The sequence below is a fragment of the Streptomyces sp. NPDC002130 genome (assembly GCF_040296465.1).
In the GTDB taxonomy this organism is placed as follows: domain Bacteria; phylum Actinomycetota; class Actinomycetes; order Streptomycetales; family Streptomycetaceae; genus Streptomyces.
Map to the genome: position 1 here is coordinate 1 of NZ_JBEOXI010000015.1, position 57,671 is coordinate 57,671.

At 71.3% G+C, this 57,671-nt stretch carries 48 protein-coding genes and 1 pseudogene (1 of these 49 running past the window's edge); 37 read left to right on the top strand and 12 right to left on the bottom strand.

Annotated features, from left to right (window positions below):
- Positions 1-84: 84 nt before the first annotated feature.
- Positions 85-1,914, bottom strand: a complete 1,830-nt coding sequence (locus ABT116_RS04630) for a DUF8508 domain-containing protein (protein ID WP_351627730.1) — start codon at positions 1,912-1,914, stop codon at positions 85-87.
- Positions 1,915-2,227: 313 nt separating this feature from the next.
- Here ABT116_RS04630 and ABT116_RS04635 point away from each other — a divergent pair, with 313 nt between their 5' ends.
- The 9 genes and pseudogenes from ABT116_RS04635 to ABT116_RS04675 all read left to right on the top strand — a co-directional run bounded on the left by ABT116_RS04635 (position 2,228) and on the right by ABT116_RS04675 (position 11,499).
- Positions 2,228-3,646, top strand: coding sequence for a hypothetical protein (locus tag ABT116_RS04635; RefSeq protein WP_351627732.1), 1,419 nt, complete (start codon positions 2,228-2,230; stop codon positions 3,644-3,646).
- Positions 3,647-3,798: 152 nt separating this feature from the next.
- Positions 3,799-5,244, top strand: coding sequence for an alkaline phosphatase PhoX (locus ABT116_RS04640; RefSeq protein WP_351627735.1), 1,446 nt, complete (start codon positions 3,799-3,801; stop codon positions 5,242-5,244).
- Positions 5,245-5,319: 75 nt separating this feature from the next.
- Positions 5,320-6,009: an HNH endonuclease gene (locus ABT116_RS04645; RefSeq protein ID WP_351627856.1), complete on the top strand. Its 690-nt coding sequence runs from the start codon at positions 5,320-5,322 to the stop codon at positions 6,007-6,009.
- A gap of 15 nt (positions 6,010-6,024) precedes the next feature.
- Positions 6,025-7,155 (top strand): annotated as a pseudogene (locus ABT116_RS04650) (TROVE domain-containing protein); the annotation flags it as partial.
- A 91-nt stretch (positions 7,156-7,246) separates the two neighbouring features.
- The gene (locus tag ABT116_RS04655) at positions 7,247-7,888 is read left to right on the top strand and encodes a GntR family transcriptional regulator (RefSeq protein WP_351627738.1); all 642 of its coding nucleotides are present in this window, start codon (positions 7,247-7,249) and stop codon (positions 7,886-7,888) included.
- A 29-nt stretch (positions 7,889-7,917) separates the two neighbouring features.
- Complete coding sequence (locus ABT116_RS04660; protein ID WP_351627740.1) at positions 7,918-8,934, top strand: 1-aminocyclopropane-1-carboxylate deaminase; 1,017 nt, start codon at positions 7,918-7,920, stop codon at positions 8,932-8,934.
- An 81-nt stretch (positions 8,935-9,015) separates the two neighbouring features.
- Positions 9,016-9,420, top strand: coding sequence for a VOC family protein (locus ABT116_RS04665; protein WP_351627743.1), 405 nt, complete (start codon positions 9,016-9,018; stop codon positions 9,418-9,420).
- A 332-nt stretch (positions 9,421-9,752) separates the two neighbouring features.
- On the top strand, positions 9,753-10,778 hold the full coding sequence (locus ABT116_RS04670) for a LacI family DNA-binding transcriptional regulator (protein WP_351627746.1): 1,026 nt from the start codon (positions 9,753-9,755) through the stop codon (positions 10,776-10,778).
- A 145-nt stretch (positions 10,779-10,923) separates the two neighbouring features.
- Positions 10,924-11,499, top strand: coding sequence for a TetR/AcrR family transcriptional regulator (locus ABT116_RS04675; protein ID WP_351627748.1), 576 nt, complete (start codon positions 10,924-10,926; stop codon positions 11,497-11,499).
- Between the two features lie 57 nt (positions 11,500-11,556).
- On the opposite strand, the gene ABT116_RS04680 is transcribed toward ABT116_RS04675, so the two are convergent.
- From ABT116_RS04680 to ABT116_RS04715, 8 genes are all read right to left on the bottom strand, one after another.
- Positions 11,557-12,759 (bottom strand): TerD family protein, encoded by a 1,203-nt coding sequence (locus ABT116_RS04680; RefSeq protein WP_351627850.1) that lies wholly within the window; start codon positions 12,757-12,759, stop codon positions 11,557-11,559.
- 64 nt (positions 12,760-12,823) lie between these two features.
- Positions 12,824-13,045 (bottom strand): hypothetical protein, encoded by a 222-nt coding sequence (locus ABT116_RS04685; protein ID WP_351627751.1) that lies wholly within the window; start codon positions 13,043-13,045, stop codon positions 12,824-12,826.
- Between the two features lie 72 nt (positions 13,046-13,117).
- Positions 13,118-14,107: a zinc-dependent alcohol dehydrogenase family protein gene (locus ABT116_RS04690; RefSeq protein WP_351627754.1), complete on the bottom strand. Its 990-nt coding sequence runs from the start codon at positions 14,105-14,107 to the stop codon at positions 13,118-13,120.
- The gene (locus ABT116_RS04695) at positions 14,104-14,928 is read right to left on the bottom strand and encodes a carbohydrate ABC transporter permease (RefSeq protein ID WP_351627755.1); all 825 of its coding nucleotides are present in this window, start codon (positions 14,926-14,928) and stop codon (positions 14,104-14,106) included. Before ABT116_RS04695 ends, ABT116_RS04690 begins: the two co-directional genes overlap by 4 nt.
- Entirely contained in the window at positions 14,925-15,866 is a 942-nt protein-coding gene (locus ABT116_RS04700; protein WP_351627757.1) for a carbohydrate ABC transporter permease, read from the bottom strand. Before ABT116_RS04700 ends, ABT116_RS04695 begins: the two co-directional genes overlap by 4 nt.
- The gene (locus ABT116_RS04705; protein WP_351627758.1) at positions 15,863-17,236 is read right to left on the bottom strand and encodes an ABC transporter substrate-binding protein; all 1,374 of its coding nucleotides are present in this window, start codon (positions 17,234-17,236) and stop codon (positions 15,863-15,865) included. The genes ABT116_RS04700 and ABT116_RS04705 overlap by 4 nt, the downstream gene beginning before the upstream one ends.
- A 77-nt stretch (positions 17,237-17,313) precedes the next feature.
- Complete coding sequence (locus ABT116_RS04710; RefSeq protein WP_351627760.1) at positions 17,314-18,081, bottom strand: DeoR/GlpR family DNA-binding transcription regulator; 768 nt, start codon at positions 18,079-18,081, stop codon at positions 17,314-17,316.
- Positions 18,082-18,389: 308 nt separating this feature from the next.
- On the bottom strand, positions 18,390-19,214 hold the full coding sequence (locus ABT116_RS04715) for an NAD-dependent epimerase/dehydratase family protein (protein ID WP_351627762.1): 825 nt from the start codon (positions 19,212-19,214) through the stop codon (positions 18,390-18,392).
- Positions 19,215-19,436: 222 nt separating this feature from the next.
- Here ABT116_RS04715 and ABT116_RS04720 point away from each other — a divergent pair, with 222 nt between their 5' ends.
- Together ABT116_RS04720 and ABT116_RS04725 are read left to right on the top strand one after the other, a co-directional pair.
- A complete protein-coding gene (locus ABT116_RS04720) occupies positions 19,437-20,378 on the top strand; it encodes a 5-dehydro-4-deoxyglucarate dehydratase (RefSeq protein WP_351627765.1) in 942 nt (313 codons plus the stop codon).
- Positions 20,375-21,547, top strand: coding sequence for a hypothetical protein (locus ABT116_RS04725; protein WP_351627768.1), 1,173 nt, complete (start codon positions 20,375-20,377; stop codon positions 21,545-21,547). The genes ABT116_RS04720 and ABT116_RS04725 overlap by 4 nt, the downstream gene beginning before the upstream one ends.
- A 40-nt stretch (positions 21,548-21,587) precedes the next feature.
- On the opposite strand, the gene ABT116_RS04730 is transcribed toward ABT116_RS04725, so the two are convergent.
- Positions 21,588-23,207 carry an ABC-F family ATP-binding cassette domain-containing protein gene (locus ABT116_RS04730; protein ID WP_351627770.1) on the bottom strand — a complete coding sequence of 540 codons (1,620 nt, stop codon included), beginning with the start codon at positions 23,205-23,207 and terminating at the stop codon, positions 21,588-21,590.
- Positions 23,208-23,431: 224 nt separating this feature from the next.
- Here ABT116_RS04730 and ABT116_RS04735 point away from each other — a divergent pair, with 224 nt between their 5' ends.
- The 8 genes from ABT116_RS04735 to ABT116_RS04770 all read left to right on the top strand — a co-directional run bounded on the left by ABT116_RS04735 (position 23,432) and on the right by ABT116_RS04770 (position 32,825).
- Positions 23,432-23,590 (top strand): hypothetical protein, encoded by a 159-nt coding sequence (locus tag ABT116_RS04735; protein WP_351627773.1) that lies wholly within the window; start codon positions 23,432-23,434, stop codon positions 23,588-23,590.
- A 99-nt stretch (positions 23,591-23,689) separates the two neighbouring features.
- Complete coding sequence (locus ABT116_RS04740; protein WP_351627774.1) at positions 23,690-24,679, top strand: cupin-like domain-containing protein; 990 nt, start codon at positions 23,690-23,692, stop codon at positions 24,677-24,679.
- Positions 24,669-25,979 carry an ABC transporter substrate-binding protein gene (locus ABT116_RS04745; protein ID WP_351627777.1) on the top strand — a complete coding sequence of 437 codons (1,311 nt, stop codon included), beginning with the start codon at positions 24,669-24,671 and terminating at the stop codon, positions 25,977-25,979. Before ABT116_RS04740 ends, ABT116_RS04745 begins: the two co-directional genes overlap by 11 nt.
- Positions 25,976-27,082 (top strand): HesA/MoeB/ThiF family protein, encoded by a 1,107-nt coding sequence (locus tag ABT116_RS04750; RefSeq protein WP_351627779.1) that lies wholly within the window; start codon positions 25,976-25,978, stop codon positions 27,080-27,082. The genes ABT116_RS04745 and ABT116_RS04750 overlap by 4 nt, the downstream gene beginning before the upstream one ends.
- Positions 27,073-28,578: a hypothetical protein gene (locus ABT116_RS04755; RefSeq protein WP_351627782.1), complete on the top strand. Its 1,506-nt coding sequence runs from the start codon at positions 27,073-27,075 to the stop codon at positions 28,576-28,578. Before ABT116_RS04750 ends, ABT116_RS04755 begins: the two co-directional genes overlap by 10 nt.
- Complete coding sequence (locus tag ABT116_RS04760; protein WP_351627784.1) at positions 28,532-29,956, top strand: TldD/PmbA family protein; 1,425 nt, start codon at positions 28,532-28,534, stop codon at positions 29,954-29,956. The genes ABT116_RS04755 and ABT116_RS04760 overlap by 47 nt, the downstream gene beginning before the upstream one ends.
- 68 nt (positions 29,957-30,024) lie before the next feature.
- Complete coding sequence (locus ABT116_RS04765; RefSeq protein ID WP_351627787.1) at positions 30,025-31,503, top strand: NAD(P)/FAD-dependent oxidoreductase; 1,479 nt, start codon at positions 30,025-30,027, stop codon at positions 31,501-31,503.
- On the top strand, positions 31,500-32,825 hold the full coding sequence (locus ABT116_RS04770; protein WP_351627794.1) for an MFS transporter: 1,326 nt from the start codon (positions 31,500-31,502) through the stop codon (positions 32,823-32,825). The genes ABT116_RS04765 and ABT116_RS04770 overlap by 4 nt, the downstream gene beginning before the upstream one ends.
- Here the strand turns inward: ABT116_RS04770 and ABT116_RS04775 are convergent.
- Entirely contained in the window at positions 32,803-34,038 is a 1,236-nt protein-coding gene (locus tag ABT116_RS04775) for an MFS transporter (protein ID WP_351627797.1), read from the bottom strand. The two genes, ABT116_RS04770 and ABT116_RS04775, sit on opposite strands and share 23 nt — an antisense overlap.
- Before the next feature lie 309 nt (positions 34,039-34,347).
- On the opposite strand from ABT116_RS04775, the gene ABT116_RS04780 reads away from it, so the two are divergent.
- From ABT116_RS04780 to ABT116_RS04860, 17 genes are all read left to right on the top strand, one after another.
- Positions 34,348-34,947, top strand: a complete 600-nt coding sequence (locus tag ABT116_RS04780; RefSeq protein WP_351627799.1) for a TIGR03086 family metal-binding protein — start codon at positions 34,348-34,350, stop codon at positions 34,945-34,947.
- A 194-nt stretch (positions 34,948-35,141) separates the two neighbouring features.
- A complete protein-coding gene (locus tag ABT116_RS04785) occupies positions 35,142-35,801 on the top strand; it encodes a GntR family transcriptional regulator (protein ID WP_351627802.1) in 660 nt (219 codons plus the stop codon).
- Entirely contained in the window at positions 35,798-36,709 is a 912-nt protein-coding gene (locus ABT116_RS04790; RefSeq protein ID WP_351627805.1) for a dihydrodipicolinate synthase family protein, read from the top strand. Before ABT116_RS04785 ends, ABT116_RS04790 begins: the two co-directional genes overlap by 4 nt.
- Positions 36,706-38,436 (top strand): L-arabinonate dehydratase, encoded by a 1,731-nt coding sequence (araD, locus tag ABT116_RS04795; RefSeq protein ID WP_351627808.1) that lies wholly within the window; start codon positions 36,706-36,708, stop codon positions 38,434-38,436. The genes ABT116_RS04790 and araD overlap by 4 nt, the downstream gene beginning before the upstream one ends.
- A 172-nt stretch (positions 38,437-38,608) precedes the next feature.
- Positions 38,609-39,544, top strand: coding sequence for a carbohydrate ABC transporter permease (locus ABT116_RS04800; protein WP_107458689.1), 936 nt, complete (start codon positions 38,609-38,611; stop codon positions 39,542-39,544).
- Positions 39,541-40,437, top strand: a complete 897-nt coding sequence (locus ABT116_RS04805) for a carbohydrate ABC transporter permease (protein WP_502983818.1) — start codon at positions 39,541-39,543, stop codon at positions 40,435-40,437. The genes ABT116_RS04800 and ABT116_RS04805 overlap by 4 nt, the downstream gene beginning before the upstream one ends.
- On the top strand, positions 40,434-41,720 hold the full coding sequence (locus tag ABT116_RS04810; protein ID WP_351627811.1) for a pectate lyase family protein: 1,287 nt from the start codon (positions 40,434-40,436) through the stop codon (positions 41,718-41,720). Before ABT116_RS04805 ends, ABT116_RS04810 begins: the two co-directional genes overlap by 4 nt.
- 20 nt (positions 41,721-41,740) lie before the next feature.
- The gene (locus ABT116_RS04815; RefSeq protein WP_351627814.1) at positions 41,741-42,892 is read left to right on the top strand and encodes a Gfo/Idh/MocA family protein; all 1,152 of its coding nucleotides are present in this window, start codon (positions 41,741-41,743) and stop codon (positions 42,890-42,892) included.
- Positions 42,889-43,734, top strand: a complete 846-nt coding sequence (locus tag ABT116_RS04820) for a DUF6807 domain-containing protein (RefSeq protein WP_351627816.1) — start codon at positions 42,889-42,891, stop codon at positions 43,732-43,734. The genes ABT116_RS04815 and ABT116_RS04820 overlap by 4 nt, the downstream gene beginning before the upstream one ends.
- On the top strand, positions 43,731-45,239 hold the full coding sequence (locus ABT116_RS04825) for a glycoside hydrolase family 43 protein (RefSeq protein WP_351627818.1): 1,509 nt from the start codon (positions 43,731-43,733) through the stop codon (positions 45,237-45,239). The genes ABT116_RS04820 and ABT116_RS04825 overlap by 4 nt, the downstream gene beginning before the upstream one ends.
- 33 nt (positions 45,240-45,272) lie before the next feature.
- Positions 45,273-47,273 carry a pectinesterase family protein gene (locus ABT116_RS04830; RefSeq protein WP_351627821.1) on the top strand — a complete coding sequence of 667 codons (2,001 nt, stop codon included), beginning with the start codon at positions 45,273-45,275 and terminating at the stop codon, positions 47,271-47,273.
- Between the two features lie 49 nt (positions 47,274-47,322).
- The gene (locus ABT116_RS04835; RefSeq protein ID WP_351627824.1) at positions 47,323-48,684 is read left to right on the top strand and encodes an ABC transporter substrate-binding protein; all 1,362 of its coding nucleotides are present in this window, start codon (positions 47,323-47,325) and stop codon (positions 48,682-48,684) included.
- Positions 48,685-48,803: 119 nt separating this feature from the next.
- Positions 48,804-49,601 (top strand): rhamnogalacturonan acetylesterase, encoded by a 798-nt coding sequence (locus ABT116_RS04840; RefSeq protein WP_351627827.1) that lies wholly within the window; start codon positions 48,804-48,806, stop codon positions 49,599-49,601.
- Positions 49,602-49,632: 31 nt separating this feature from the next.
- A complete protein-coding gene (locus tag ABT116_RS04845) occupies positions 49,633-50,943 on the top strand; it encodes a pectate lyase family protein (protein WP_351627830.1) in 1,311 nt (436 codons plus the stop codon).
- A 111-nt stretch (positions 50,944-51,054) separates the two neighbouring features.
- The gene (locus tag ABT116_RS04850; RefSeq protein WP_351627832.1) at positions 51,055-52,176 is read left to right on the top strand and encodes a pectinesterase family protein; all 1,122 of its coding nucleotides are present in this window, start codon (positions 51,055-51,057) and stop codon (positions 52,174-52,176) included.
- Positions 52,169-53,434 carry a pectate lyase family protein gene (locus ABT116_RS04855; protein WP_351627835.1) on the top strand — a complete coding sequence of 422 codons (1,266 nt, stop codon included), beginning with the start codon at positions 52,169-52,171 and terminating at the stop codon, positions 53,432-53,434. Before ABT116_RS04850 ends, ABT116_RS04855 begins: the two co-directional genes overlap by 8 nt.
- Complete coding sequence (locus tag ABT116_RS04860) at positions 53,421-54,578, top strand: dienelactone hydrolase family protein (protein WP_351627840.1); 1,158 nt, start codon at positions 53,421-53,423, stop codon at positions 54,576-54,578. The genes ABT116_RS04855 and ABT116_RS04860 overlap by 14 nt, the downstream gene beginning before the upstream one ends.
- A gap of 3 nt (positions 54,579-54,581) precedes the next feature.
- Here the strand turns inward: ABT116_RS04860 and ABT116_RS04865 are convergent, their stop codons facing one another.
- Positions 54,582-56,798 carry a glycoside hydrolase family 43 protein gene (locus ABT116_RS04865; protein WP_351627845.1) on the bottom strand — a complete coding sequence of 739 codons (2,217 nt, stop codon included), beginning with the start codon at positions 56,796-56,798 and terminating at the stop codon, positions 54,582-54,584.
- A 245-nt stretch (positions 56,799-57,043) separates the two neighbouring features.
- Between ABT116_RS04865 and ABT116_RS04870 the strand changes: the two genes are divergently transcribed.
- A protein-coding gene (locus tag ABT116_RS04870) for a right-handed parallel beta-helix repeat-containing protein (RefSeq protein ID WP_351627847.1) crosses the window boundary here: on the top strand, positions 57,044-57,671 show its 5' portion. 527 nt of this gene lie beyond the right edge of the window; 628 of the gene's 1,155 nt are visible here — the first part of the coding sequence; it begins with the start codon at positions 57,044-57,046; the stop codon falls past the right edge of the window.

Below are 57,671 nucleotides of genomic sequence, written 5' to 3' on the forward strand. Positions count from 1 at the left end.
GCCTGGGGCTCGCCGGACTCCTCGACCAGATCGCCGCAGAACACCACTTCCGGATCACCGGGCACCGGCCGGTCCCACGGGGTGTCACGGGCGGAAACGCAGGATCTGTGGGTCGTGGTCGCTGATCTGGTCGTTGAACTCCGCGTTGATGTGCACGCTGTCGTACTCGAAGTCGCAGTCGCGGCGGATCGACGGGCTGATCAGGATCTGGTCGAGGACCTGGCTGTTGCCCTGGTAGACGTATGAGTAACGCTCGTTGCGGGGGAGCGACTTGATCGCGGACCAGAGTTCGCCGCGGCCCTCGAGGAGCTTCGCGGTCTGCGAGAACTCGAAGTCGTTGATGTCGCCCAGCGTGACGACGTCCGCGTTCTTCTGGGTGTCGAGGATGTCCTTGACGAAGGCGTTCACCAGGGTGGCCTGCCGGTGGCGCTGTGTCTCGGAGCTGCGGGACGGCGGCTGGTACTGGGCGGTCAGGCCCTGGTCGCCGCCCTTGGAGTTGAAGTGGTTGGCGATCACGAAGACCGTGCGGCCACGGAAGACGAACTCGCCGGCCAGCGGCTTGCGGCTGCTCTTCCAGGCCTCGTCGGCGGGGGCGATGCGGCCGGGGCTGAGGGTGAGGTGGGCCTTGCCGCGGATCTTCGTCACGGCGGTGGCCGTGGTGGCGTCGCCGCCGGGGTGATCCGTGAAGGAGACGCGCTCCGGGTTGAACAGGAAGGCCTGGCGGATGTTGCCGCCCGGCTCGCCGCCGTCGGCACCGTCGGCCGGGTCGATCGAGCGCCAGTCGTACTTCGGGCCGCCCGCGGCGACGATCGCGTCGATCAGCTTGGTCAGCGTCTGGTCGGCGGCGACCGTGCCGTCGTTCTTCGCGCCGTTGTTGTCCTGGATCTCCTCCAGGGACACGATGTCGGGCGACTTCAGGTTGTGCACGATCGCGGCGGCGTGGGCGGCGAAGGTGTCGTCGGTCGGGTCGAGGTTCTCGACGTTGTACGTGGCGACCGCGAGCTCGGAGGAGCGCTGCTTGCGGGTCGTCTCGCGCTCCAGGCCCGCGCTCTTCAGCGTGCCCAGTTCGCTCGCGACCAGCGTGTAGCCGCCGAACTGGTTGTAGTCCAGGGGGCCCGCGGTGGTGCCGGTCAGGGTGTCGCCCACGTTGGCCTTCGGGAAGTCCGCCGTCGCGCCGAGGGACTGGATCTGGAGGCGGCCCGTGTTCTGGTCGTCGTAGGAGCCGTAGACCGTCCCGCCGTGGCGGTTGCGGTTCTCGTGCGGCTTCACCGTCACCCAGAGCTCAGTGTACGGGTCGGTGGCACCGACCACGCGGGTGTCGGCGACCCGGACGGACATGCCCTCCAGCGCCTCGTAGTAATCCAGGGCGTACTTCGCGGGCTGGAGGGGGAGCGCGTTGACCGAGCCGTTAGCGGCGGTGTCGCCGGCGGGCGCGTAGGAGGCGGGCACCGAGCGCGAGGTGATCGCCGTGGCGGCGGGCAGCGCGTTGCCGCTGGAGACGACCGTGGTCGTCGGCTTGGTGATCTCCGTCACCGACTGGTTGCCGGAGGTCGCTCCGCCGGGGACGTACTCCGTGACCGTGCCGCCGACCGTGACGGCGTCACCGACGGCGACGCCCTTCGGGGCGGAGCTGGTGAAGACGAAGACGCCCTCGCTGGTCGCCGGGTCGGCGTCCGGGGTCGGGTCCTGGATCCAGAAGCCGCGGGACGAGCCGTAGGTCCGGATGCCGGTGACGATTCCGGCCACGTCCGTGACCTGCTTCCCGGCGTACGGGGATATCCGGGTGCTGCCCTGGATGTCGTGAATGCGGACCGACTCCGCGTGCGCGGGGCTGGTGAGGACGATCGTGGATGCCGCGGAACACGCGGCGGCGACGGTGAGCGCGGCGAGACGCGCGGACGACTTGCTCGGCAACGGGATTCCCTCCGGGGACGTGACAGGGCGCCGGGACGAGGGCGGAGACATGTGGAATGGCTGACTGCCGCTACCTGTGGGGCGGATGCGGTGACGCGCGTAGACCGCGATGGACGGGTGGGCCTGGTGGGGCCGGCCCGGTGAACAAGTGTCCGCCGACTTCTACGCGCGTCAATCTCCAGCCTGGCCACGGCACTTGTCAAGGTTTCGGCCATGTACGGCGGCTGACGGGGAGATGAAGTGGGCGGCATGGGTGGAAATCCGTCTAGGCTGAGCGGTTGAGTCACCTGAGGCGCGCTAGGAGAAACAGCCGATGTCGGACCGCTCCCCCCTGCCGCCGGTGCGGCTGCACCCCGAAGCGGAACTGGCGCGCGACGCGCTGTCCACGCCGTTGCTGTCCCGGGCCGCCCGGCTCGCCCGCTGGGCCGGTCCGGACACCCGCGTCGACGCCGGGGGAGGGCTCGTCGACGAGCAGCTGCCCGCGGCCGTCGAGGCGCTCGGGCTGAGCGGGGACGACGCCGCCGCCGATGCGAGCGAGGCGTGGCGGGTCGCCGTCGACGCCGGGCTCGTCGAGGTCGTCGACGAGGAGCAGGGCACCGTGACGGCCGGTGCGGACCTGGCCCTGCTCACCGGCGGCTCGCCGCAGGACGTGCTCGCCGTGTGGCTCGCCGCGCTGGAGACCGTGCTCGCCGACGCGAGCGTGCCCGACCTGGACGGGCTCGTGGCCGAGGACGGCGAGGTCGACCTCTCGGCCCTCGACTGGGACCCCGAGGGCGAGGCCGAGTTCCTCGACGGCGTCCTCGGCAACCTCTATCTGCTGACCGCCGGCGACGACGCGCCCGACGGCGCCCCGGTGCCGCTGCCCGCGCTGGCCGCCTCGGTGATCGTCCCCAGCGGCATGGGCGAGCCCACCAACGACGTCCTGGAGCAGGTGTCCGACGCGATGATGCGGCTGGACGACCAGTTCCGGATGCTGGAGCCGGTGGGGTTCGTCGTCTACCGGCCCGTGGACGAGGCGCTCATGGCCGACGCCGACGAGGAGCCCGCGGCGCCCGTCGACGACACCGACGTCTCCCGGTACGGCATGGTCCGGCTCACCCCGCTCGGGCTGTACGGCATGCGTGCGCGGCTGCTGGAAGCCGGGTTCGAGGCGCCGGCCGTCGGGGACCTCGCCGACAAGGGCGCGGACGCGCTGCTCGACGGCACGGCCGAGTTCCCGCCGGGAGCTGCGCAGGCCGAGACCGAGCAGTGGCTTCAGCGGCGGGAATCGCTGGCCGCGGCACGGGAGTTGCTGGCGGCGGCCCGGGGTTCGGATGCCGGGGCGCCGTTGCGGCGGCTGAGGTGTCAGCAGGCCTTGTCGCTGGTGGGGGCCTCGGCCGAGCCCGCGCTGCGGGAGGTGCTCGACGACCCCGAGCTGGGCGGGCTCGCGCGGGTGTGGCTGACCGAGCACGGTGCGGTGGATGTGCCCGCGCCGTCCGAGGCGATGGTGTACTGGCTGACCATCGACACGGTGGCCGCGCAGCTTGCCGCGGAGGGGAACTCCGAGGAGCTGCGGGCGCTGGTGGAAGGGCTCGCGCGGCAGCACGGTGGGTTTTTCGAGGCCGTGTGGCGGGTTGATCATCCGGCGACCGCCGATGTGCTGGAGGCGATGGGGCGGTTGCATCCCGACAAGAAGGTGGCGAAGGAAGCGCGGAAGGCTGCGTTCAAGGCGCGATCGCAGCAGGGTGGTTGATCCGGTTTTGTGAGTGCGGCGCCGTCTCGGCTTGTCGCGCAGTTCCCCGCGCCCCCAGGGTGTGTTCAACCGGCGTTCATGGATGAGCGGGACGGTTTCGCCGAACGAGGTCCGCCACCTCCCACGGCATCCTCACCGTCACAGGAGACACCATGTCGCTCACCCGTAGGGACTTCGCCAGGAACTCCGCGATCACCGGTGCCGGTGTCGCGCTGGCGGGCAGTGTCGGCGCCCTCGCCACCGCGCCGAACGCCCTCGCGTCCGACGACACCGTCAGCGCGGGGGACGAGGCGGCGGACGCCCGGCACGCAGTCGGCTACGGGCCGCTCGTCCCGGACCCCGAGGGCCTCCTCGCCCTGCCCGCCGGCTTCGCGTACAAGATCATCACGTACAGCGGCAAGACCCGGCTGGAGTCCGGCGAGTTCACACCCTCCAACCACGACGGCACCGCCACCTTCGACGGCCCCCGCGGCACCACCCTGCTCGTCAACAACCACGAGCTGAAGGGCCCGCGCGCCAAATGGGAGCACCCGGTGCCGCTCACCGAGGGCCTCGTCTACGACCCGGCCGCGGCCGGCGGCTGCACGGTCGTCGAGGTACGTCCCGACGGACGCGTCGCCGAGTGGGTAGGCATCGCCGGCACCTCCACCAACTGCGCGGGTGGCCGCACCCCCTGGGGCACCTGGCTCACCTGCGAGGAGAACTCCGACAAGGCCGGCGTCAACGGCATGACCAAGGACCACGGCTACGTCTTCGAGGTCGACCCCTGCGACCGGCGCGCCAACCGCGCCCCCAAGCCCCTGAAGTTCTTCGGCCGCTACGACCACGAGGCCGTCGTCATCGACCCCAAGCGCGGCCATGCCTACCTCACCGAGGACGCCGCAGGACCCAACGGCCTCTTCTTCCGCTGGACCCCGCCCAAGGGCTTCGAGTACGGCCCCGGGAAGTTCCGGCGGCTCGCCGACGACGCCGGTGTCCTCCAGGCTCCCAAGTGCTTCGACTCCGGCGGCACGTTCGTCGACGACCTGTCCCGCGCCACGAAGATCGGCACCGTGTACGGCGTCGACTGGGTGGACGTCCCCGACCGCGACGCCCGAACGGTGCCCGTGCGCAAGCAGTTCAAGGACGACCAGGTCACCCGCGCCCGCAAACTGGAGGGCATGTGGTGGGGCGACGGCGGCGCCTACATCGTCTCCTCCTACGCCCGTGAGGAGAGCCCCGTCCAGCACGACGGCCAGGTCTGGTTCTACGACCCCAAGCGCCGCACCCTGACGCTCAAGGTCCTGCTCGGCGTGAACCCCGACCCGTCGAAGGACGGCGCCTTCGACGGCCCCGACAACATCACCGTCTCCCCGTACGGCGGCCTCGTCATCGCCGAGGACGGGGAAGGGGTACAGCACCTGTTCGGCGCCACCGACAGCGGACGCACCTACCCGATCGCCCGCAACGAGCTGAACATCGGCACCGCGGAGGAGCCGGAGTACAGCGAGTTCACCGGAGTCACCTTCTCGCCCGACGGGCGGACCCTCTACGCCAACATCCAGACGCCCGGCATCATGCTCGCCATCACCGGGCCCTGGAAGCGGCAGAAGCGGTAGAACACCGAGTCACCCGTATGAGTGGGGGCGTCCTATTCGGCGGACGCCCCCTGCTGCTGGACATACGGTCCACGCATGTCCAAGTCGTGTGAGCAGTGCGGCGTGCCGGTGACTGGGAAGGGCAAGCGCTTTTGCAGTAATCGGTGCAGCCTTGCCGGGACCGCCACGCAGCGGGCACAGGCCCGGCGCAGGCCGAAGCCGGTGTGCCCTCAGTGCGGCGGTCGTGTCCTGACCAAGGGCGCGGTTCACTGCAGCCGCGCCTGCGCCAACCTGACCCGCCGGCAGGAAGCAGAGGCGCGTCGTGCTGAGCCCGCGCCGTGCCGCCGTTGCGGGACGACGGAGCGCCGCCCCCGCTGCGACGGGCCGTACTGCTCATGGGAGTGCTTCAACGAAGACCGTTATGAGCGGACGGGCACGTTCGCACGGTGGCTTGCCGCGTGGCAGGCGGGCGAGGTCAGCGGCACCCGTGAGGACGGCAGCCCGGACTGGCGCGTGCGCCAAGCCCTGGTGCTGCTCCGGGGGCAGCGCTGCGAGATGTGTGGTTGGGCCGAGGTCAATCCGGTGTCCGGTCGTGTGCCCTTGCATGTCGACCATGTCGACGGAGACCGCACCAGGAATCGTCCGGCGGACGTCCGCCTGCTGTGCCCGAACTGCCACGCGGTGACGCCGAACTATCAACACCTCAACAACCCGAGGGTGCAACCTGTGCGTCAGAAGCAGAGCCGCCGGTACCAGGAGGTCTGGCTCCGCGAACGTGCGACGTAGGGACGCTCACTCACCCCAGCCAAGCGCGGTGTCACGGATGCCGTGCGTCGCCTCTACCACGGCAAGGCGCTGCTGAAGTACGACACCGACTCCAAGGGCTACCGCTTCGGCGACATCCTCAACCTCGTGCACGCGGCCCCGGACCCGGACAAGCCGTGGCAGGGCGAGCTGTTCCACTACGCACTCGACCGCCGGCACCACCCGGACACCGCCGTACCGCCCGCGTCGGACCACGTCCTCACCGCGCACCGCGAGCTGATGGCGCTGCCCGTCGAGGAACGCCGTGCGGTCGTGACCGCCGAGGGCGGTGCCGAGCGGCTGGCCGGGGCCGGGATGACCTGGGAGGCGCTGGCGGGCTGGCTGCAGGGTCCGATGGACAAGGCGGCCTGGGAGGCCGTGATCCCTTCCATGGGCACCATGGCACTCGTGCGGAACCTGCGGAACTTCGACGAGGCGGGCGTCTCGGACGAGGTTGCCGAGCGGGTCGCCGCGCGGATCGGCGACCCGGCGGAGGTCGCGCGCTCGCGGCAGTTCCCCTTCCGGTACCTCGCCGCGTACCAGCATGCGCCGTCGCTGCGCTGGTCGTACGCGCTGGAGCGGGCGCTCGGCCACTCGCTGGCCAACGTGCCGACGCTGCCCGGCCGGACGCTGGTGCTCGTCGACCGGTCGGGCTCGATGTTCTGGTCGCGGCTGTCCGACCGCTCCGAGCTCAACCGGGCCGACGCGGCGGCGATCTTCGGTACGGCGCTGGCCCTGCGGGCCGAGAGCGCGGACCTGGTCCAGTTCGGCTCGGCGAGCAACCGTGTGACGTTCCGCCGGGGCGAGTCGGTGCTCAAGGTCCTCGGCCGCTTCGGCGACCTGGGCGGCACCGACACCACGGAGGCGGTGCGCCGGCACTACAAGAAGCACGACCGGGTGCTGATCGTCACCGACGAGCAGTACACGCACCACCACCGGGGCGACCCGACCGAGCAGATCCCGGCCGACGTGCCGGTCTACACCTGGAACCTCGCCGGATACCGGGCGGGTCACGGCCCGTCGGGCACGGGTAACCGGCACACGTTCGGGGGCCTCTCGGACGCGGCTTTCCGGATGGTTCCGCTGATCGAGGCCTCCCGGGACGCCGACTGGCCCTGGGCGGCCTGAGGGGCAGTGGCCCGCACCGCGTGGGGAGTGCGGGCCACGGTCCTGTGCGCGCCCTTGTGGGGGCTGCGACTGACATCTAACATTTCAGTTCATGGAAGCCATCCGGCCCGTGCCCCGGACCCTGCTCAGGGACCGGGCGTACGCGGCGATCCGGGACGCCATCGTGGCCGGGGAGATCGAGCCCGGCGCGGTGGTGCGGGACGCCGACCTCGCGGAGCGGCTCGGGCTGTCCCGGGCGCCGGTGCGGGAGGCGTTCTCCCGGCTGGTGGACGACGGGCTGCTGGAGAGCAAGCCGCAGAGCTACACCCGGGTGACCCCGCTGGTGGCCGCCGACGTGCGGGACGCCGCCGCCGTGGTCGGCGCCCTGCACGAGCTGGTGACGCGGGTGGCCGTGCCCCGGCTGGGTGCCGCGGACATCACGGCGATGCGTACCGCCAACGAGCGGTTCGCCGCCGCTGTGGGCTCCGGGGACGTGGACGGGGCCCTGCGGGCCGACGACGAACTGCACGACGTCCTCGTCCGGGTGAGCGGCAACCGCGCCGCCGCCGCGACCGTCGCCCGCTACACGCCGCTCATTCGCCGCCTGGAGCGGCGGCGCTTCGGCGAGGGCGGCAGCTGCCGCTCCGCCGGGCTGCACGAGCGGTTGATCGAGGCCTGCGCGGCCGGTGACACGGCCGCCGCGGTCCTCGTCACGGCGGAGATCTGGCGGGGGCTCGAGGAGCTCGCCGACTGAGACCGACCCCCACCCAGGGAGGACGACCCATGTCCCTTTCCTCGTACGAGCGTTACCCCCTGCTCTTCGGGCCTTCGCCCGTCCACCCCTTGGAGCGGCTCACGGCGCACCTCGGCGGCGCGTCCCTCTGGGCCAAGCGGGAGGACTGCAACTCCGGTGTCGCGTACGGCGGCAACAAGACCCGCAAACTGGAGTATCTGGTCGCCGACGCCCTCGCCCAGGGCTGCGACACCCTCGTGTCGATCGGTGGCGTGCAGTCCAACCACACCCGCCAGGTCGCGGCCGTCGCCGCCAGGGCCGGGCTCAAGTGCGTTCTGGTCCAGGAGAGTTGGGTCGACTGGCCCGACGCGGTGTACGACAAGGTCGGCAACATCCTGATCAGCCGGCTTGCCGGGGCCGATGTGCGGCTGGTGCGGGCCGGGTTCGGCATCGGCTTCAAAGAGAGCTGGGAGCAGGCGCTCAGGGAGGTCGAGGAGGCCGGCGGGAAGCCGTACGCCATCCCGGCCGGCGCCTCCGACCACCCGCTCGGCGGGCTCGGCTTCGCCGGGTGGGCGTACGAGGTCGCCGAGCAGGAGCGGCAGCTCGGCATCTTCTTCGACACCGTCGTGGTGTGCTCGGTGACCGGGTCGACCCAGGCCGGCATGGTCGCCGGGTTCGCCGCACTGGAGGAGGCGGGCGGGCGGCCCCGGCGCGTGCTCGGCATCGACGCCTCGGCGAAACCGGCCGCGACCCGCACCCAGATCGCGCGGATCGCGCACGGCACCGGGCGGCTGATCGGCGTCCGGCGGGAGTTGACCGAGGCGGACGTCGAACTCGACGAGCGCTACCACGCGGGCGTCTACGGCATCCCCGACGAACCCACCCTGGCGGCGATGCGGCTCGCGGCCCGCACGGAGGGGATGGTCACCGACCCCGTCTACGAGGGCAAGTCCATGGCCGGGATGATCGACCTCGTGTCGAGCGGCGAGATCGGCCGCGACGCCACGGTGCTCTACGCCCACCTGGGCGGGCAGCCGGCGCTGAACGCGTACAGCGCGCTGTTCTGACCTCCGGTCCGGCCGACCGCGGGAATCATCCGGCCCGGTGTCGGGTTGTCGCGGTCAACCGACACCCGATGAGGAGCAGTCATGTCCGACGAGCCAGCCGTTCGCGAACTCCGCCTCGTGGTCACCGCCGAGGACTACGACGCGGCGCTGCACTTCTACCGGGACGTGCTGGGTCTGCCCGAGCGGGGCGCCTTCACCTCGGAGGGCGGGCGGGTCACGATCCTGGAGGCCGGGCGGGCCACCCTGGAGCTGACCGACCCGAACCACGCGGCGTTCATCGACGAGGTCGAGGTGGGGCGGCGGGTCGCCGGGCACGTCCGGGTCGCCTTCGAGGTGGACGACTCCGCCGCCACGACGGCGAAGCTGGCGGCCGCCGGAGCGGAGGTCGTCGCCGAGCCGACGCGCACTCCCTGGAACTCCCTGAACTCCCGGCTCGAAGCGCCGGGTGCGCTGCAGTTGACGCTGTTCACCGAGCTGGGTGACTGACGGGGGTGGTGGGTGCCGGGCCGGGGTGATCCGCTGGCTGCGGCTGTGTCCTGGGGCCCGCCATCGGTGGGTGGTGGGCGGGGCCGCGCCGGGGGGTGTCCGTCCTCGGAACGGCGCGATGGGCTTTCATACCGACTGACTGGTGTTGACGCGCCAACCGCTGCGGGCGGACACCCCCCGACACGGCCCCTTCTCGCCGTTCGCGGGTGCGGGCCGGTGGAGGGTCGCCCGCGGGCTCGCGTTCGGCCGGCCCTTGCGTCGTCCCTCTCGGGTCGGGCACCCGTACGGCTTCCCCTGCCAGGACCGTTCCAGTGACGGATACAGTGCTGAGCGTGCGGACGGACAATCAGGGGGCTGAGCGGCCCGACGGTGGCCGGCGCCGGGCCACTATCCACGACGTCGCCCGCCTCGCCGGGGTGTCACGCCAGACGGTCTCCCGGGCGGTCAACGACAAGGGTGAGATCGATCCCGGAACCAAGGAGCGGGTGCTGGAGGCGGTGCGGCTCCTGGACTACCGGCCGAGCCGGTTCGCGCGCGGACTCGTGCAAAAGGGCGCGGTGACGGCGGGCCTGGTCATCCCGGATCTGCGCAACCCCTTCTTTCCCGAAGTGGCGGCCGGGGTGCTGGAGGCGGCCGAGCAGCGAGGCTGGCAGGTCGTCGTGTGGGACTCCCGGATCGACGAGACCCGGGAGCGGGAGGCGCTCGATGTGCTCTCCCACCAGGCGGACGCGGTCGTGGGCTACTTCAAGGACCCGGACGACGTACTCACCCGGCACCTCGGAGGCGTACCGCTGGTGCTGCTGGAGCGCGGCCCGCAGCAGACCCGGTTCGCGGCCGTGGGCATCGACGCCGCAGCCGGTGTCGAGCAGGGCATGAACCATCTGTTCCACGTGGGACACCGCAGGATCGGCATGCTGGACGGGGTGCATGGACCCGGTCCGCGCAGACAGGCCTTCCTGAAGCAGGCTCGGCGGCTCGGCCTGCCCGTCGACGAGGGATGGGTCGTGGTGTGCCCCGAGCACAGTGTGGCGGGCGGCGAGTCGGGCATGGAGCGGCTGCTGACAGCGCGGCCCGGGATCACCGCGGTGTTCGGCTTCAACGACCTGATCGCGATCGGGGCGATGCGCACCGCCCGCCGCCATGGCCGGAGCGTCCCGGACGACCTGGCCGTGCTGGGCTTCGACGGCCTCTCCCTGGGTGAGCTGGTGGAGCCCGCCCTGACCACCCTGCACATCGACAAGCGGCGACTCGGGCGGCTTGCCGTGGAACAGGTGGCCCGGCTGCGCGCGGGCGAGGAGCCGCTGCGGGGCGCGGACGCGTGGGTGACACCCGAACTCGTGGTGCGCGACTCCGCCTGACGTCCCGGACGCCCCGCCTCTCGGCAGATCGGCCGCCGCACGGGTGGGGGCGTGTGGTGCCGTCCCTTCCCGCTGTCGCGGCGGGGGGCTCGGGCCGTTCTCGGTAAGGTGCGCAGAGAGTCCCCGGCTGGTGAGGAGTGGTCGCGTGGTGCAGGTCAGGCCCATGCGGGCGGATGCCCGGCGCAACTACGAGCGGTTGCTGACGGTCGCCGTGGAGGCGTTCGCCGAGCACGGGGAGGGTGCGTCCCTGGACGACATCGCCAAGCGGGCCGGGGTCGGCTCCGGCACGCTGTACCGGCACTTCCCGACCCGGCAGGCGCTGCTGGAGGCCGCCTATCTGGACCGGATCGAGGCGATCGCGGCCCGGGCCGGTGTGCTCGCGGTCGAACTGGCGCCGGGTGAGGCGCTGACGGAGTGGCTGTACGAGCTGGGCGCCGGGATGATCCGGATGCGGGGGCTGAAGGCGCTGCTGGGACCGGCCGTCACGGACTCCGGCTCCCTCGTGACCCCGGCCTGTGGCGACGCGGTCAAGGTCGCGGCCGGGCGGCTGGTCCGGGCGGCGCAGGAAGAGGGCACACTCCGGGCGGACGTCGAGCCGGTCGACGTACTGCGGCTGGCGCACGGGATGGCGACGGCGTCGGAACTGGCGGACGGGGAGGGCCGGCACCTCCGGCGGTACCTGACGCTGCTGACGGAGGGGCTGAGGGAGGGGCGCCGCTGACGCGGTGAGCCGGACGCCCCCTGGTGAGGGGGCGTCCCCGGAGGCCGGTGCGGTGGGCTACAGGGCTTGTGCCGCCGGCTTCACCATGCCCCTGACCGTGCGGGACTTCACGAAGTCGCCCATGGCCGTCATCTCCCACTCGCCGGAGAACTGGCGGATCAGCTTGGCCATCAGCACGCCCGTCTGGGGCTCGGCGCCGGTGAGGTCGAAGCGGACCAGTTCCTCGCCGGTCGTGCCGTCCAGGAGGCGGCAGTAGGCCTTGGCGACCTCCGTGAACTTCTGGCCGGAGAAGGAGTTCACCGTGAAGACCAGGCCGGTGACCTCCTGGGGCAGGCGGCCGAGGTCCACCATGATCGTCTCGTCGTCACCGCCGCCCTCACCCGTGAGGTTGTCGCCGGAGTGCCGGATGGCGCCGCCCACGATCTGGAGCTTGCCGAAGTAGCAGCTGTCGATGTGGTTGCGCTGCGGCCCGTAGGCGATGACCGAGGCGTCCAGGTCGATGTCCTTGCCGCGGTACGCCGGCTCCCAGCCGAGGCCCATCCTGACCTGGGAGAGCAGGGGGCGGCCGCCCTTGATCAGGGAGACCGTCTGGTTCTTCTGGAGGCTGACGCGGCCCTTGTCGAGGTTGATCTTCCCGGCGCCGGGCGCGGGCGGGGGAGGTGTGGCGGGGGCGGGGGGAGCGACGGGCGCGGCGACCGGCGGGGCCACGGGCGGCTGCACCGGGGCCGGCGGCGGGGTCACCGGCTGGGGCGGGGCGGCCGCGGCCGGCTCCTCCACCGTGACCCCGAAGTCCGTGGCGATGCCCGCGAGGCCGTCGGCGTATCCCTGGCCGACGGCACGGGCCTTCCACTGGCCGTTGCGCTGGTAGACCTCCACGATCACCAGAGCCGTCTCGCTGCCGAGCTGCGGCGGTGTGAACGAGGCCAGGACGGAGCCGTCGTCCGCGTTGCGGATCGTGGCCGTCGGCTCGATGCCCTGGAAGGTCTGGCCCGCGGCGTCCGGGCTGGCCGTGACGACGATCTTCTCGATGCCGGGCGGGAGGGCCGCCGTGTCGACCACGATCGCGTCGGGAGCACTGCCGCCGCCCGAGCGGTACGTCACGCCCGGTCCCGCCGGCTGGTTGTAGAAGATGAAGTCGTCGTCGGAGCGCACCTTGCCGTCGGCGGTGAGCAGCAGGCCCGATACGTCGAGCCGCACCGGGGCGGCGACGTCCACCGTCACGCGGGCGGCGGACAGGGGGATGTTCGAGCCGGGGGTCATAGCTGTCATGCCGGGTGAACGAGCGAGGCGGTTTTGCCGTTCCCTTACCTTGGCGCCAATCGGGTCACCGGCGATTGCGGGGATGGTCCCGGGCGGTGCGTTCGTTGCCGCGCTTGTAGTTGCCGGTCCAGCGGGCCATGACCAGCTGGGGGTCGGAAGCCTCGACCTCGGCGAGGAACTGCGCGGCCCGGGGGCCGTTCAGGGTGGTGGCGGGGCGGCCGTGGTGGCTGATGCGGACGGTTCCGCCCGCCTGCTGCTCGTAGGTGAAACCGTGGGGTCGTGGCATGCCGGGAGCGTACGGTCCGGCGGGGCGGGCGGCCCAGCGGTTTTCGCCTGCCCCACCGTGAGCGCCCGGAGCCTACGGCACGACGACGATCTTGCGGCCGACCCCCGCCGCGAACTGTTCCAGCGCCTGCGGGTACCGCTCCAGCGGGATGCGGTCGCTGATGAAGACCTCCGGGTCGAGAACACCGCCCGCGAAGAGTTCCGCCGCCCGCTCGAAGCTGTGCAGCACCGCCATGGAACCCGTGATGGTGATCTCCTGGTTGTAGATGCGGTACGGGTCGATCGTCACGCGGGTGGCGTAGTCGGCCACGCCGAACTGCAGGAACGTGCCCGCCTTCGCCACCCGGTCCAGCCCGTCCTGGATCGCCGCCGCGTTGCCCGTGGCGTCGACGACCAGGTCCCAGCCCTGCGGGCGGTCCAGTTCGTCGGGGGTCGCCGCCGACGCCGAGACACCGAGGCGGCGGGCCGTCTCCAGCCGGGCCGGGTTCACGTCGACGACGTCCACGCTCGCCGCGCCCGTGCGCTTGGCCAGCTCCAGCATCATCAGGCCCATGGTGCCGGAGCCGTAGACCAGGACGTGCGCGCCGAGGCGGGAACGGAGCACGTCGTAGCCGCGCACCGCGCAGGACAGCGGCTCCACCAGTGCCGCGTCCTCGGTGCGGACGTGCTCGGGGAGCTTCACGCAGTTCGCCACCGGGGCGACCGCGTACTGCGCCGCCCCTCCGGCCGTCGTCACGCCGATCGCCGCCCAGCGTTCGCAGAGGTTGTTGTGGCCGGTGCGGCAGTAGCGGCACTCGTTGCAGTAGAGGGACGGGTCGACGGCGACCCGGTCGCCCACCGCCACCTCCGTGACCTGCGTGCCGACCCCGACCACCTCGCCGGCGAACTCGTGCCCGGGCACGATCGGGAGCCTCGGGGCGAACTCGCCCTGGAGGATGTGCAGGTCCGTTCCGCACAGCCCGCAGGCGGCGACCTCGACGACGACCTCGCGCGGCCCTGGCGTCGGGTCCGGGACCTCGGCGACGACGGCCTTGCCCACGGACTCGATGACGGCGGCCTTCATTTCACGGCTCCCAACGACAGGCCCTGGACCAGCTTGTCCTGGGCGGCGAACCCCGCGGCGAGCACCGGCAGGGAGATGACGAGCGACGCGGCGCACACCTTCGCCAGGAACAGGCCCTGGCTGGTGATGAAGCCGGTCAGGAAGACGGGGGCGGTCTCGGCGACCACACCCGTGAGCACCCGGGCGAACAGCAGCTCGTTCCAGCTGAAGATGAAGCAGATCAGGGCGGTGGCGGCGATACCCGGGAGGGAGATCGGGGCGACCACGCGCGCGAGGATCGTGGGCAGCCGGGCCCCGTCCACCTTCGCCGCCTCGATCACGGCGACCGGGATCTCGGCGAGGAAGGACTGCATCATCCACACCGCGATCGGCAGGTTCATGGAGGTGTAGAGGACGACCAGCAGCCAGATGTTGTCGAGCATCCCGGCGTTCTTGGCGAACAGGTAGATCGGGAGGAGGCCCGCCACGGCCGGCAGCATCTTGGTGGAGAGGAAGAAGAACAGCACGTCCGTCCACTTGCGGACGCGGTTGATCGACAGCGCGTACGCCGCCGGGAAGGCCAGCAGCAGGACCAGCAGCGTCGAGGCCACGGACGCGACGGTGGAGTTGATCAGGGCCGGCCAGGGGCTCGCCCCGCCGCCCGCGCCGAAGAACTCGCGGTAGCCGTCCAGCGTGAGGGCGGCGGCGAAGGACGGCGGGTTGGTCGCGGCGTCGGACTCCGAGTGGAACGACGTCAGTGCCATCCACGCGATGGGCAGGAAGAACACGATCCCGGCCAGCCAGGCCAGCAGGCCCAGACCCTTACGGCGTACGACGCTCATGCGCGGGACACCTCCTCGCGGAACAGGGACGACACCACGCGCAGGGCGAAGGTCGCGATGACGATCGAGCCGATGACGACCAGGACGCCCGCGGCCGAGGCGAGGCCGTTCTCGTGGGCCTGGTAGAAGCTCTGGTAGACGGTGTAGGGGAGGTTGGCGGTGCCGAGGCCGCCGGACGTGATCGTGAAGACCGCGTCGAAGTTCTGGACGATGTAGATCGAACCCAGCAGGGCGCCCAGTTCGAGATAGCGGCGCAGGTGGGGGAGGGTCAGGTGGACGAAGATCTGCCAGTCGCTCGCGCCGTCGACCCGGGCCGCCTCGATCTGCTCGTGGTCGCGGCTCTGCAGGCCGGCGAGCAGGATCAGCATCATGAACGGCGTCCACTGCCAGACGAGGGACGCCTCGACGGCGAGCAGCGGGGCGCTGGAGATCCAGTCGGGCTGTGGGCCGCCCACATAGTGCAACAACCCATTGAACAGGCCGTATTCAGGGTTGTAGAGCACATGTTTCCAGAGCAGGGCCGCTGCGACCGGCACCACCAGGAAGGGCGCGATGAGCAGGGTGCGGACGATGCCTCGACCGCGGAACTTCCGGTCCAGCAACAGGGCGAGGACGAGTCCGAGGACCAGGCTCGCCAGCACCACGGCCACCGTCAGCAGCACCGTCGTCCACACCGAGTGGCGCAGGTCCGGGTCGGTGAGGACCTCCTGGTAGTTGTCGAGGCCGGTGAAGTGCCGGGCGTCGGGATAGAGGGAGTTCCAGTCGAAGAAGGAGATCACCAGCGTGGCCACGAAGGGCAGTTGGGTGACCACGATCATGAAGATCAGGGCCGGCAGCAGTGGGGCCCTGGTCGCCCAGGCGCGCAGCCGGGCGGAGGGGCGGCGGGCCGGGGCGGGTATCCCGGGCGAGGCCACGGGGGCCGTGGTCGTGGCGGTCATCGTCCCTCGTACTCCTCGGAGATCTTCTCGGCGAGCGCCTGTGACTTCTTCAGGGCCGACTCGACGGACTGGCGTCCGGCGATGGCCGCGCTGATCTCCTGGGAGACCTTGGTGCCGAGGTCGGTGAACTCGGGGATGCCGACGAACTGGATGCCGGGCGCGGGCCGCGGCTGGACGCCGGGATCGTTCGGCCGCGCCTTCTCGATGGCCTCCTTGGTCATCTCCTGGAAGGCGGCGGCCTCTTTGCGGTAGTCGGCGTTGGCGTATGTCGACGCCCGTTTGCCGGCCGGGACGTTCGACCAGCCGACCTCGTCGCCGACCAGTTCCTCGTAACCCTTGCCGGAGGCCCAGGAGACGAACTTCCAGGCGTTGTCCGGGTTGCGGGAGGCCTTCTGGATGCCCCAGGCCCAGGTGTAGAGCCAGCCGGAGGACCCGGTCTTCTCGACGGGGGCGGGAGCGTAGCCGATCTTGCCCTTGACCGGGGACTTCGCCGCTTCGAGGGATCCGGCCGCGGAGGTGGCGTCGTACCACATGGCGACCTTGCCCTGGGTCATGTTGTTGAGGCACTCGGCGAAGCCGGACTGGGCGGCGCCGGACTCGCCGTGGGCGCGCACCAGGCCGACGTAGAACTTGGTCGCCTTCTCGAAGGCGGGTGAGCCGAGTTGCGCCTTCCAGTCCTTGTCGAACCAGGTGCCGCCGAAGGTGTTGACGACCGTGGTGAGGGGGGCCATCACCTCGCCCCAGCCGGGCAGGCCGCGCAGGCAGATGCCCTTCATGCCGGGCTCGGCGCCGTCGGCCCGGGCCGCGAGGTCCGCCACCTGCTGCCAGGTGGGGTGCGCGGGCATCGTCAGGCCCTGCTTCTCGAACACGTCCTTGCGGTACATGAGGAAGGACGACTCGCCGTAGAAGGGCTGGCCGTAGAGCTTGCCGTCGTCCGCGGTGAGGGACTGGCGCATCGGCTTGAGCACGTCCTGCTCGTCGTAGGCAGGGTCCTCGGCGACGTAGCCGTTCATCTCGTGCAGCCAGCCGTTGCGGGCGTAGATCGGTATCTCGTAGTTGGACAGCGTGGCGACGTCGTACTGGCCGGCCTGGTTGGCGAAGTCCTGGCTGATCTTGTCGCGGACGTCGTTCTCGGGCAGGACCGTGAAGTTGACCTTGATGCCCGTCTCCTCGGTGAAGTGGGCGCGGGTCAGCTTCTGCAGCTCGACCATCTGGGGGTTGTTGACCATCAGCACGTTGATGGCGTCACCGCCGGATCCGGCCCCGCCCGCGCCGACCCAGCAGCCGGTCAGCAGCGGGGCGAGCAGCGTCCCTGCGGCGGCCAGGGCGAGCGGGGCTCGCGGTGGCCGTCGTCGGCTCTGGGTTCGCATGGATCGCTCCTGGGATGTATGGGGAGATAAGGGGCATGGCAGGGCGCGGCTGCGCCCGGTGGGAGAGGAGGGGGTGGTCAGACGCGGAGGACCTGCGGTCCGAGCAGTGAGTAGCGGTGGGCCTCGGCGGCCGGGAGCAGGGTGCTCGTCACGATCGTCTCCAACGCGCCGACCTCGGCGAACCGGCAGAAGCTGACCGCTCCGAACTTGGTGTGCACGCCTGCGAAGACCACGCGCCGGGCGGCCCGGATCGCCTGTGCCTTGACCTCGCTGACGGCCGGGTCGGGGGTGGTGAGGCCGTGTTCGCGGGAGATGCCGTTGGCGCCGATGAACGCCAGGTCGAGGACGAAGCCGGACAGCATCTTCGTCGTCCAGTGGTCGACGGTGGCGAGGGTGCCGCGCCGCACCCGGCCGCCGAGCAGCAGTACGGAGACGTGCTCGGCCTCGGCGAGGGCGCCGGCGACCGGCAGGGACGCGGTGACCACGGTCAGCGGCCGGTTCCGGGGGAGTGCCTCGGCGATGAGCTGCGGGGTGTAGCCCTCGTCGACGAAGAGGGTCTCGGCGTCGCCGAGCAGTTCGGCCGCGGCGGCCGCGACCCGGCGCTTCTCCGGGACGCGGCTCGTGGCGCGGAAGGCGAGCGTCGTCTCGAAGCCGGCGCTCTCCACGGGGTAGGCGCCGCCATGGGTACGGCGGAGCAGGCCGTGGTCCTCCAGGACGCGCAGATCCCGCCGTACGGTCTCCTTGGCCACGCCCAGTTCGGTGGCGAGGGCGGTGACGTCGACGGCGCCGTCCCGGCGTGCGGCCAGCACGATCTCGCGCTGCCGTTCTTCCGCGGTCCTGTTCATGGCCGTCACCCGCCTTCCTGCCGCGCTGCCCGTTCGGGCCTCGGTCGGGCCTTGGGGGAAGTTCTACAGGGGGTGTTCCGAGGTGGCCAGGTCTCTTGCGGGCGGGATCCTGCCCGGGTGTGCCCGTTCGGACGTGGGGGTGTGTGCGGTGGCGGGGGGATGCCGCGGGCGTCCGCGGGTGCGTTGTGGCTGGTCGCGCAGTTCCCCGCGCCCCTGAGGGCGTTTCCCTGCCGTCTCCGGTCGTGCCCGAATGCCCGAGCGGGCGGGCCCGTTCTCTGCCCGCCCGCTCTGGTGACCGCCCCGTCCCGTCAGTACGGCCAGATCGGCGGGTCCGTCACGAACTGGCCGCCCAGGTAGGCGTGTGCCTCGTTGCCGTCCTGCAGCTCGCCCTGCTCGGCGATGAGCTTCTCGGCGTACGGCTCGGAGTCGTCCTGCGGCTCGTAGCCGAGCGCCCGGGCGGTGCCGAGGTCCCACCACAGCCGGGTGTTGGCGGAGGAGCCGTGGACGACGGTGTGGCCGACGTGCTCGGCGGTCAGGGCCGCGTGGAAGAGGCGGGCGCCGTCGGCGGGGCTCATCCACACCGAGAGCATGCGCACGCTGGTCGGCTCGGGGAAGCAGGAGCCGATCCGTACCGAGACGGTCTCCAGTCCGTGCTTGTCCCAGTAGAGCTGTGCGAGGTCCTCGCCGAAGCACTTGGACAGGCCGTAGAAGGTGTCCGGGCGGCGTGGGGTGTCGATCGGGATGAGCGCGTCCGGATCGAGAGGTACGTCGCCGCGGGGGCGCGGGGTGTAGCCGACGGCGTGGTTGGAGGAGGCGAAGACGATCCGGCCGACGCCCTCCTCGCGGGCGGCCTCGTACAGGTGGTAGGTGCCCTCGATGTTCGCCTTGAGGATCTTCTCGAAGGGGGCTTCCAGGGAGATGCCCGCGAGGTGGAGGATCGCGTCGACGCCCCGGACCGCCTCGCGCACGGCGTCCCGGTCGGCCAGGTCGGCGGTGATCGCGTCGGGCTCGCCCTCGACCGGGCGCAGGTCCAGCAGGCGCAGGTCGTAGCCGTAGGCCGGGAGCAGGTCCCGCATCAGGGTGCCGAGGCCGCCGGCGGCGCCGGTGAGCAGGACGGTGCGGGGAGCGGGCATCCTCGGGTCTCCTTGATCGCCGACCGTACACATGAGCGCACGGCATTCATATGCGTGGACACGCTAAGGATCCGGGGCGGAGCCCGTCAAGTATGCCCCGGAGGGGATGAATCCGCAGGTGCGTCGCGGGTGCGCGCGCTTGACCGGCGCCAAGGGGGCGCCTTAGCGTGGACTCGTTCAGAAATATAGACGTCAATCATGAATATGGAACCGGGAGAGCTTGTGACGCCAGCCCCTCTCGCCGCTCGACTCGACATCCCCAGCGGGCCGCTGTTCTTCCCGGTCACCGCCTACGGCCCCGACGGCTCCGTGGACCTCGACACCTTCCGCACCCACGTCCGGCGCGGGGTGGAGGCCGGAGCCGCCGCCGTGTTCGCCTGCTGCGGCACCGGCGAGTTCCACGCCCTGACGCCCGAGGAGTTCGAGGCCTGCGTACGGGCCGCCGTCGAGGCCACCGACGGGCGTGTGCCGGTCGTCGCCGGCGCCGGGTACGGCACCGCGCTCGCCGTGCGCTACGCCCGTCTCGCCGAGGCCGCCGGGGCGGACGGACTGCTCGCCATGCCTCCGTACCTCGTCGTCGCCGGGCAGGAGGGGCTGCTGCGGCACTACCGCGAGGTGGCCGCCGCCACCGCCCTGCCGGTCATCGTGTACCAGCGCGACAACGCCGTGTTCACCCCCGAGACGGTCGTCCGACTCGCCCGCACGGACGGGATCATCGGCCTCAAGGACGGGCTCGGGGACCTCGACCTCATGCAGCGCGTCGTCAGCGCCGTCCGCTCCGAGGCCCCGGGCGACTTCCTCTACTTCAACGGCCTGCCGACCGCCGAGCAGACCCAGCTCGCCTACCGCGCCCTCGGCGTCACGCTCTACTCGTCCGCGGTGTTCTGCTTCGCGCCGGAGATCGCCCTGGCCTTCCACCAGGCCCTCAGGACCGGCGACGAAGTCACCGTGGGCAAGCTCCTGGACGGCTTCTACCGCCCGTTCGTCGAACTGCGCGCCCAGGGCCGCGGCTACGCGGTGGCGCTGGTCAAGGCCGGTGTACGGCTGCGCGGTCTCGACGTGGGGGAGGTGCGGCCACCGCTGCACGAGCCGAGCGAGGATCATGTGAAGCAGCTCGCCGAAGTGATCGAGCGCGGCTACGCGCTGCTGGAGGAGACCAAGTGAAGGCGTCGACATTCGTCTACCCCTGGGACGTCAACGGGGATCCGGAGGCACCCGCCCGGATCGCCGCGCTCGGCGTGGAACAGGTCACGCTCGCCGCGGCCTACCACTCCACGCGCGCCCTCACGCCCCGCCACCCGCGCCACCGCATCGTCACCGCCGAACACGCCGCCGTGCTGTACCCGGCGGACGGCCGCTGGGCCGGGCGCGAGCTGCGTCCCTACGCGGCCGGCGCCTGGGGCCCCGGGGACACCTTCGGTGAGGCCGCCACCGCTCTCGCCGGAGCGGGGCTCCAGGTGCACACCTGGGTCGTCCTCGCGCACAACTCCCGCCTCGGCGCCGAGCACCCCGGCACCTCGGTCGTCAACGCCTACGGCGACCGCTACCCCTGGGCGCCGTGCATCGCGCAGCCCGCCACGCGCGCGTACCTGACCGACCTGGCGGCCGAGGCGGCCGTCCGGCCCGGGGCGAGCGGCACCGAGCTCGAGTCCCTCGGCTGGTACGGCCTGGAGCATCTGCACGCCCACGACAAGACCGGCGGCGTCGGCCTCGGGGAGGCCGGGCAGTACCTGATGGCGCTGTGCTTCTGCCCGTCCTGCCGCGAGGGCTACGGCCGGCACGGCCTGGACGCCGACGAACTGGCGGCCGCCGTACGGACCGCACTGGAGCCGGTCTGGCAGGGGGCGCCCTCCGGTGGGGGAGGCTGGGCGGACATCGAGAAGCTCCTCGGCGAGAAGCTCGCCACCACCACGCGCGCGTACCGCGACGAAACCGCCCGCACCCTACAGGAGCAGGCCGTCGCGGCGGTCCGGGCGGCCGCTCCCGACGGCTTCCAGGTGCTGCTGCACGCGGACCCCGTGTCGTACCACGTGGGCGCCAACCCCGGGGTCGACCCGGCGCACATCCTGTCCGTCGCGGACGGTGTGGTCGTGCCGTGCGGGGGCGGCACCGGCACGCTGACGCCCTTCGCACGCCAGGGCCGCGAGGGCGCGGTCGTCGCCGCCAACTTCCCCGTCGTCTCGGGGATGGGCGGCAGCCCCGGCACCCTCGCCGCCGACGCCGCCGAGGCACGCCGGCTGGGCGCCACCGAACTGCGGCTGTACCACGCCGGGCTGGCGTCCGACGACGACCTGGCGGCCGTGGCGCGGGCACTGCGCACCCTGGAGGGGTGAGGCGCCGGGCTCGGCAACGGCCGGGACGGCGGCGGTCCGCTCAGCGTGCCCGCTCGACACGCCGCTCGTCCCACACCGGCTCGGAGGTCTCGCGCACCCGGCCGTCGGAGCCGAACACCAGGTAACGGTCGAAGGACCGGGCGAACCAGCGGTCGTGCGTGACCGCCAGGACCGTACCCTCGTAAGCCTCCAGTGCTGTCTGGAGTGCCTCGGCGCTTTCCAGATCGAGGTTGTCCGTCGGCTCGTCCAGAAGCAGCGCGGTGGACCCGGCGAGTTCGAGAAGCAGGATCTGCAAGCGTGCCTGCTGGCCTCCCGACAGGCGCTCGAAGCGCTGCTCGGCCTGCTGGGCCAGCCCGTACCGGCGCAGCACCGGCATGGCGCCGCCGCGGTCCTGGGAGTGCTCACGCCACAGGATGTCCAGAAGAGTCTGTCCCAGCAGCTCGGGATGGGCGTGGGTCTGCGCGAAGTGGCCCGGGACGACCCGCGCGCCCAGTTTCCACTGTCCGGAGTGTGCCACCTCCTCACCCGCCAGCAGCCGCAGGAAGTGCGACTTCCCGGAGCCGTTGGAACCGAGGACCGCGACCCGCTCGCCGAAGAAGACCTCCAGGCCGAAGGGTTTCATCAGCCCGCTCAGTTCGAGGTCCGTGCAGGTGATCGCGCGCACCCCGGTGCGTCCGCCGCGCAGTCGCATGCGGATGTCCTGTTCCCTGGGCGGTTCGGGCGGCGGCCCGGCCTCCTCGAACTTGCGCAGCCGGGTCTGTGCGGCGGCGTACCGGGAGGCCATGTCATGGCTCACCGACGCGGCCTGCTGAAGCGTGAGCACCAGCTTCTTCAGCTGGGCGTGTTTCTCGGACCAGCGCCTGCGCAGCTCCTCGAAGCGGGCGAACCGCTCCCGGCGTGCCTCGTGGTAGGTGGCGAAGCCGCTGCCGTGCACCCATACGTCGGCGCCGCCCGCGGCCGGCTCCACGCTGACGATCTTCTCCGCGGCGCGGGCGAGCAGTTCGCGGTCGTGGGAGATGAACAGCACGGTCTTGCGGGTCTGCCGGATCTGCTCCTCGAGCCACTGCTTGCCGGGCACGTCGAGGTAGTTGTCCGGCTCGTCGAGGAGCAGCACCTCGTCGTGCCCGCGGAAGAGGGCTTCCAGCACGAGCCGCTTCTGCTCCCCTCCCGAAAGGGTGCGTACCTGCCGCCACTGGGCCTTCTCGTACGGGACGCCGAGCGCGGCGGTGGTGCACATGTCCCACACCGTCTCCGCCTCGTAGCCCTGGACCTCGGCCCAGTCGGAGAGCGCCTGCGCGTACCGCATCTGCGCCGCCTCGTCGTCCCTCGTCATGATCGCGTGCTCGGCCCCGTCGACCGACTTCGCGGCCGCACGGATCCGCGGCGGCGCCACGGAGACCAGAAGGTCGCGCACGGTCGTCTCGTCCCGCACGCTTCCGACGAACTGCGGCATGACGCCGAGCCCACCGCTGACCGTCAACGTGCCTCCGTGCGGGGCGAGTTCACCGGCGATCAGACGCAACAGCGTTGTTTTTCCTGCTCCGTTGGGGCCGACCAGTGCCATGGCCGAACCCTCCGCGACGCGAAAGGACACGTCGCCGAGCAGGGCCCGTCCGTCCGGCAGGTAGTACTCGATATGTGAAACTTCCAGATGCCCCATGGGAAGGCATTCTCACTGTCTTTCCCCTCTCAGGGCAACTCTAATCGGGCCACTTCCCGTGCTGTCCGTTTTTGGACACGGCCGGTGGGAGAATCGGCCATTCCGCCGCGACGATATTCACTGTCACAGACATGGAATCCGGTCGTCGTCTAAGTTCCTTCACACCGGGGTCTGGTTCTGACCCGGCGTCCAGTGACATTCGTGCCACGAGAAATGGGGAACCCATGGAGAAGACGCGGAAGGTCGAAAGCGCCAAGAATGCCGAACTGACCCCGAAGCCGGTGCAGGAGCAGGACCGGGTGAGCGCTCGGGAGAGCATCGAGCTGCGCATCACCGACCTGAGCAGCCCGGCGATGGTGGCGGGTCTCGCCCGCCGCTGCTGATCTCACCACCGACCATCCGCCGCGGGGAGTTCCACTTCCCCGCGGCGGGTGCGCGGAGGTTGTCCGGTACTCGGTTCGGCTGTTCGAGGAGCGTCGCGCATGGCACCCATTTCGCCCACACCCCTGCGTGTGCTGGACGGCTCGGCCGTCACCACGCTGGAGGACCTCGACGGTCCGGTGGTCGTCCGCGGCCTCCAGGACGAATGGCCGGCGCGAGAACTCTGGACCGTGGAGCATTTCCGCGGCCAGTACGGGGGACTCCAAGTCCCGGTGCGGGAGTACCCGGCGGGCTCTGAATACGAATATACGATTTCCGACGGCAGGCTCGCCGAATTCCTGGAGTATTGGGAGAAAAGCCCGGCGGACGGCTCCCTCGCCCGGGACCGGCGGTATCTCGCCGAATGGAATTTCGTTCGAGACTGCCCCGAGCTGCTCGACGACTTCAGCATTCCCGCCCTTTTCTCCGAGGACTGGATCGACCGGCTGCCGGAACAGGTTCGCTTCGGAAGAATGTGGATCTTCTTCGGTGAGCCCGGCTGCTCGACCGGACTGCACTGCGACACCTTCTCCACCAGTGCGTGGCTGGCCGTCCTCGCCGGCAGCAAGGAACTGCGACTGGTGACGCCCGAGGCGGGCAGGGCACTGCGGGCCGACGACAGCCTGTGGTCCGAGCGCACCCACGACGAGGTGCTGCGCAAGTCCGCCGACCCCTTGTACGAGGTGACCCTGCGCGCCGGTGACACGCTCTACATCCCCGGCGACTGGTACCACGAGGTCCGCAACCCCGAACGCAACCTCATGCTCACCGCCAACTTCGTCGAGGAGCGCAAACTCCTGTCGTTCCTCGCACAGTTCGAGACCCGTCTCACCGAGCCGCTCTCGATCCTCCGGCAGGCGCGCAACGACCGGCTCCGCACCTGGGCCGGCGGCGCCGGGCGGCACGACGAACTGGCGCGGCCGGAGTTCCGCGCCCGGCAGCTGGACTGGGTGCGCGGCATGACCAGCGAACTGCGCGAGTACGAGCGGGCCCTGCTGGACTGGGACGCCACGGACACCGGTGCGACGGAGGCGCCGAGCGGTGCCCGCTGAACCCGCCGCCTGCGTCACGGCGTTCGACTCCATGCCGGGCACGCTGGGCCAGCCCGGCTGGTGCGACCACAGCGGGCTGCAACTCGCTGCCCTGACCACGCGTCCGCTCGTCGCCCCCGGGGCCTGCGGGCCCGAGCCGACGGGAGCCAGGTCGTTCGACACCTCCGCCGACGGCCGCCGGCACGACTTCGCCCTCCGCCCCGGCGCCCGCTGGGCCGACGGGAGCCCGGTCACGGCCGACGACTACGCGCGCGCCCTGGACCGCGCGGTCGCCTCGGCCACCGTCACCGGCTACTGGCTGCGCCACGTGGAGCAGGTCAGCAGCCGGGGAGACCGTCTGCGCGTGCGGCTCGGGGAACCCGACCACGGCTTCCCCCTGCTGACCTCCCTCCCGGCACTCGCCCCCTACCGGACGCGTACCGACGGAGTCGGCCGGTACCGGATCGTGAGCACCGCGCCACGCACGATCGTCCTCGACCGGACCCCGCACACCCCCGGTGGCCCTTCCCGTGTGGTGCTGCGCCGGGTCAAGAGTCCTGAACGCAACCTCGAGGGATTCGCGGCCGGGCGCCTCGACGTCACCTCCGACACCGCATTCCCGCTGCACCGGGTCGCCGAGTTCGCCGGTCACCCGTCGTTGCGGGTGCGCCGGACCGGCATCGTCGTGGCGCTGTGCTTCGAGGGCGAACTGCTGCGACCGGAGGCGGAACGGAACCGCCACACCATCCGCGACGCGCTCACCGCCCCCGGTACCGGCGCCCTGCTGCCCGCCCCGCTGCTCCCACAGCACGGTTTCCTGCCCGTACGGGACTTCGACCGGGCCTTCCGCGACGCCGCGCGGAGCACGGCCCCCGCCCCCGTGCACTCGCCGAGGGGCCCGGCCCGGGCCCGCTACCGGCTCGCCTACGACACGTACTACCCCAACCGTGAACTCGCCCGCGCCGCCGCACAGATGCTCGCGGCCGCGGGTATCCGGGCGGACCTCGTACCCGACCGTTACGAGAACCGTTCCCGCACCGCCGACCTGCGGCTCAATCTCTTCCGGGGCCTGCGCTCCGACCCGCTCGGGGTGTACCGGGGTCTGGTCTTCCTGGAAGCACTGCGAACCCATGACGTGCTCGAGTCCTACCTGAAGGTGCTGCAGGCCTATGACAGCGCCCCGCAGACGCCCGCCTCCCTGGACGCGACCGTTGCGGAACTGGACGGCATCCTCGCTCGCCACAGTCTTTGCGTCCCCCTGGCCGAAGTCCCGGGCATCTTCCTCGCCCGGCAGCCGAAGGCCCCCTGGGAGTGGTCATGACGAACCAGCCTGTGACCGGCGGGCCGGCGGCCGGCGGACCCGGGGACGCCCGACCGGCGGCCCGCGCACCGCAGGACACCACGCAGCCGGCGCTGCGCCTGCGCTTCCCCGCCGGTGTCATGCTGCGCGCGGGCACGACCCTCGCCACCGGAGACACCGGGGAGCTCCTGGTGATCGGTGAACGGGGCTTCAGCGTCGAAGGGGCGGACCGGGCGCTGCGCGAGTGGGCGGCACACCTCACCGAAGGGCTGCGCTGGCCCGCCTCCGGCACGGTGCTCACCCCCGGGCAGGAAGCACTGCTGGCGGCGTTCGCCGCCCGCGACCTGCTCGTGCCGCTGCCGCGCACCGACACCACCGACGCGCACACCAAGCAGCGCCACTGGCTCGCGCACACCGGTACCGACCCCGACGCGGCCCAGGAACGCATCGGCCGGCACCAGGCCGTCGTCGTGGGCTGCGGCGGCACCGGGGCGATCGTCGCCACCCACCTGTGCGCCATGGGAGTGCGCAGGCTGCTGCTGGTCGATCACGACGTGGTCGAAGTGACCAACTTCAACCGGCAGTTCACCTACCGGCAGGCCGACCTCGGCAGGCCCAAGACGGAGGCCCTGCGGGACTTCCTGCTGGAACGTCACCCGCGGGCACGGATCGCCACCGCCGCGGTCTTCGCCGACGAGGACACGATCCCCGGCCTCGCCCCGTCCGGCCCCGGCGAGTGGACCCTGTTCTGCTGTGCGGACCGGCCGGTCGGCACCCTGGCCGCACTCCTGGCCGCGTTCGCCCGCGACCGGGGCGGATCGGTGCTCTTCGCGGCGGCGGGGCTCGACGAGGCCGCCGTGGGACCGCTGCTGAGGCCGGACGACACCGCCGCCCACCGTGCCTTCGCCCAGGAGATGGAAGCCGTGGCCGCCGTGGCCCGGAGCGCGATCACCGATCCGGTCATGAGCGCCTCGGTCGCTCCCGTCAACACCGTGACCGCGGCCTGGATGACCGGTGAGTGGCTGAACGGCGTGATCCTGGAACGCCCCACGCGCTCCCTGAACGCCCGGTTCGTCGTGGACCTGGGGAACTCGTCGACGTATGAGGAGAGAACGTGGCGTTGAACAGCTCCCCGGCCGCGCAGGCCCTGACGCTGGAGGTCCGGCACCGGCGGGAGGACGGCCCGCTGTCAGAACGGGCGTGGCAGCTGCGTGAGGTCTTCGGAGTGGAGACCGCCGAGGAGACGGTCGCCCTCCAGCCGGTCACCGTCACGCCCCGCGGCATCACCCTGATCACCGGGTTCAGCGGCACCGGCAAGTCCAGCCTGCTGCGCGAACTGTGCCGCCGCACCGACGTGCGCACCGTCGCCGACCTGCCGCCGACCGGCCCCACGGACCGGGTCGTCGACCTCTTCGACAGCGACGTCGAGGAGACGGTCTCCTGGCTCGGCAGGTTCGGCCTCGGCGAACCCCGGCTGATGATGTCCCGTCCCGAACACCTCTCCGACGGACAGCACCACCGGCTCACCCTGGCCCGCCTCGCCCACGGCGGACGGGGACTCATCGCGGTCGACGAGTTCTGCTCCAACCTCGACCGCACCACCGCCAAGGTCATCGCCCACAACTTCCAGCGGGCCTGCCGCTCCCTGGACATCGCCGCCGTCGTCGCCACCGCCCACGAGGATCTGCACGACTTCCTCTGCCCGGACGACCACGTCCGCCTCGACTTCGACGGCACGGTCCGCAAGACCACCGGCGCCCACCGGCCCGGCGAGCGCGTCGAGCAGTGGATCGAGGACGAGTTCACCGAGAGCGCGGGGGACCGGGCCGACTACGAACGGCTGGCCGGCTACCACTACCGCGCCGAGGACGAGCGGTGGATCGACTGGGAGAACCTGGTCACCGAGGTGCGCACCGTCCGCGTCCGCGGACTGCTCGTCGCCGTCAAGGTGTTCTGCCGGCCCTTCCCCCGCGAGTTCGAGGCGCTGCCGACGCTGCGCCGGATCAACGAGTCCGTCCTGTGCCAGGAGCGCGTCATCGTGCACCCCGCCTTCCGCGGGCTCTCCCTTAACGGGCGCATGTGGCCGGGCGCGGAACCCGGCGCCGTACCGCGACAGCGCATTCTCTTCGCGCAGTCGGCGCTCGGCCGGCTCTTCCCCTTCCACCTCCGCGCCGGCTACCGGCGGGTCGGGCACCCCTCGGAGACACCGGCCCAGGAGCAGCTCGACCTCGCCGAGGTGCTACGTCGTCACGACCCCGGCATCAACCCGAACTCCACGAAGGCCATCGCCGCCCTGCTGCGCGCCGTACCGGCCCACGCGCTGTCGGAGATCCGGGCCACGGCCGGCGCGGCCTTCGACCTCGCGACCCAGCGGCAGATCGTCTTCCTGGCGGAGCTGGCCGGCGCCGACGTACGGCAGGAGGACCTCGCGTTCGTGAGCCGGGCCTCCGCCGAAGCGGCGCGTGCAGCGGATCCGGACTCCCTGGCAGTGATGGTGGAAACGGCAACCCCCTACCGGATGGCGGGCTTCGTCCGCGAATGGGCCCCCGAGCACGGATGGCGCGTGGCAGCACATGGCAGCGATGATCACACCGGCACCCTCGCGGTCGCACACCACTGACCCGGGCGGCGCTGGTGCGACCGGCGCCCACCCGGACCTGGTGGCCCTGCGCGAGCGACTGAGGGAGACGGAGGACAGGGCCGGGGTCCGGGTCGACTTCTTCGTCGAACGGGTGCGCGGCACCGAGTGTTTCGTCCCCGACAGCGCGACCGTCACCGGGGAGCCCTACGAGCAGGCCGGCTTCGCTGTGCGGGTCCGGCATCGTGACGGCGAGGGGTACGTCGGCCTCAACAGCCTGTCCGGCGAAGCGTTCCGGCTCGGCCTGCGCGCCGCCGCTGACCGAGCCGGAGCCACGGGGTTCGGCACGGACGACCTGGCGGCCACGGTGCTGCGGGCCGCCCGCCATCTGGAGTCGCAGAGTTCCGGCGCAGCCGGCGCGCCGTCGGCGGAGCTGCTGCGTGCCGCCCGGTCGGCGGCTGTGCGCGCCGCACCCGGCACCGAGTCGGTGTCCGTCTCGTACTCCGGGGCCGACCGAGCATTCCTCCGGCTCGGGCCCGGGCTCGCACACCTGGAGACGGCGCAGCGACGGCACCTGGTGTCCTGCCGTGCCGTCATCGACGGCGCGGGCGGCCCGGTGGTCGGATACCGCAAGGCCGGAGTCCGCGACCTCGGTGTCTGGGAGTCCGGTCTGGACATCGTCCGGGTCGGGCGGGACGCGGGCCGTGCCGCCGCCGCCAAGACGACGGGCCGGCCGGTCGCCGAGCGGAACGTCACGCTCGTCATCGCCGCCGGGGCCAGCGGCGTACTCGTCCACGAACTCCTCGGTCACCCGCTGGAGGGCGACGTCGCCGCCCGCCGCCTGGCCGGGGTGTCCTGGCGCGAGGGTGACCGGATCGGCCCGGCCGGGCTGCACGTGGCCGACGACCCTGCCGACGGCTGGGGCGGTTTCGCCCATGACGACGAGGGCACCCCTGCCCGCCCGCAACAGCTGGTCCGGGACGGCACGGTGACGGCCTTCCTCGACGCCGCCGGACGACAGCGCCGGCAGTCGTTCCGGCACCCCCCGTCGACCAGGATGAGCAATGTGTACGTCGAGCCGGGTCCGGACGACCCGGCCGCGCTGACGGCGTCCGTCGGCCACGGCTTCCACGTCGCCCGACTGGGCGGCGGACGGGTGCACGCGGACGGCACGTTCGCGTTCGGCGCGGTGGACGTCCGCCGAATCCGGCGCGGCGCGCTCGCGGAGCCGGTGTCCGACGCCGTGGTCACCGGAAAGGTGGCGGCCGTTCTCAGCGGAATCCGCGGCCTCGGCGACGACTTCGCCATGGGGAGCCCGGCCGCCTGCGTCAAGTACGGCCAGGAGGTCCCCGTGGGAGACGGCGGACCCACGCTGCTCGTGACCGGCGCCGACATCGAGCCCGCCGACACCGCGTCCTGACGCTCCCGCGGCTCCGGCCGTCCATCGCCCACTCACCGCACGACCCAGTCGAGGAGACGACCAAGCACATGACCCGCTCAGACATAGTCATCGTGGGCAACGGGGTCCTCGCCCTCTCCACCGCCCTCGAGCTGACGCGCAGGGACGCCTCCCTCTCGGTCACCGTCATCGGCCCGCGCGACCGGGAGGGCGCGGCCACCGCGGCAGCCGGCGCGATGCTCAACTGCTTCGCCGAGATCACCAAGTACACGCTCGCCTCCGACGCCTCGCGTGCCAAGTTCGAGATGTGCCGGGACGCGATGGCCCTCTGGCCCGACTGGCTCGACCTGGTCTGCGAGGTGTCGGGGCGCGACCGGCCGCACACCGTCTCCGGCACCGTCGTCATCGAGAACGCGGTGTCCGGGGTCCTGGACTCGGAGAACTTCGACGCGATGCTGGACGCGGCCGCCAAGTACGGCGAGACGCACCAGCTCATCGGCCCGCGCGGAATCGCGGGCCTGGACCCCACCCCGACCGCCCGGCCGCTGCGGGCCCTGTTCCTCCCCGAGGAGGGCGCGGTCGACAGCGGTGCGGTGTACGAGGCGCTCAAGGCGGCCCTCGTCGCGCGGGGTGTACGGTTCGTCGACCAGCCCGTCGGAGCGCTCACCCGTGAGGGTGACCGGGTGACCGGTGCGACCCTCGCGGACGGTTCACACGTCCCGGCGGGTACGACCATGGTGGCCGCCGGAGCGTTCACGACCCCCCTCCTCGACACCGTGCTGGGCCCGCACGACGTACAGCCCGTGTTCTCCGGTACCGGCATCGCCACCGTGACCCACAGGCTCGGCGCCGAACAGTTCGGCCATGTCGTGCGCACCGTCAACCGGGCCGGTTCCTGCGGGCTGCACGCCGTTCCGTTCCCGGGTGGACGTGACTACGTCGGTGCGACCAACGTGGTCTTCGCGACCCCGCGCACCCGCCCCTCGGCGGGCCTCAGCCACTTCCTTCTGCAGTGCGCCATCGACCAGTTGAACAACGACTTCGCCTTCGCGCAGATCGACGAGTGGCGCGTGGGCAACCGCCCGGTCACCCTCGACACCTTCCCCCTGCTCGGCCCGGGACCCTTGGACGGGCTGCACATCGCGACGGGAACCTACCGGGACGGATTCCACAACAGCCCCCTGATCGCCCGGATCATGGCCGACGGCATACTCGCCGGCACCTCTCCGTACGACCACCCCTTCCGCCCTGAACGCCGCCCCATCAGCGTGTTCACGGCGGCTGAGAGCGCGGGGGAGACGGCGTACCAGGGAGCGTGCACCGGGTTCGAGGCCTCCCTCGTCCTGCCCCGGCTGTGGCGACACGACGCGGTACCCGCGCTGTTCGCCTCCGGCGCGGTGCGCATGTACGAGGATCTCGGCTCGTCCCACGGGTTGTCTCCCGATATCGTTCCGTTCCTGGTCGCGGGCGCGTTCAGCGAGGACGGCCCGGACCGGGACGCGTATCTGCGGGTGAAAAAGCTGCTCGCCGATCGGGGGGCCTCATCGGGACTGGAGACGGTGCGTTGACGACGGATTCGGGCGAGCTCGCGCGGGACAGCACCAGGGAGCCGGGCGACGCCGCGTCGTCCCTGCGTGTGGCGAAGAGCGTGTCCCGCCCCTTCTACCTGTACGCGGTGCTCGCCAACTCCCTCTTCCAGCGAGGGGTGTTCGTCCTCTATCTGGTCCATCAGGGTTTCTCCGCCGCCCAGATCGCCCTGTTGCAGACCCTCCTGTACATCGTCAGCGCACTGGCCGAGGTCCCGACCGGGTTCATCGCGGACCGGGTGGGCCGCAGGGCGAGCATCGTCATCGGGCAGGCGCTGATCGGCGCTTGTCTCATCGGTCAGGTGACGCTCTCGGGGTATGCCGCGTTCGTCGTGCTCTTCGCGCTCCAGGGCATCGGCATGGCCTGTGTCTCCGGCGCGGAGACCGCCCTGCTCTACGACCTCCTCAGGCGCCGCGGGGCCGAGACGCACTACGTGAAAGTCAAGTCCCGGTACGCGACGTTCGGCGCCACCACCATGGCGCTGGCCATCGCACTGGGAGGCAGCCTGCAGCAGATCTCCTGGGAGCTCGTCTATCTGGCATCGGCGTGCGCACTGCTGCTCGCGGCGGCGGTGCTGCTGACCCGGGTCCCCGAGATCCGCGGACAGGACGCCGCGGCACTCGACGCATCCGCGGAGGCGGCGGACGAGGAGGCGGGAGGGGCCTCCTCCGGCCCCGCCGCCTCGACCGAACGGGCGGGCGCCTCCCTCGGCAAGGCCGCCGTACTCCGGCACCTCACCCCCCGGCTGGCCTCGCTGGTCGTGGTGTCCGCCCTGATGCACGCCACCATGACCCCGTACTTCATCTTCACCCAGGAGTCGCTCAGCCATCAGGGCACCGCCACCACACTGGTCAGTGTGGTGATGGCGGCCGGCTACCTGATCGGCGGCTTCGCCCCGCTGCTGGCGGACCGGGCGGACCGGCGGCTGGGGGTGCACCTGCTCGTGCCGCTGACCTTGCTGGTCCTGGTCGCAGCGCTCGGGTTCACCGGCCTCGGCCTGACCTGGCTCACGGTCGCTGTGTTCCTGCTCGCCGTCGGAGCCCCGGACATCACCGCGGTGGTCGTGGACAACGTCTTCAACGAGGCCGTTCCGTCCCGCTACCGGGCGAGTCTGCTGTCCATCATCACTTTCGTGGAGTCCCTGCTGATCGGCTGCGGGTACCTCGCCCTGGGATGGCTGGTCGACCGGGCCGGGCCTAGTCACGGCCTCGCCTGGTACGCGATCGTCCCCGCACTGGCTCTCGCGCTGAGTGTTCCGGCGCTGCGGAAGGGGACGTGGGTCAAGAGCGAGACGACGGGCTGACCCCTGCCGCGGGCGGCCCGACGCCGACGGCCGGCGACCGCAGCAGGGCCGCCGTCACCAGCAGGGCCCCGCCCAGGGCCATCAGCACCAGCCGGTGGCTCACCAGCTCCACCAGGGCCGCTCCGGCGGCCAGCCCGACCACGTTCGGTGCGTACACCGCGGTGTCGGCCGTGGCCGTGACCCGGCCCAGCAGCGCACCGGGTGTCTCGCGCTGCACGGACGTCAGAGCGGCGATCAGCACCGCGGGCAGCCCCATGCCGATCGCCGCGCTGCACACCAGCGCCACCGGGTCGGACGGCACCGCCCTGAGCGCCACCGCGAGAGCCAGCAGGGCGATGCCGGACGCCGCGAAGCGCCTCGCCCCCAGCCGGCGCAGGGCGGGGCCGCAGAGCAGACCGGCCGCGACCGAACCGGCGCCCTGCACGGCGTACAGCACGCCGGTGTACGCGGGGGAGTGCCCGAGGTCGTCGACCACGGCGTACACCATCGCCCCGTTCAGGCCGGCACACAGCATCGTGGCCCCGCCCGCCAGGACCAGTGGGCGCAGCACCGGGTGCGTCCACAGGTGCCGGACGCCCTCGGCGGTCCGCTGCCGACCGCTGCCGGTGGGCGGCGCGGGCCTGTCCTCCCGTACCCGCAGCAGCGCGTACAGCCCTGCGGCCAGCACGAACGTCGCCGCGTCCAGGAGGGCGACGCTCGCACCGCCGTACGCCGCGCAGAGGCCGGCACCCGCCAGCGGGGCCAGGAGTTTCATGCCCTCGGTGGCGGTCATGCGCAGGCCGTTGAAGTCACCGAGCAGGGACGGCTCGATCGCGGTCGCCACGAGCGCCGACTCGGCCGCGTCGTGGACGACGCCCGCCGCGCCGTACACGAACAGCACCGCGTACAGCAGCCACAGGTCGCCCGGGCCGTCGACGCTCAGGAGGGTGAGCAGCAGGGCGGCAAGCAGCAGGTTCACGCCCATCAGCAGCGGTTTGCGGCGGCCCCGGTCGGCGAGGGTGCCCAGCAGCGGACCGGCCAGGGTCGGCAGCCACATGGCCAGCATGCACAGTGCGGCCAGGCCGTCCGAGCCGGTCAGGTCCTTGACCCACACGCCGGACGCCAGCCACAGGGCCGAGGTGCCGAAGCCGGAGACCACCACGCCGCAGAGGTAGAGCCCGGCGTCGCGGTCACGCAGGACGCGCACGAGGGACCAGGTCGTCTTGGTCGTCATGCTTGGTCATCGTGCGGCTAAGGACGGGAGGAGCGGATCGGGCAGGTGCACTAGAAAAACGGATCCTGGCGGGCAGAAGCGGATCGCGACGGGCAGTAACGGGCCCTGGCGGGCAGAAGCGGATTCCGGCGGGCAGAAGCGATCGCGACGGGCAGAAACGGACTCCGGCGGGTTAAACGGATCCCGGTGGGCAGCAACGGGCCAAGACAGGCAGAACGGGCCCCGCGTGCAGAAACGCCCCCCAGCGGGCGATGAGTTTCGCGGTCGGCGTCGGTCCACCCCTCAGGACCACACTCCGGAGGAGCACGCATGACCGACACGACCGGTACGACCCTCGACCTCGGACCCCAGACGGAGGCCCTGGCTCAGCTCGTGGCCGGCGTCGGTGACGAACAGCTGGCCGGGACGACTCCCTGCCCCGAGTACGCGGTGCGCCACCTGCTCAGCCACCTGGCGGGACTGTCCGCCGCCTTCCGTGACGCAGCCCGCAAGGACCTCGGCGCCACGACCGACACCAGCCCGGACTCCGCACTCCCCGACCTCGCGCCCGGCTGGCGCGAGGAACTGCCCAAGGTCCTCGCCGAACTGGCCGAGGCCTGGCGCGACCCGGCCGCCTGGACCGGCATGACCAGGGCCGGGGGCGTCGACCTGCCCGGCGAGATCGCGGGACTCGTCGCCGTCGACGAACTGGTGATCCACGGCTGGGACCTGGCCCGCGCCACCGGACAGCCGTACCACCCCGACCCGGCCGCGCTCCGGACCTGCCACGAGTTCCTCGCCGCTTCCGCCGACGACCCCCAGCGCGATGCCATCTTCGGGCCGATCGTCACCGTCGACGCGGCCGCGTCCCTGCTGGACCGTGCGGTGGGACTGAGCGGGCGGGACCCGGGGTGGACGCGCGCCGTCTAGGACGTGTCCCGTCAGAACGCACCACCCCAGACGGCACTTCATAGAAAGCGATTGCACCTTCCTCTGTCGAAAGCATTGACGAACCCCACGCGCCCTCCTACCGTCATCGCGTCGTACTTCGTACGTCATATATGAGACGCGATACGCGAGATCCGATACGCGATCCACCGAGACGCGAGATCCGAGAGGCGCGCATGACCTCTGTGCCCACGCCGATCCCCTCCCGCACGCAGTTCGTGCTGGAGGGGATCAAACACCGCATCCTCACCGGGCAGCTGACGCCCGGGCAGGCGCTGGTCGAGACCGAGCTCGCCGCCCAGTTCGGCGTGTCGAAGACCCCGGTGCGCGAGGCGCTCAAGACCCTCGCCGGCACCGGGCTGGTCGTGATGAGCCAGTACAAGGGCGTCACCGTGCGCCTGGTGGACGCGGACATGGCGCGCGAGGTCTACGACGTACGGCTGCTGCTGGAGCCCGAGGCGCTGCGGCGGGCCGTGCAGCGCGGGGCCTCCCTGGACGTCGCCCGCGAGGCGCTGACCAGGGCCGACGCCGCCACCGACACCGCCGAGCGCTCCCTGGCCAACCGGGAGTTCCACCGGGCCCTGTATCTGCCGTGCGGCAACCCGCTGCTCGGGCGGATGCTCGACGAGGTCCGCGACCAGGCCGCCCTGGTCTCCGCGGTCGCCTGGGCCGCCTCGCCCTCCTGGGAGCGGGAGGCCGGCGAGCACCGGGAGATCCTGCGGCTCGCCCTCGACGGCGACGCCGACGGCGCGGCGCGAGCCCTGCACGCCCACATCGCGTCCTTCGTGCAGCGCGCTTTCCCCGAGGCGGGACTGGAACAGGAAGGTCAGGAATGAGCAGCGTGGCGTTCGAGACCCAGCGGGCGGCCCTGGCCGACGTGGTGGCGATCCCGGTGACCCCGTTCGCCGAGGACGGCTCCGTCGCACAGGACACCCACCGGGCCCTGCTGCGCCGCCTGCTCGACGGCGGTATCACGACCCTCACCCCGAACGGCAACACCGGCGAGTTCTACGCCCTGACCCCCGAAGAGCGGCGATTCGTCACGGAGTTGACGATCGACGAGGCCGGCGAGCGGGCCGTCGTGCTGGTCGGAGTGGGACACGACGTCCCGACCGCCGTCGCCTCCGCCCGGCACGCCCGGGAGCTCGGCGCGCAGATGGTGATGGTCCACCAGCCCGTCCACCCCTACGTCTCGCAGGCCGGCTGGGTCGACTACCACCGCGCCATCGCCGAGGCCGTGCCCGAGCTGGGCGTCGTGCCGTACATCCGCAACGCGCAGCTCACCGGGGCCCGGCTCGCCGAACTCGCCGACGCCTGCCCGAACGTCATCGGCGTGAAGTACGCCGTCCCCGACGCGGCCAGGTTCGCCGCGTTCGCCCGGGACGCGGGCCTCGAGCGGTTCGTGTGGGTGGCGGGGCTCGCCGAGCCGTACGCCCCTTCCTACTTCTCCGCCGGTGCCACCGGTTTCACCTCGGGGCTGGTCAACGTCGCCCCGGCCGTCTCACTGAACATGATCGAGGCGCTGCGCTCCGGCGACTACCGGGCCGCCATGAAGGTCTGGGAGCAGATCCGCCGCTTCGAGGAGCTGCGCGCGGCCAACGGCTCCGCGGACAACGTCACCGTCGTCAAGGAGGCCCTGGCCTCCCTCGGGCTGTGCCGCCGCGAGGTCCGCCCGCCGAGCCGCACGCTCCGGGAGGAGCAGCGGGCCGAGGTCGCCGCGATCGCCGCGGGGTGGTCGATATGACCGGCAGGCTGCGTCCCGAGGAGCTCAGGAGCCACCAGTGGTACGGCGCCGAGGGGCAGTTGCGCACCTGGTCGCACAACGCCCGCATGCGCCAGCTCGGTTACGAGGCGGAGGAGTACCGGGGCCGCCCGGTGATCGCCGTCCTGAACACCTGGTCCGACATCAACCCCTGCCACGTCCATCTGCGCGAGCGGGCCGAGGCGGTCAAGCGGGGGGTGTGGCAGGCCGGCGGCTTCCCGCTGGAGTTCCCGGTCGCCACGCTCTCCGAGACGTACCAGAAGCCGACCCCGATGCTCTACCGCAACCTCCTCTCCATGGAGACGGAGGAGCTGCTGCGGTCGTACCCGATCGACGCGGCCGTGCTGCTCGGCGGCTGCGACAAGTCGACGCCCGCGCTGCTCATGGGCGCGGCCTCCGCCGACGTGCCGTCGCTGTTCGTGCCCGCGGGGCCGATGCTGCCCGGACACTGGCGCGGGGAGACCCTCGGGTCCGGCACCGACATGTGGAAGTACTGGGACGAGCACCGCGCGGGCAACCTGACCGACTGCGAACTGCGGGAACTGCAGGGCGGGTTGGCCCGGTCGCCCGGTCACTGCATGACCATGGGCACCGCGTCGACCATGACCGCGGCGGCCGAAGCCCTCGGCATGACGCTGCCGGGCGCCTCCTCGATCCCGGCCGTCGACTCCGGGCACGAGCGCATGGCCGCGGCCTCGGGACGCCGTGCCGTGGAGCTCGCCTGGACCGCGCTCAAGCCGTCCCGGATCCTCACCCGCGAGGCCTTCGAGGACGCCGTCACCACGGTGCTCGGGCTCGGCGGCTCCACCAACGCCGTCATCCACCTGATCGCGATGGCGGGGCGCTGCCAGGTCGAACTCACCCTCGACGACTTCGACCGCATCGCCCGCACCGTGCCGGTGCTCGCCAACGTCCGGCCCGGCGGACAGACCTACCTCATGGAGGACTTCCACTTCGCCGGCGGTCTGCCCGCCTTCCTCTCGCGGATCACCGACCTGCTGCACCTGGACCGGCCCACCGTCAACGGAACCCTCGCAGAGCAGATCGAGGGCGCCGTCGTCCACGACGACGACGTCATCCGCACCCGCGAGAACCCGGTCGCCGCCGAGGGCGGGGTCGCCGTGCTGCGCGGCAACCTCTGCCCGGACGGTGCGGTCATCAAGCACATCGCCGCCGAGCCGCACCTGCTCAAGCACACCGGCTCCGCCGTCGTCTTCGACGACTACAAGACCATGCAGCGCACCATCAACGACCCGGAGTCGGGCATCACCGCCGACAGCGTCCTGGTGCTGCGCAACTCCGGACCCAAGGGCGGCCCCGGCATGCCCGAGTACGGCATGCTCCCCATCCCCGACCACCTGCTCAAGCAGGGCGTGCGGGACATGGTCCGCATCTCCGACGCCCGGATGAGCGGCACGAGTTACGGCACCTGCGTGCTCCACGTGGCCCCCGAGTCGTATGTGGGCGGCCCGCTCGCCCTGGTCCGCACCGGCGACTCGATCACTCTGGACGTCGAGGCGCGCACCCTCCACCTCCATGTGGACGACGAGGAGCTGGAGCGGCGCAGGGCGGACTGGGCTCCACCGCCCACGCGGTACGAGCGCGGCTACGGCGCGCTCTACAACGAGCAGATCACGCAGGCCGACACCGGCTGCGACTTCGAGTTCCTGGCCCGCCCGGGCAAGGTGCAGGACCCGTACGCGGGCTGATTCGGCCCACCCCGGGGGCGCGGGGAACTGCGCGAGCAACCACAACGCGCCCGCCGCCGCCACGAAACCGCAAGAGGCACTCCGCACCGCGAGATCCAGGCGGACACCGGCACATCGAGAAAGCGCTTCCTGTTCCACAAAAGCAAGCCGTACCGAGATCGGAGACCCTGTCATGGCCCAAGCCGCAGCCGTGGCGAAACCGCCCGCGCCACCCCGGCGGCGCCGTGCCTCCGCCACCCCGCGCAGGCTCCCGTACCTGCTGATCGCGCCGGCCGCCCTGCTCATGCTGGGGTTCATCGCCTACCCGGTCATCAGCGTCTTCTACTACAGCCTGCAGAACTACAACCCCACCAAGCCGTGGCGGAACGGCTACGCGGGCTTCGACAACTTCGTCCACGCCTTCACCGAGGACCCCGTCTTCTGGGACACCCTGGTCTTCAGCGCCAAGTGGGTCGTCGTCGAGGTCGGCCTCCAGCTGCTGTTCGGCCTCGCCCTGGCCCTGATCGTCAACCAGACCTTCGTGGGCCGGGGCCTGGGACGCGCCCTGGTCTTCTCCCCGTGGGCCGTCTCCGGCGTGCTGACCTCCGCGATCTGGGTGCTGCTCTACAACTCCCAGACGGGCATCACCCGTTACCTCGCCGACATGGGCATCGGCTCCTACGGCACCAGCTGGCTGTCGGACACCTCGACCGTGTTCCCGGCGGCGGTCGTGGCCGACCTGTGGCGCGGCGTGCCCTTCTTCGCGATCCTCATCCTGGCCGACCTCCAGTCCGTCTCGAAGGACCTCTACGAGGCCGCCGAGGTCGACGGCGCGAGCCGCATCAAGCAGTTCTGGCACATCACGCTTCCGCACCTGAAGGACGCCATCATCCTGTCCACGCTGCTGCGCGCGGTGTGGGAGTTCAACAACGTCGACCTGCTGTACACCCTGACCGGCGGCGGACCCGCGGGCGAGACGACCACGCTGCCGCTGTACATCGCCAACACATCCGTCGACGCCCACAACTTCGGCTACGCGTCGGCCCTGACCACGGTGGCGTTCGTGATCCTGCTCTTCTGCTCGATGGTCTACCTGCGCCTGAGCAAGTTCGGAGGCGAGAGCAAGTGAGCGTCAAGGAAGCCACCAAGACGGTGCCCACCCCCGCGCCCGCCACCCCCGAACCCCCGCGCCCCGCCAGGGGCAGGCGCGCCTGGGACGAGGCACCCCGCTGGCAGATCTACCTGCCCCTGGGCATCTACCTGATCTTCACCCTCATCCCCTTCTACTGGATCCTGCTGTTCTCGCTGCGCCCGGCCGGCTCGACGTCGCTCGTGCCCTGGCCGATGACCTTCGACCACTTCGAGAAGGTGTGGACGGACCGCGACTTCGGCACCTACTTCACCAACAGCGTGCTCGTCGGCGTCGCCACCCTGCTCATGACGACGCTCGTCGCGCTGGCCGGCGGCTACGCCCTCGCCCGGTTCGACTTCAAGGTCAAGCGGGCGTTCATGCTGGCCCTGCTGTGCTCCCAGTTCGTGCCGGGCGCGCTGCTGCTGGTCCCGCTGTTCGAGATCTTCGCCGAGCTCCAGATGATCAACTCGCTCGGCAGCGTCATCCTCGCCGAGACGGTCTTCCAGCTGCCGCTGTCGATGATCCTCATCAGCAACTTCATCAAGAACGTGCCGTACTCCCTGGAGGAGGCGGCCTGGGTCGACGGCTGCAACCGGATGACGGCCTTCCGGATCGTGGTGCTGCCGTTGCTGCGGCCCGGTCTGATCGCCGTCGGCTCCTTCGCCTTCGTCCACTCCTGGAACCACTTCCTGTTCGCCCTGATGTTCCTGAACAACCAGGACAAGCAGACGATCCCCGTCGGCCTCAACTCCCTGATGAGCGCCGACAGCGTCGACCTGGGCGCGCTCGCCGCGGGCGGCATCATCGCCGCCGTGCCGGTGGTGATCGTGTTCGCCTTCATCCAGAAGTGGCTGATCACCGGGTTCAGCGCGGGGGCGGTGAAGGGATGAGGGGCAGACACCTGGCCGTCGCGGCCGGGCTGCTGGGGGTGCTCTGCGTGCCCGCGCACGCCGAGGCCCGGGACATCGGCCGCGACACCCTCCCGGCGAACGACGGCTGGGCCGCGTACGGCTCCGGCACCACCGGAGGTGCCGCCGCAGACGACGCCCACGTCTTCACAGTCACCGACCGGGCCGGACTCGTCCGCGCCCTCGACGGCGGCAGCGACATCCCGAAGATCATCAAGGTCGCCGGGACGATCGACGCCAACACCGACGACGACGGCGACCGTCTGGACTGCGCCGACTACACCACCGGCGGCTACGGCCTGAAGAAGTACCTCGCCGCCTACGACCCCCGCACCTGGGGCTCCGCCAAGCCCAGCGGCCCCCAGGAGGAGGCCCGCCAGGCCTCGGCCGCACGGCAGGCCGAGCGGATCGTGCTGCCCGTCGGCTCCGACACCACGATCGTCGGCCTCGGCGACTCCGCCGTCCTGAAGGGCGCGAGCCTCCAGGTGCGGAACGCGGACAACGTGATCATCCGCAACCTCGACGTGCGCGACGCCTACGACTGCTTCCCCGTCTGGCAGCCCAACACGGGCGGCCTCGGCGACTGGAAGACGGCGTACGACAACATCTGGCTGACCGGAGCCACCCATGTGTGGGTGGACCACGTGACCCTGAGCGACAAGGGCCACCCCGACGCGAAGGAACCGACCTACTTCGCCCGCAACCACCTGCGCCACGACGGCCTGCTGGACATCACAGGCGGCTCGGACCTCGTCACCGTCTCCTGGAGCCGCTTCGCCGGCCACGACAAGGCGATGCTCATCGGCAACGGCGACACCGCCACCGGCGACCGCGGCAAACTCCGCGTCACCCTGCACCACAACGCGTTCGAGTCCGTCGTCCAGCGCGCCCCGCGCGTCCGCTTCGGCCAGGTCCACGTCTACAACAACCGCTACGACATCACCGGCGACCACCACCGCTACTCCCTCGGCGTCTCCACCGAGTCGAGGATGTACGCCGAGAACAACGCCTTCCACGCGCCCGGCCAGGTGGAGGTCGCCGACCTGGTCAAGAGCTGGAACGGCAGCGCCCTGCACCAGAGCGGCACGCTCTTCAACGGCTTCCCGGTCGACCTGCTCGCGGTCTACAACGCCTACAACTCGGGCAGCGAGCGCGACCTGACGGCCCACGTCGGCTGGACGCCCACCCTGCACGGGCGGATCGACAGCGCCGCGGCAGCCGACCGGGCGGTGGCCCGCGGCGCGGGTGCGGGGAGGATCCGGTGACCGGCCGCATGATCGATGCCATGAACACACCTCTGCCTGTCGTTCTCGCCGGTGCCCGGGGCCACGGCCGCTGGCACGTCGAGAACATCCGCCGGCTCCAGAAGCAGGGCCTCGTGCGGCTCGTCGGGGTCTGCGAGCTGACGCCACTGACCGAGGAGGAGCTCGGCGACCTCGGTACGCCCGAGCAGTCCGCCGACTTCGGCGCCCTGCTGGACTCCACCGGCGCGCGGATCGCCGTGATCTGCACCCCGATCCCGACCCACACCGACCTCGCCCTCACGGCGGCCCAACGAGGCGTGCACCTCCTCCTGGAGAAGCCGCCCGCCCCCTCCTACGCCGAGTTCCGCCGGATGGCCGACGGGGTCGCCGCGGCCGGGGTCGTCTGCCAGATCGGCTTCCAGTCGCTGGGCTCGCACGCCCTGCCCGCCATCCGCGAGATGGTCACCGAGGGCGCGATCGGACAGCTGGTCGGCCTCGGTGGGGCCGGTGCCTGGGTACGCGACGAGGACTACTTCCGCCGGGCGCCCTGGGCGGGCAAGCGGCGGCTGAACGGCGTCGACGTGATCGACGGGGCGCTGACCAACCCCCTCGCCCACGCCGTCGCCACCGCCCTCGCCCTGGGCGGCAGCACCCGCGCCGAGGACGTCACCGGCATCGAGACCGAACTGCTGCGCGCCAACGCCATCGAGTCCGACGACACCTCCTGCGTCCGGATCACCACCGCGCAGGGCCACCCGGTCACGGTCGCCGCGACCCTGTGCGCCGAGGAGGCGGACGAACCGTACGTGCTCGTGCACGGCAGCAGCGGCCGGATCACCTTCTGGTACAAGCAGGACCGCGTGCTGCTCCAGCGCGCGGGACACGGCCCGCAGGAGTCCGAGCACGGCCGCACGGACCTGCTGGAGAACCTCGTCGACCACCTCACCACCGGCGCGGACCTGCTCGTCCCGCCGGACGAGACCGGCGCCTTCATGAAGGTCGTCGAGGCCATCCGCACCGCACCCGACCCGGCGCCGCTGCCGGACTCCGCCTGGCACCGCGTCCCCGAAGAGAACCGCCGGGTGGTGCCCGGCATCGACGGGCTCGTCGCGGCCGCCGCCGACACCCTCTCCCTCTACTCCGAACTCGGCGCCCCCTGGGCGCACCTGTCGAACGAGGTGAGCACCCGATGACCAGCAACGGCACAGCGATCCTGCGCGTCGCGGGCCGGCCGGTCGGCCGGTACGTCACCCGGCCCGAACTGCCGGCCCGGCTCTCCCCGCGCCCCTATCTGCACCCCGTCACCACCCTGTCCGGCACGGCCGTGACCGAACTGACCCCGGCCGACCACGCACACCACCTCGGCGTCGGTGTCGCCGTTCCCGACGTCGAGGGGTTCAACTTCTGGGGCGGACGCACCTACGTCCGCGACCAGGGCCCGGCCGAGCTCGACAACCACGGCTCCCAGCGGCACATCGCGTTCCAGCTGCGCGACCCGGACGGCTTCGTGGAGGAGCTGCGCTGGGTCGCCGCGGGCGGCGAGCTGCTGCGCGAGCGCCGCACGGTCGCGGCCACCGAACTCACCGACCAGGCCTGGGCGCTGGACCTCACCTTCTCCCTCACCAACGTCACCGGGAACCCGCTGTCCATCGGCAGCCCGGCGACCAACGGACGCCCGGGCGCTGCCTACGGCGGCTTCTTCTGGCGGGCCCGCAAGGAGTCCTCGGCACCGGAGGTCTTCACGGCCGGATCCGACGGGGAGGAGAACGTCCACGGCCGCCCCGCCGACTGGCTCGCTCTGCGGGGCGGCACCTGGACGCTGGTCTTCGCCGGCGCCACCGAACAGACCCGACACGACCCGTGGTTCGTACGCACCGAGGAGTACCCGGGCGTCGGCTCCTCCCTGGCGTACGACGAGAGGGTGCCGGTCCCGCCGGGCGGGACCGTGGTGCGCCGGGTGGTCACCGTCGTCGCCGACGGCCGTCTCGACCGGGACGCCGCGGCGGCCCTCGTCCGCAAGGCGGTGAGCCCGTGACCTCCGGGACCTACCGCAACCCGATCCTGAACGCCGACTGGTCCGATCCGGACGTCGTCCGTGTCGGTGACGACTTCTACCTGACCGCCTCCAGCTTCGGCCGCGCCCCAGGCCTGCCGCTGCTGCACTCCCGGGACCTCGTCAACTGGACCCTGGTCGGCCACGCCCTCGACCACCTGGAACCGGCCGAGGAGTTCGCCACGCCCCGGCACGACTGCGGCGTCTGGGCCCCGTCCCTCCGGTATCACGACGAACGCTTCTGGATCTTCTGGGGCGACCCAGACCAGGGCGTCTTCCACATCAACGCCCCGCAGATCAGGGGCCCCTGGACCCGGCCGCACCTGCTGAAGGCGGGCAAGGGGCTGATCGACCCCTGCCCCCTGTGGGACGACGAGACCGGCGAGGCCTACCTGGTCCACGCCTGGGCCAAGTCCCGCTCCGGCGTCAAGAACCGCCTCACCGGCCACCGGATGCGCCCCGACGGCACCGGACTCCTCGACGAGGGCAAGGTGATCGTCGACGGTGACCGCATACCCGGCTGGTTCACCCTCGAAGGCCCCAAGCTCTACCGGCACGACGGCTGGTTCTGGATCTTCGCCCCCGCCGGCGGTGTGGAGACCGGCTGGCAGGGCGTCTTCCGCTCGCGCGGCTTCTTCGGGCCGTACGAGGAGAGGATCGTCCTGGAGCAGAAGGACACCGACGTCAACGGCCCCCACCAGGGCGGCTGGGTGCGCACCCCCTCCGGCGAGGACTGGTTCCTGCACTTCCAGCAGCGCGGCGCCCACGGCCGGGTCGTCCACCTCCAGCCCATGAGCTGGGGCCCGGACAACTGGCCGGTGCTCGGGGACGACGGCGCCCCCGTCGCCGAACACCGCCGCCCCGCCCTGCCGCCGCAGCCGCCCGCCGCGCCCGCCACCGACGACGACTTCCCCGGCGGGCGGTACGGCCGCCAGTGGCAGTGGACGGCCAACCCGCAGGACGGCTGGGCCACCCAGCACTCCGGCGACGGGTTGCGGCTCACCTGCGTCCGCTCGACGGACGCCCACGACCTGCGGAAACTGCCCCACGTGCTGACCCAGCGACTGCCCGGCGCGCCCTGCACCGCCGAAGTGGAGCTGCGTCTGGACAGCGACGAGCCCGGGGCCCGGGCCGGACTCGCGGTCCTCGGGGACGCGTTCGGCTGGATCGGACTCCAGCGCGGTACGGACGGCACGGTCCACCTCGTGCACCGGTTCGCCGAGGCCGTGGCGGAGGGCGAACGCGACGCCGCCCACCCCCGGCTCGCCCCGGAGGGCCGGGCCCGGCTGCGGATCGAGATCGGCGCGGGCGCCCGCTGCCGCTTCTCCGCCGACGTCGGCGACGGCTTCCGGCCATCCGGTCCCGTCTTCACCGCGACCCCGTGGCGCTGGGTCGGCGCCCTGCTCGGCCTCTTCGCCCTCGCGCCCGCCGGCCAGGGGCACGCCGGAGCGGCGGCCTTCACCCGGTTCCGGATCAGCGCCACGTAACACACCCCTGTCGTAAGCCTGTTGGGAGCCGCAATGACGCACCTCCGTAGCAAGCGCTTGTCAAGACCGGGGCGGCCCGGCACGGTCCTGGCCGCCGTGCTCGGCCTCGTCGCCGCGCTGAGCCTCGGGGCGATCGGGGACGCCCACGCGGCGCCCCCGGCGCCCCCGGCGCACCCCGGGCCCGCCGCGGACCGCTGGACCGACCGGCCGCACGGCTTCGCCTCCCTCGCCGGAGGCACCACCGGCGGGGTGGGCGGCAAGGTCGTCACCGTCACCGACCAGGCCGCCCTGGCGAAGTACGCGGCGGCCGAGGAGCCGTACGTCATCCGCGTCAAGGGCACCCTGGAAATGGAGCCCTTCGGCAGGGAGATACCCGTCGCCTCGGACAAGACCATCATCGGCGTGAGCGACACCGCCGAGATCGTGCACGGCGGCTTCACCCTCGACCCCGGCACGCACAACGTCGTCATCCGCAACCTGACGATCCGCGACACGGCCATCGAGGGCGACTGGGACTGCAAGGAATCCGACTACGACGGCATCCGCCTGGACACCGCCCACCACGTGTGGATCGACCACATACGGTTCTCGCGGATCTGCGACGGGCAGCTCGACATCCGCAAGGACAGCGAGTACGTCACCGTCTCCTACAACCGGTTCACCGACAACAACAAGACTTTCGGCATCGGCTGGACCCCGAACGTCACGACGCAGATCACCGTCGACCACAACTGGTTCCGCGGCACCAAACAGCGCAACCCGTCCGCCGACAACTGCGCCTACGCGCACCTCTACAACAACTACCTGTCCGGGCAGCTGTCCGACGGCGACCCGGTCTGGACGTACGGCAACTGGTCGCGCGGCAGGACGAAGATGGTCATCGAGAACAGCTTCTACGACGGCGTCCAGCACCCCTACCAGGCCGACGCGACGGCGGAGCTGGTGCAGCGCGGGTCGGTCCTGCGGAACACGACGGGCCGGCACGACGCGTGGGGCACGGCGTTCGACCCGCGGGAGTTCTACACCTACCGGCTCGACCCGGCCGCCGCGGTGCCCGCGCTGGTGAAGCGGTTCTCCGGGCCGCAGAAGCGGATCGGCGGGCCGGTCACGCTGCACGTCCCGGGCGACCATCCGACCGTGCAGGCCGCCGTGGACGCCGTCCCCGAGGGCAACGACACCCCGCTGGCCATCGCCGTAGCGCCGGGCACCTACCGCGAGGAGGTGTTCATCCCCGCGAGCAAGCCGAACATCGAGCTGCGCGGCACCGGACGGGACCGCTCCGACACCGTCATCGTCTTCGACACGCCGGCCGAGTACGGGGGGTCGACGGGCAGCGCCACCGTCCGGATCGCCGCGAACGACGTCACCGCACGCAACCTCACCTTCAGCAACGACTTCGACGAGGCCGCGCACGAGCTGAAGGGCGAGCAGGCCCTGGCGATGAAGACGACCGGCGACCGGATCGTCTTCGAGGACACCGCCTTCCTGGGCAACCAGGACACCCTGATGACCGACAGCCCCAAGCTGACCACCGTCAGCCGGGTCTACGTCCGCGACTCCTACATCGAGGGCGACGTCGACTTCGTCTACGGACGGGCCACGACCGTGATCGAACGGTCGGTGATCCGGGCGCTGAGCCGCGGGTCGGACTCGAACAACGGCTACATCACGGCGGCTTCGACGTGGAAGGGCAACCCGTACGGGTTCCTGATCACCAAGTCGAAGATCGTCAGCGACGCCCCCGCCGGGACCTACCACCTGGGGCGGCCCTGGCACCCGGGCGGCGAGCCGGACGCGGTCGCCCAGGTGCTGATCCGGGACACCCGGCTGCCCGCCGCGGTCAAGTCCTCGCCGTGGACCGACATGAGCGGGTTCTCGTGGAAGGACGCACGGTTCACCGAACACCGCAATTACGGCCCGGGCGCGACGGTCACCGCCGACCGTCCGCAGATGAGCGACCGGGACGCGCGCTCCCACACCGTCACCGCCTACCTGGCGGGCACCGACGGCTGGGCGCCGCACACCCGCCACTGACCCTCCACACCCTCAAGTTCCGCAGGATCCAGAAGAAGAGAGCCGACCAATGAAGATCAGCAATCGCACCAGCAGCAGAGGCGGGCGCCGGACCTCGGCCGCCGTCGCCCTCGGGGCCGTGCTCGCGCTGACCGCGACCGCCTGCGGCGACGACGGCAGCGGAGCGGGCGGCGACAAGGGCGCCGACGGCAGCGGCAAGGGCAAAATCGTCTTCTGGGACAACAACGGCGGCGTCCGCACGGAGATCTGGAAGGAGGTCATCGCCGACTTCGAGAAGGCCAACCCGGACATCAAGGTCGACTACGTCGGGATCGCCTCGACCGAGTACCAGTCGAAGGTCGACACCGCCCTCCAGGGCGGAGGCCTGCCGGACGTCGGCGGGGTGGGCGCGGCGATGCTCGCGGGGTTCGCCGCGCAGGGCGCGCTGGAGCCGCTCGACGAGCGACTCGGCAAGTCGTCGCTGAACGGCAAGCTCAACAAGGACATGGTCGAGTCGCTGAAGGCCGCCGGCGGCGGGGACGACAAGCTGTACTCGATCCCGACCTCCGCGAACAACGGTGTGCTGTACTACCGCACCGACCTGTTCAAGAAGGCGGGGCTCCAGGAGCCCACGACGTGGGACCGGTTCTACGAGGCCGCGAAGAAGCTGACGAACGCCGGCAAGAACGAGTTCGGCTACACCATTCGCGGTGGTGCGGGTTCCATCGCCCAGGCGCTGGACGCCATGTACGGGCAGTCCGGCATCACGTCGTTCTGGGACTCCAGTGGTGAGAAGACCACGGTCAACGACCCCAAGAACGTGGCGGCGCTGGAGAAGTACGCGGCGCTGTACAAGAAGGTCACCCCGGCCGCCGACCTCAACAACGACTTCACGAAGATGGTCGCGCAGTGGGATTCCGGCACGATCGGGATGCTGAACCACAACCTCGGGTCGTACCAGGACCACGTGAAGGCGCTCGGGCCCGAGAAGTTCCGGGGCATTCCGCAGCCGGTCGGGGCCTCCGGGAAGCGGGTGCAGGTGTCCAACCCGGTGGACGGGCTGGGGCTGTTCAAGAGCGGCAAGAACAAGGACGCCGCCTGGAAGTTCATCGAGTTCGCCACGTCCAGGGCGGAGAACTCGAAGTTCAACGAGGCGGCGGGGCAGGTGCCGTCCAACACGGACGCGGCGAAGGACGCGTGGATCTCGAAGGCCGAGCCCACGAAGCTGGCCGCCGACGCGTTGTCGGACGGGTCGACGACGATCGTGCAGCTGCCGTACTACCTGCCGGACTGGAACACGATTTCCAAGGCGGACAACGAGCCGAATTTCCAGAAGGTGCTGCTCGGGAAGATGAGTGCGAAGGAATTCCTGGACACGATGGCTGAGCAGCTGAATTCCGCGCAGGAGGAATGGAACCAGCAGAACGGGTAGTGCTGGATTTCGCCGTGGGGCGGCCTGTGGTTGCAGGGTGCGGGCCGTCCCGTGGTTGTTCGCGCAGTTCCCCGCGCCCCTAAGTGAGTTACACACACCCCCGTTGAAAGGGACTCCGCGTGTCTCTGAGTCGTAGACAGGTCGCTGTTGCCGCGGCCGCTGTGCCGTTGGCGTTCTCCCTGGCCGGGACCGCTCTCGCCGCCGGCCGTCGTACGCCAACCCTCTACATCGCCGGTGATTCCACCGCCGCCCAGAAGTACCAGGACGCCGCGCCCGAGACCGGGTGGGGAATGGCGATTCCGTTCTTCCTGCAGAGCTCCCGGCTCGCTGTCTCCAATCACGCCGTGAACGGGCGGAGTTCGAAGAGCTTTGTCGACGAGGGGCGGCTGAAGGGGATCCTGTCCGCCATCCGGCCCGGGGACTTCCTCCTCGTGCAGTTCGGTCACAACGACGAGAAGCGGGAAGACCCCACCCGGTACACCGAGCCCTGGTCGGCGTATCAGGAGTATCTGCGGATGTACCTGGACGGAGCCCGGGCGCGTGGGGCGCGGCCGGTGCTCGCCACCTCCGTGGAGCGGCGGCGGTTCGACGCCGCCGGGAAGGCTCTGCCGACCCACGGGGAGTACCCGGCGGCCATGCGGGCCCTCGCCGCCGAGGAGCGGGTCGCGCTGCTCGACATCCAGGCGCTGTCGCTCGCCCTGTGGCAGCGGCTCGGGGTCGAGGAGACCAAGAAGTACTTCAACTGGACGGCGACCGAGCAGGACAACACGCACTTCAACCCGCCCGGGGCCATCGAGGTGGCCCGGCTCGTGGCGCGGGAGCTGCTGCGCACCCGGGTGTTCGGGCCGCGTGACGTGCGGCGGCTGGACGAGCGGATTCCCGAGTCCTGGGTCACCTGGCCGGAACCCGCCGCGTAACCCCCCGACGAAGAAGGAAGAGAGCCGTACCATGAACGCACAGAAGTGTCATGATCATGTCATGGCTAGAGCCGCGCTGCTCATCGGCTGCACCGCGCTCGTGCTGTCCCTGAGCGGCACCGGCGCCCAGGCCCAGCCCCGGGACATCGCGCGCCAGACCCTCGGAGCCGGCGACGGATGGGGCTCCCACGGCACCGGCACCACCGGCGGAGCGGCGGCCGACGCGCAGCACGTCTACACCGTCACCACCTGGGAGCAGTTCCGGGCCGCCCTGAAGGACGGCGGGACCGCGCCCAGGATCATCAAGGTCAAGGGCGTCATCGACGCCGTCTCCCAGGGCTGCGACGCGTTCGCGGCCGAGGGGTACGACTTCCGGAAGTACCTCGCCGCCTACGACCCCGCCGTCTGGGGCCACGACAAGCCCGTCAGCGGTGAACAGGAGGACCTGCGGGCCGCGTCCGCCGCCGGGCAGGACAAGACCATCAAGGCGAGCGTGCCCGCCAACACCACCATCGTGGGCGTCGGGAAGGGCTCCGGGATCCGCGGCGGCAGCCTGCAGATCAGGGGCGTGAACAACGTCATCGTCCGCAACCTCGCCTTCGAGGCCCCGATCGACTGCTTCCCGCAGTGGGACCCCACCGACGACAACAAGACCGGCGCCTGGAACAGCGAGTACGACGGGATCGTGGTCTACGGCTCCACCCATGTGTGGGTCGACCACAACACGCTGACCGACGGCCGCTACCCCGACAGCTCGCTGCCGTCCTACTTCGGCAAGACCTACCAGCAGCACGACGGGCTGCTCGACGTCGTGCGCGGCTCCGACCACGTCACCGTGTCCTGGAACTCGTTCAAGGACCACGACAAGACCATGCTGATCGGCAACAGCGACAGCGCCACCGCCGATGACACGGGCAAGCTGAAGGTCACGCTGCACCACAACCGCTTCGAGGGCATCGTCGAGCGGGCCCCGCGGGTGCGGTTCGGGCAGGTCGACTCGTACAACAACCACTTCGTGGTCACCAAGGGCCAGAAGTGGGGCTACGTCTACGGCATCGGCAAGGAGTCCCGGCTCGTCGCCGAGCACAACGCCTTCACGCTGGCGCAGGGCTTCAGCCCGGCGAAGATCCTCAAGAAGTGGAACGAGGCGCCGGTCACCGCGGGTTCCAACATCGTCAACGGCAAGGCGGTCGATCTGATCGCCGTGCACAACGCGGAGATCCCGGGGGAGACGCTCCAGTCGGGCGCCGGCTGGACGCCGACCCTGCGCGCGGACGTCGACCCGGCGAAGGCCGTCCCGGGCATCGTCGACGCCCGAGCGGGCGCCGGCCGCCTCTGCTGACCTGACTGTCCCGAACCGGCCGGGGCGGCCCGCATCGCATCCCCACCCCGGGGTGCGCCCGCCCCGGCCCCTTCCCACCCCGCACCCGCCGCACCGCGAAGGAGCAGCCGCATGCTCTCGCAGCCCGACCACTCGCCCCTCTCCCGCCGGGGGTTCCTCGCCGCGAGCGCCGCGGCGGGCACCCTCCTCGGCCTCGCCCCCGGCCCCGCCCGGGCCGGTACCCGGACGCGACCGTTCGGCCGGTACGGATCGCCCGCCGCGCGCCGCGACCCCCGGACCCTGTACGTCCACCCGGGCGGTGCCGGTGACTTCACCACGGTCCGCGATGCCGTGGCTGCCGCCGTCGGCAGCGGATACACGCTGGTCATCGCGCCGGGCGTCTACCGGCAGACCGTCGCCGTCGACCCCGGGCGTACCGAGATGACCTGGATCGGGGCGAGCGAGAACCCCTGTGACGTCGTCATCGTGTACGACAACGCGGCAGGGACGCCCAAGCCCGGCGGCGGCACCCACGGCACCACCGGCTCGGCCACCACCACCGTCCAGGCCGACGGGTTCACCGCCCGCTGGATCACCTTCGCCAACGACTGGCTGCGCGCCGACCACCCGGAGATCACCGGCACCCAGGCCGTCGCCCTCAAGGTCCAGGGCGACCGGTCCGCCTTCCACCACTGCCGGTTCCTCGGCCACCAGGACACCCTGTACGCCGACTCCATGGCGCTGGGCACCTTCGCCCGCCAGTACTTCGGTCACTGCCACGTCGAGGGCGACGTCGACTTCGTCTTCGGGCGGGCGACCGCCGTCTTCGAGCGGTGCCACTTCCGGACCCTGTCCCGGACCGACCTGGCCGGCGCCCCGTACGGCTTCGTCTTCGCGCCGTCGACCGCCGGCGCCAACCCGCTCGGCTACCTGGTGACCCGCAGCCGCGTCAGCAGCGCGGCACCCGACGGCTATTACAAGCTGGCCCGGCCCTGGGTGCCCAGCTCCGACACCACCGCCCGCCCCATGCTCACCGTGCGGGACACCCGGCTCGGCCCGGGCATCGACGCGGTCGCGCCCTACGCCAACATGTCCGACTCCTACCCCTGGCAGGCCCAGCGCTTCGCCGAGTACCGCAACACCGGCCCGGGCGCCGACATCACGGTCCCCGCCAACCGCCCCCGGCTCACCCCCGCCCAGGCCCGGTCGCACACCAGGCAGACCTACCTCGGCGACTGGCGGCCGTATGCGTAGGGCCGCCGCGCTCCTCCTCGGTCTCTGCCTGCTCTGGCCGGCCGTACCGGCCTCCGCCGCGGACCGCGCGCCCACCGGCTGGGCCTCTACCGGCCACGGCACGACCGGCGGTGCGGGCGGGCGGACCTGGACGGTGGACACGCGCGCCGAGCTCGAGGCGGCCCTCGCCAACGACGGCGAGCCGACCGCACCCAAGGTGATCCGGGTCGTCGGTGACGTCAACGGCCATGAGAGCGACGACAGTTCCCTGCTCGGCGAGCAGGACTACGCGCCCCGATACGACCTCCGCCGGTACATGTCCTGCTTCGGCGAGGACGGCTCGGCCTGGTCCGACACCCGCTTCGGCTACTGCAAGCAGCAGCGGCAGCTGCGGCAGACCGGGTCGAACAACGAGAAGGCGCAGATCCAGCTCACCCTGCCGAGCAACACCACACTCGTCGGCGCCGGCCGTGACGCCCGGCTCCTCGGGGTGTTCCTGACCGTCAACACCGGCACCGACATCATCGTGCGCAACCTGCGCCTGGAGGCACCCGTCGACCACTTCAGCAGCTGGTCGCCGGACGACGGCGCCCGGGGCAGCTGGAACGCCCGCTTCGACGCCATGACCGTGTTAACCGGCAGGAACATCTGGATCGACCACTGCACCTTCACCGACGGCCGCTTCCCGGACAGCGCGGCACCCCTCGGCTTCCACGGCGAGCGCGTACAGCGGCACGACGGGCTGCTGGACATCGAGGACGGCTCCGACCTGATCACCGTCTCCGACAGCCGGTTCGAGGAGCACGACAAGGCGACCCTCGTCGGGTCGGGCGACGGACGCGGCGACCGCGACCGCGGGCACCTGAAAGTGACCTTCGCCCGCAACCTGTTCACCGACATCGTGCAGCGCGCCCCGCGGGTCCGCTTCGGGCAGGTGCACGTCGTCAACAACGTCCACCGGGGGCGGGCGCCGCTCTACGCCCTGGGCGTCGGCGTGGAGTCCGCGATCTTCTCCGAGCGCAACGTCTTCCGGTACCCCGGGGGAGGGCGCTCACTCGCCGTCGCGGCCTACGGGGGCACGCAGTTCCACGACACCGGCTCCTGGTTGAACGGCCGGCCAGCCCGACTGAACGCCGTGGCGAGCGCGCTCGGACTCGGCAGCGACGTCGGCTGGGACCCCGCCGACGTGTACGACCACCGCGTCCTGCCCTCCCCGGCGGCCGTCGAGCGGTACGTACTGCGGCACGCCGGAGCCGGGAGGCCGCATGGACGCCCATGACGCGCTGGGGCGACGGACGTTCGTCGTCGGGGCGGGGACCGCGCTGCTGGGCGGGGGAGCGGTGAGCGGGGCACGGGCTGCGGTCGTGGACGGTCCGCTGCCCGATTTCCACCCCGCCCTGAAGGACGCCCTGACCTTCCCGCTGGCCTGGGGCCGGTCGCCGATCCGCGACTTCCGTGCCTGGCGGCGAGCCGCCCGCGCCACCGTCGAGGAGCACCTCCTCGTCGAGCGGCAGGACGGGACGCCGTACGCACCGGAGTTCACCGGCCGGTCCCGGACGCGGGACTACACCCGCGAGCTGGTGACCGTCTCCCTCACCCGCTACGAACGGGTCCGCGGCGCCCTGCTCACCCCGCACGGCCGCGGGCCCTTCCCCGCCGTGCTGCTCCTGCACGACCACGGCGCCAGGTTCGACATCGGCAAGGAGAAGCTCGTCCGGCCCTGGTACGACGACACGCGGCTCGCCTCCGCGCGGGCGTGGGCCGACAAGTACTTCAGCGGACGGTTCGTCGGTGACGAACTGGCCGGGCGCGGCTATGTGGTGCTGTGCCTGGACGCGCTCGGCTGGGGTGACCGCGGCCCCCTCGCGTACGAGCAGCAGCAGGCCCTGGCGTCCAACTTCTTCAACCTCGGATCCTCACTCGCCGGGCTCACGGCCCGGGAGGACCAGCGGGCCGCCGCCTTCCTGGCCGGACTCGACCGGGTGGACGCCCGCCGTGTCGCGGCCGTGGGTTTCTCCATGGGCGCCTACCGCGCCTGGCAGACCGCCGCCCTCAGCGACCACGTCGCGGCCGCCGCGAGCGTGTGCTGGATGACCGGCCTGAAGGAGATGATGGTGCCCGGCAACAACACGCTGCGCGGGCAGTCGGCGTACTACATGCTCCACCCCGGCCTCGCCCGGCACCTCGACATCCCCGACGTGGCGAGCATCGCCGCACCCAAGCCGATGCTGTTCTTCGACGGCGGACTGGACACCCTGTTCCCGGCCGAGGGCGTGCGGGTCGCGTACGACAAGCTGCGTGCCGTCTGGCGCTCGCACCACGCCGAGGAGCGGATACGGACGAAGACGTGGCCGGAGCTCGGCCACGTCTTCACCGCACCCGTGCAGGACGAGGTCGTCAGCTGGCTCGACGACGTCCTGTGAGACTCACCGCCGTACCGGCTTGATGCCCTCCAGCGTCGGTACCACGGGCTTGATGCCGCCGTCGGCCGCGAACTCCATGCGGTCGACGGTGGTCTCGCGGTGCATGCCGTCGCCGCCCGGCAGGCCGGGGCCGTTGAGGGCGAAGCGGTGGTAGACCATGTACCAGTCGTCGGTGCCGGGAGTGTTCACCACCGAGTGGTGACCGGTGCCGAGGATGCCGTACTCGGGCCGCTTCTGCAGGATCGTCCCGCGCTTGGTCCACGGGCCGAGCGGGGACGGTCCCGTCGCGTACGCCACGTGGTAGTTCTCGCTGCGGGTGTCGTCCTCCGACCACATGAAGTAGTACGTGCCCTTGCGCTTGATCACGAAGGAGCCCTCGCGGAAGTTGTCCGGGGTGATGTCCTTCACCTTCGAGGCGTCGAAGGACACCATGTCGTCGTTCAGCGGCACGACGTACCCGTGGCCGTTGCCCCAGTACAGGTAGGCCTGGCCGTCGTCGTCCGTGAAGACGGCAGGGTCGATCATCTGGCCCTTGAGCGAACCGCCCTTGGGCACCAGGGGTTTGCCGAGCGCGTCCTTGAAGGGGCCCGCGGGGGAGTCCGCCACCGCGACGCCGATCTGCTGCTCGGCGCAGTAGTAGAAGTAGTACTTGCCGTCGCGCTCGGCGATCGCGGGCGCCCAGGCGTTCTTGTCGGCCCAGCTCACGTCGGGACCGAGGTCGAGGATCACGCCGTGGTCCTTCCAGTTCACCAGGTCCTTCGACGAGTACGCCTTGAACTTGGTGCCGCTCCAGCCCTGGAAGCCGTCCGTCGTCGGGTAGATCCAGTACCGGCCGTTCAGGTAGTGGACGTCGGGGTCGGCGTTCAGGCCGGGCAGCAGGGGGCTGCGGGTGGGCACTGCCTCGACCGTCCAGGTGCGCCTGGTGCCGTCGGCGGCCGTCACCGTGTACTTCTGCGGCGTGCGGAAGTCACGCCGCGTGCCGGACTTCGGACTGAGCTTCGCGGCCTCACCTACCCACAGCTTCGGGGCGAGGCCCCGCAGATCGGCGTCCGGCCGCATGGGCAGGACGACCTTCGAGGCGCTGTCCGTGACGATCGCGTAGCCCTTCTGGTGCTTCGCCGTCGCGTCCACGACCGAGGTGGAGGTGGAGGGGTAGGCGGCCAGCAGACGGTCGTACTCCTGCTGCGTCACCGGGAGCACCGTGCCGTGCCGGGGGCTCGCCGGGAGCTGGTAGTTCGTCGACGGGGTCCACTTGCCGGAGGCGAGGTCGGTGGTCTCGAAGGGCACGTAGCCGCGGCCGCCGTACTCGTCGATGAACAGGTACCACTTCTTCTCGGTGTTCGACTTGAACACCGTCGGGCCCTCACCGCGGTCCATCGCGCCCTTGCCGATGCAGTCGGCCACGAAGTCGTACTTCGTCGAGGTCAGCGAGGTCGACTTCTCGCCGGTGATGAACTTCGAGCAGGGGCTGGAGGAGCTGGGATCCCGCTCGTCCTTGGTGTAGCGGTAGTACTCGTCCTCGTACTTCACCACGGTGGAGTCGATCACCGAGTAGCCCGGGTCGTTCCAGATCTTCGGCCGGCTGAAGGTGCGGAAGTCCTTCGTCGTCGCGTACAGCATCTTGTTGTACGTGTCGCCCTTGTGGTCCGGGTCGTCGTCGGCGTACAGCTTCGACGCCCAGAAGACGACGTACTCACCGAGCTCGTCGTCCCAGTAGGCCTCCGGGGCCCAGGTGTTGCCCGCGCTGTCGGGCGAGACCTTCACCAGGCGCTGGTCGGTCCAGTGGACGAGGTCCGTGGACTCCCAGACCATGATCGACTTGCTGCCGTGCCGCTGGACGTCGTCCCAGCTGCCGCTGGAGTTCTGGTACATCCGCAGGTCGGTGGCGATCAGGTAGAACTTGTCGCCCTCGGGGGAGCGGATGACGAACGGGTCGCGCAGGCCCTTCTCGCCGGTCGTCGACGTCAGCACCGGCTTGCCGGCGTTCAGCTCGCGCCAGTGCAGCGGGTCGTTGCCGCGGCTGAGGGCGTAGCGGATCTGTTCGCCGTCGGCGGTGCCCTCACCGGTGAAGTAGGCGAAGAGATAGCCGGCGTACGTGCTGTGCTTCACGGGCGGGGCTCCCGGGTCGGCGGTGCTGGGCGGCGCCGCGAGGAGGGTCAGGAGGAGGCCGGTCAGGGCCAGGAAGGGGAGCAGGAGCGTGCGGGCGATGCGGGGGCGCATGACACTTCCTGTCGGAGTGTGGGGGATTCTGTTCGATAACAGCCTTCGGAGTTTCACCGGAGGGAGTCAGGGCGTCAACGGGTGTGCGTGAGGCCGGTGTTTCCGAAACTTTCGGAACGCCGGGAACCGGCGCACGTGACGGCGGCAACCCTTTCCGGGGCGGCGGCGACTGATGGACGGAAGACGAGCCGGAGCGGGCCCCTCCGAGCCGTTTCCGTCCCCGGCCCCCAGGAAAGGAACGCTCCGTGCTGCCGAGCGCCGGACGTCATCGCAGGACCCGCACGCTCTCCATCGCCGCAGCCGTGGCCTGTGCCGCGGGGGCCGGCGGCGTCCACCTCGGGCTGTCGAGCGGCGGCGCGCGGGCCGCCTCGACGACGGTCACCGTCTCCGGCACGGCCCAGCTCGAAGAGGCCGTGCGGAACGCCACCGCCGGCATCGTGATCCAGGTCCGCGGCGGCACCTACCACCCGGCCGCCACCCTCGAGTCCACGGCGAACGGCACCGCTTCCGCGCCCATCACCCTGCGGGCGTACGACGGTGAGAAGGTGCGGATCGACGGGTCCGAGCTGCCCGCCGGCTCCTGGCTGGCCGCGATCCACGGCGACCACTGGACCGTCCAGGACCTGGCCTTCGTCAACTCCCCGGCCCAGGGGCTGGTCGTCACGTCCTCGGTGGGCGGGGTCTTCAGGAACCTGGTCACCGCCGGCAACGGCGACTCCGGCTTCACCCTCCGCGGCGACGGCACCACCGGCAACCTCGTGCAGAACCTGGACAGCCACGGCAACTACGACCCGGCCGGCCACGGCCGGAACGCCGACGGCATCGCGGTCAAGTTCGGCTCCGGGACCGGAAACCGGATCACCGGGGCACGGC

What these genes read in the sequence shown, in the direction of transcription:
- araD (WP_351627808.1), top strand. Translation starts at nt 36,706, where the DNA reads ATGACCGGCAGGCTGCGTCCCGAGGAGCTCAGGAGCCACCAGTGGTAC.
- ABT116_RS04705 (WP_351627758.1), bottom strand. Translation starts at nt 17,236, where the DNA reads ATGCGAACCCAGAGCCGACGACGGCCACCGCGAGCCCCGCTCGCCCTG.
- ABT116_RS04800 (WP_107458689.1), top strand. Translation starts at nt 38,609, where the DNA reads ATGGCCCAAGCCGCAGCCGTGGCGAAACCGCCCGCGCCACCCCGGCGG.
- ABT116_RS04820 (WP_351627816.1), top strand. Translation starts at nt 42,889, where the DNA reads ATGACCAGCAACGGCACAGCGATCCTGCGCGTCGCGGGCCGGCCGGTC.
- ABT116_RS04740 (WP_351627774.1), top strand. Translation starts at nt 23,690, where the DNA reads ATGGCACCCATTTCGCCCACACCCCTGCGTGTGCTGGACGGCTCGGCC.
- ABT116_RS04760 (WP_351627784.1), top strand. Translation starts at nt 28,532, where the DNA reads ATGGCAGCGATGATCACACCGGCACCCTCGCGGTCGCACACCACTGAC.
- ABT116_RS04695 (WP_351627755.1), bottom strand. Translation starts at nt 14,928, where the DNA reads ATGAGCGTCGTACGCCGTAAGGGTCTGGGCCTGCTGGCCTGGCTGGCC.
- ABT116_RS04850 (WP_351627832.1), top strand. Translation starts at nt 51,055, where the DNA reads ATGCTCTCGCAGCCCGACCACTCGCCCCTCTCCCGCCGGGGGTTCCTC.
- ABT116_RS04790 (WP_351627805.1), top strand. Translation starts at nt 35,798, where the DNA reads ATGAGCAGCGTGGCGTTCGAGACCCAGCGGGCGGCCCTGGCCGACGTG.
- ABT116_RS04810 (WP_351627811.1), top strand. Translation starts at nt 40,434, where the DNA reads ATGAGGGGCAGACACCTGGCCGTCGCGGCCGGGCTGCTGGGGGTGCTC.
- ABT116_RS04775 (WP_351627797.1), bottom strand. Translation starts at nt 34,038, where the DNA reads ATGACGACCAAGACGACCTGGTCCCTCGTGCGCGTCCTGCGTGACCGC.
- ABT116_RS04830 (WP_351627821.1), top strand. Translation starts at nt 45,273, where the DNA reads ATGACGCACCTCCGTAGCAAGCGCTTGTCAAGACCGGGGCGGCCCGGC.
- ABT116_RS04735 (WP_351627773.1), top strand. Translation starts at nt 23,432, where the DNA reads ATGGAGAAGACGCGGAAGGTCGAAAGCGCCAAGAATGCCGAACTGACC.
- ABT116_RS04690 (WP_351627754.1), bottom strand. Translation starts at nt 14,107, where the DNA reads ATGAAGGCCGCCGTCATCGAGTCCGTGGGCAAGGCCGTCGTCGCCGAG.
- ABT116_RS04845 (WP_351627830.1), top strand. Translation starts at nt 49,633, where the DNA reads ATGAACGCACAGAAGTGTCATGATCATGTCATGGCTAGAGCCGCGCTG.
- ABT116_RS04835 (WP_351627824.1), top strand. Translation starts at nt 47,323, where the DNA reads ATGAAGATCAGCAATCGCACCAGCAGCAGAGGCGGGCGCCGGACCTCG.
- ABT116_RS04700 (WP_351627757.1), bottom strand. Translation starts at nt 15,866, where the DNA reads ATGACCGCCACGACCACGGCCCCCGTGGCCTCGCCCGGGATACCCGCC.
- ABT116_RS04765 (WP_351627787.1), top strand. Translation starts at nt 30,025, where the DNA reads ATGACCCGCTCAGACATAGTCATCGTGGGCAACGGGGTCCTCGCCCTC.
- ABT116_RS04680 (WP_351627850.1), bottom strand. Translation starts at nt 12,759, where the DNA reads ATGACCCCCGGCTCGAACATCCCCCTGTCCGCCGCCCGCGTGACGGTG.
- ABT116_RS04640 (WP_351627735.1), top strand. Translation starts at nt 3,799, where the DNA reads ATGTCGCTCACCCGTAGGGACTTCGCCAGGAACTCCGCGATCACCGGT.
- ABT116_RS04635 (WP_351627732.1), top strand. Translation starts at nt 2,228, where the DNA reads ATGTCGGACCGCTCCCCCCTGCCGCCGGTGCGGCTGCACCCCGAAGCG.
- ABT116_RS04730 (WP_351627770.1), bottom strand. Translation starts at nt 23,207, where the DNA reads ATGGGGCATCTGGAAGTTTCACATATCGAGTACTACCTGCCGGACGGA.
- ABT116_RS04855 (WP_351627835.1), top strand. Translation starts at nt 52,169, where the DNA reads ATGCGTAGGGCCGCCGCGCTCCTCCTCGGTCTCTGCCTGCTCTGGCCG.
- ABT116_RS04780 (WP_351627799.1), top strand. Translation starts at nt 34,348, where the DNA reads ATGACCGACACGACCGGTACGACCCTCGACCTCGGACCCCAGACGGAG.
- ABT116_RS04655 (WP_351627738.1), top strand. Translation starts at nt 7,247, where the DNA reads ATGGAAGCCATCCGGCCCGTGCCCCGGACCCTGCTCAGGGACCGGGCG.
- ABT116_RS04685 (WP_351627751.1), bottom strand. Translation starts at nt 13,045, where the DNA reads ATGCCACGACCCCACGGTTTCACCTACGAGCAGCAGGCGGGCGGAACC.
- ABT116_RS04645 (WP_351627856.1), top strand. Translation starts at nt 5,320, where the DNA reads ATGTCCAAGTCGTGTGAGCAGTGCGGCGTGCCGGTGACTGGGAAGGGC.
- ABT116_RS04750 (WP_351627779.1), top strand. Translation starts at nt 25,976, where the DNA reads ATGACGAACCAGCCTGTGACCGGCGGGCCGGCGGCCGGCGGACCCGGG.
- ABT116_RS04860 (WP_351627840.1), top strand. Translation starts at nt 53,421, where the DNA reads ATGGACGCCCATGACGCGCTGGGGCGACGGACGTTCGTCGTCGGGGCG.
- ABT116_RS04785 (WP_351627802.1), top strand. Translation starts at nt 35,142, where the DNA reads ATGACCTCTGTGCCCACGCCGATCCCCTCCCGCACGCAGTTCGTGCTG.
- ABT116_RS04865 (WP_351627845.1), bottom strand. Translation starts at nt 56,798, where the DNA reads ATGCGCCCCCGCATCGCCCGCACGCTCCTGCTCCCCTTCCTGGCCCTG.
- ABT116_RS04710 (WP_351627760.1), bottom strand. Translation starts at nt 18,081, where the DNA reads ATGAACAGGACCGCGGAAGAACGGCAGCGCGAGATCGTGCTGGCCGCA.
- ABT116_RS04815 (WP_351627814.1), top strand. Translation starts at nt 41,741, where the DNA reads ATGAACACACCTCTGCCTGTCGTTCTCGCCGGTGCCCGGGGCCACGGC.
- ABT116_RS04665 (WP_351627743.1), top strand. Translation starts at nt 9,016, where the DNA reads ATGTCCGACGAGCCAGCCGTTCGCGAACTCCGCCTCGTGGTCACCGCC.
- ABT116_RS04660 (WP_351627740.1), top strand. Translation starts at nt 7,918, where the DNA reads ATGTCCCTTTCCTCGTACGAGCGTTACCCCCTGCTCTTCGGGCCTTCG.
- ABT116_RS04715 (WP_351627762.1), bottom strand. Translation starts at nt 19,214, where the DNA reads ATGCCCGCTCCCCGCACCGTCCTGCTCACCGGCGCCGCCGGCGGCCTC.